The following is a 57,671-nucleotide window of genomic DNA, read 5'->3' as shown; positions in this document are numbered from 1 at the left end:
GCCGGAACCGCTGGAGCACATCGACCGCTGGCGGGTGGTCGACGTGATGGCCCGGATCTGGGACGGCCTGGTGCAGGCCGACGACGAGCTCGGCCCGGCGTACGACCTGGAAGTGCTGGCGCCGTTCGACTACAACTGCCCGGGGCCGGCGCGGGGCGGGAACCTGCTGGCGGATCCGGACGTCCTGGCCAACCAGCAGCTGCCGCGCTTCATCGACGCCGACACCCGGCTCGCGCTCATCCCGGTGCGGCGCGGCGCGGACGTGCTGACGGCGCTGGGCTGGTCCGGCGCGGCGAACCACGTGTCGCGCACGGCCGGGCTCTCGGCGATGGCCCGCAGCTGGGAGGAGCGGTTCGGGGCGCGGCTGCTGCGCCTCGGCCCGGACCGGCTGGACCTGAGCGTGGCGGCGCCGCCGCAGGACGCGGACCACGCCGCAGCCGTCGCGGCGGAGCACTGGACCTTCTGCCCGGACCGGATCCTGCAGGAGACGGGCACCATCGAGGCCTACGCCCAGGAGATCCGCGGCCGCCGCACCTGGTCCTTCTGGTGGGAGTGAGCCCGACGCCCCGCCTCACCCACTAGAGGCCCGTGAGTGCTTTGGGGCGCTACAGCAACCCAACACACTCACGGGCGTTGACCTGCGAGAATCGGTTCCGGTGCCGTGTTCCGCCGCAATTTCAATGGAAATCGAAGGTCCGATTTCCATTGAAATTGCGGACCAACACCCGTCCGGGGAACACTCAGGCGTGGAGGACCTTGCGGAGCCAGAGGGCCAGCAGTTCGACGAGCATGACCACCGCGAAGGTGAGCAGCAGAACCGTTGTGACCACGCCGAATTCCAGGACCCGCGAGGCGTTCAGCAGGTAGTAGCCGATGCCGCCCGCGCCGACCAGTCCCAGCAGCGTCGCCGAGCGCAGGTTCGTGTCCAGCTGGTACAGGACGTGCGCCACGAACGCCGGAGCCGCCTGCGGAACCGTCGCCGCGAAGAACACCTGCAGCCGGTTCGCCCCGGTCGCGCGCAGCGCCTGCTCGCGACCGCGATCCACCTCCTCCAGCGAATCCGCGACGAGCTTCCCCAGCAGTCCCACCGATCCGACGCCCAGCGCGAACGCGCCTGCGACCGCGCCCAGGCCGGTGATCACCACGAACACGATGGCCAGCACCAGCTCCGGCACCCCGCGAACCGCGAGCACCACACCGCGGAAGAACTTCGCCACCGCCGGGCTCGGCGCCACGTTCGCCGCCGCCAGCACGCCGATCGGCAGCGCCAGCACCGCACCGATCAGCGTCGCGGCCAGCGCGATCTGGACGGTCACCAGCAGCTCGGCCAGCAGCTCGCCGAGGATGCCACCGGTTTCCGGCGGCCAGAACAGCGCCAGCGTCGGGCCGAAGTTGGTGATCGCGCGCTCGAACTGGGCGAACGAGATGTCGGCGCCCCAGATCGACGCGGCCACGATCAGGGCGGTCAGCAGCCAGTAGCCGGTGCGCCGCAGCCGAGCCGCCGTCCACTGAGGACTGATGGCCGGTCGTGAGCGCTCGTTCCGGTAAGAACCGGCATCGCCGCTCACGAGCCCCGCGCCCCGCTGAACCGGCACCTGCGCGCCGAGCTTCCGCCCGGTCAGCGCCGCGAGCACGCCGGGCTTCCGGCCGCGCTCCTCGCGCACGCCCAGCAACGCCTGGCGGATCGAACCGGACACGATCTCGACCAGCACGCACAGCAGGAACACCACCGACGCCAACGCCATCCCGCGCTGGTAGTCGAGGGTGCGCAGCGAATCCGCGATCGCCTGCCCGAGCCCGCCGACGCCGACGAAGCCGAGCACCACCGACACCCGCAGGTTGATGTCCAGCCGGTGCAGCGAGGTCGCCACGAACGACGGCAGCACCTGCGGCAGGACACCGCTGACCAGCTCCTGCAACCGGGTGCCGCCGGCCGCGCGGATCGCGGTGCGCGGCCCCTCGTCGACCTGCTCGATGGCGTCCGCGTACAGCTTGCCGATCATGCCGACCGAGTGCAGGCCCATGGCGAGCACACCGGTCAGCCCGCCGAAGCCGAACATCCGGAAGAACACGATCGCCAGCACCACGTCCGGGACCGCGCGGGCCACCACGATCACCACGCGCGCGCCGAACCGGCCGGCGCCGCCGAGCGTGGTGTTGCGCGCCGCCAGCACCGCCACCGGCACGCTGATCAGCGACGCGACCAGCGTCGCGCAGACCACGATCGCCAGCGTCTGCCCAGCCAGGCCGAGCAGTTCGCCGATCGGCGGGAAGTCCAGCGGCAGCGTGCGGGCCGCGAAGTCCGCCGCGTTGCCGAATCCGTCCACAATGGTCGCCAGGTTCAGCCGCAGGTCGCTGAACGCCCAGATCGCGGCGCCCAGCAGGGCGAGCACGACCAGTGCCGCCGCCGCGCCCTCCGGGCGGGGCCGGGCCAGCGTCCGGGGCCGGCCCGCCGACCCGGGCCGGCGGGCCGGCGCTTCTGCTGTCGTGGTCACGGAATTCACCCCGTCGTCGCGAGCTCGGCCGATCCGACCTTGGCGTAGATACCCATCGCCGCGTCCCGGCTCAACCCGTCGACCGGGGTGTCCAGCACGACGCTCCCGGAGCGCAGCCCGACGATCCGGTGCCCCCAGCTCAACGCCAGGTCGACCTGGTGCAGGCTGCAGAGCACGGTGAGCCCGTCCTCCCGGCCGATCTCCGCGATCAGGTTCATCACCTGCGCCGCCGAGTCCGGGTCCAGCGACGCGACCGGCTCGTCCGCGAGCAGGACCTCCGGCTTCTGCAGCAACGCCCGCGCCACCGCGACACGCTGCTGCTGCCCGCCGGAGAGGGTGTCCGCGCGCTGCAGCGCCTGGTCGGTGAGGCCGACCCGCTCCAGCTGTTCCATCGCGGCGTAGCGGATCCGCTTCGGGTAGGCGAAGAGTCCGAGCCGCGGGCCGCGCAGGCTGCCCAGCGCGCCCGTGCACACGTTCTCCAGCACCGTCAGCGAGCCGACGAGGTGGAACTGCTGGAACACGAACCCGACCCGGCGGCGCAGCGCTCGCAGGCCGGATCCGCGCAGCGAACCTACATCCTCACCAAGCACGCGGACGCTTCCGGACGTCGCGCGCTGAAGCCCGTCCACGTGGCGCAGCAGGGTGGACTTGCCCGATCCGGAAAGCCCGAGCAGAACCACTACCTCGCCCCGCTCCACGTCGAGCGACACCTCGTCCAGCGCCCGAACGCTGCCGAAGGACTTGCCGACCCGGTCGAAGGCGATCACTGGCATTGCTTGTCCCTGGTCACGTCGCAGACCTCGCGGATGCCGTCGTAGAAGGCGTCGTCGACCGGGGCGAACCCGTACCCGTCGACGTCGCCGATCTCGCACTCCCCGGTGCAGAACCCGTTGGCGCGCAGGTAATCGCTGTTGGCCTTGTCCCGCAGCGCGGCGGTGATCTTCTCCTTCAGCGCCGGGTCCAGGTCGTCGGAGATGGCGACCGGGTCGCCGGGGATCACCACCGACTTCCACACCGCGGTCAGCTGGCCGGGCTGCAGCTGGCCCTTCTCGACGAGCTGCCGGTCGACCATGCTGTCGTAGGCGAACCCGGCGTCGCAGTCGCCCTTGGCGACGGCGATCGCGGAGGCGTCGTGGCCGCCGGCGAAGACCGGCTGCACGTCGGTGTCCGGGTTGATGCCCGCCTGCAGCAGGCCCGCCTTCGGGTACAGGTAGCCGGAGGTCGAGGTCGGGTCGACGAAGCAGACCTTCTTGCCGCGGAAGTCGGCCAGCGACGTGATGCCGCTGCCCGGGCGGGTGATCGCGTAAGAGCGGTAGCCGGGCTGCTCGCCCTTCGCCTCCACCTGGCCGGCGACCGCGTTCGCGGGCACGCCCTGCTTCTTGGCCAGCACGTAGGAGAACGGGCCGTACTTCGCGATGTCGATCTTCCCGGCGCGCTGGCCCTCGATGATCGCGGCGTAGTCGGTGGCCTTCTGGAAGGTGATCTTCTTTCCGGTCTCCTTGGCCAGCAGGTCCAGCACCGGCTGGAAGTCCTGCTGCAGGCTGGCCGATTCCTCGGACGGGATGGCGGCGAACACGAGCTCGTCGGACTCGCCGCCCTGCTCGGCCGCGCTCGGCCCGCACGCCGAGAGCAGGCCCAGCGCGGCGAGTCCGACGGCCAGTCGGCTGATGCGTTTCACGGCAGATCTTCCTTTGCTGGCAGTACGAGTTCGGGGAGGTCGCGGACGGATTCGAGGACGTGGGTGGCACCGGCCTCGGTGAACGCGGCGCGGTCGTGCGCGCCGGTGAGCACGCCCGCGGCGATCGACGCCCCGGCGCGCAGGCCGGAACGCACGTCGTACGCGGTGTCGCCGACGGTGGCGACCTCGCGCACGTCGTCGATGCCCAGCCGCAGCAGGGCGGTGAGCACCATGTCGGGGTACGGCCGGCCGCGGCCGGCCTGCGCCGGGGTCAGGGTCAGGTCGGTCAGCCCGGCCCAGCCCAGCGCGTCGAGGATCTGGCGCTGCGTCGTCTCGGAGAAACCGGTGGTCAGGGCGACCTTGATGCCGTTGTCGCGCAGTCGCCGGATCGCCGCCCCGGCACCGTCGATCTCCCGGCAGTCGCCGCCCGCGACGCGTTCGGCGTACGCCCGCTCGAAGGCCTGGTTCGCCCGTTGCGCGAGGTCTTCGTCGCCGCCCAGCAGATGCCCGAAGACAGTGATCTTCGATTCGCCCATGGTGCGGCGGACGTAGTCGAGCATGCCCGGGAACGCGGCGTCGTCCTCGGCGACGCCGACCTCGCCGATCGCCTGCGTGAACGCCCGCTCGACCAGGCCGTCGTCAGCCACCGTCGTGCCGGCCATGTCCAGCACTACCAGCTTGATCATGCGTCGATCTCCTGCCAGGTGTCGGCGGCGATCGCCGGGGAACAGGTCATGCCGCGCCCGCCGGGTCCGGTCACCAGCCAGACGCCGGGGAGCACCTGCTCGCGGTGCACGACGCGCGACTTGTCCGCGGTCTGCGCGTAAACCCCGGCCCAGCGGCGCGCGATTCGCGGCAGCGGGCGGCCGAGCAGCTCCTCGGCGCGCTGCTCGAGGTGCTCGTAGGGATCTTCGTGAACGTCGAACGCGAACGGCGCGTCGTACTCGTGGGTGTCACCGATGGTCAGTCCACCGTGGCCTCGTTGCACCATCAGCAGCTGCATGCCGTTGTCCGCGGCCACCTGCGGCTGCGGCTCGGCGGCGTTGAGCGCGTCGAGCGCCGCCCCGCGGTAGCCGGGGTAGTAGCGCATGCTGTCGCCGTCGGCGATCGAGGTCGTCAGGGTTTCGCCGAGCGGATCGGTCTGCATCATCTGCAGCCGGACCCGGCGAACCGGCAGCTCCGGCCGCAATTCCCGGACCAGACCGCTGAGGGCCGCGCCGGTGCAGAGGACCACGACGTCGGCTTCGTGCCGCTCGCCGGTGTCGTCCCGCGCCCAGCCCTCGCCGACGTCGCGAACCTCACGACCGGGCAGCCAGGAGTAACGGCCGGTCTTGGCGAGGTGCGCGCGCAGCGCGGGCTGCGCGGTACGCGACTCGACGGCACCGTCCTGCTCGCACCACAGGGCGGCCAGCATCTCGCCGCGCAGCACCGGGTTCCGCGTCCTCGCCTCGGCCGCGTCGAGCAGCTTCGTGCCGCGCTCGGCGGCGTCCGGGCGGGCGACGAACTCCTCCGCCACCGTCAGTTCGGCCGGCGTGCGGAGCACGGTCAGCGAGCCGTTGCCGCGGAAGCCGAGCTCCGGCACGTCCGCGGCGATGCGCTCCCAGTCCTGGCGGGCACGCATCGCGACCGCCAGGTCCGGGCCGGCTTCCCGGCCGCTGACCCAGATCAGCCCGAAGTTCCGGACCGAGGCACCGCGGGCCTCGGCCTCCCGCTCCAGGTGCACCACTTCATGGCCCCGCTCCAGGGCCCGCAGCGCGTGCATGGTGCCCAGCACGCCGCCGCCAACAATCAGAACTCGCACGGCGCAAACACTCACGGCCGACGACGAATAGCCAGTGCAGGCGCGGCGAACCCCAGGTGAACACCACCAGAAGGACTAGATCAGTTATCTGTTTGTTATCAAACTTGCTCCAGCGGCCCGGAGTGGAGCAGCCCGGAAGAGAGGTTCGGCCTGGTCAGGACCCGTGAGCACTTTGTGTCAGTCGCGGAGGCGGGTGACGAGGCTGAAGCGGTCGCCGCGGAACAGGGAGCGGACCCGCTCGATCGGCTCGCCGTCCGGGGTCCACGAGCACCGGTGCAGCAGGATCATCGGCGTCGCCGGGTTGGTGCCGATCAGCAGCGCCTCGCGCGGCGTCGCGAGCACCGTCTCGATGCGCTCCTCGGCCTCGCCGAACCGCACGCCCAGCTTCTCCTGCAGGAACGCGTACAGCGAACCGGTCGGGTCGAACTCCCCCAGCAACTCCGGAAAGCGCTGCTTCGGCAGGTAGCTCGACTCCAGCCCGACGCGCTCGCCATCAGCCATCAGCACCCGCTCCAGGTGCACCACCTCGGCCCCCGGCGCCAATCCGAGATCCGCTGCCAGGCGCGGATCCGCCGACCGCGACTCGACGGTGATCACCGTCCGGCCGGGCTCCTTGCCCTGCGCCCGGACGCCCTCGGTGTAGCTGGCCAGCGCCAGCGGCTGCACGATCTTCGGCGGCGCCACGACGGTCCGGCTGCCCTGCCGGCGGATCAGCCGGCCTTCGAGCACCAACTCGGTGACGGCCTGCCGCAACGTCACCCGCGAGACGCCGCACCGCTCCGCGAGCTCGCGCTCCGCGGGCAGCGCGGCTCCCTCTCCGAGCTCCTCGACCAGTTCGAGCAGCTCGATCTTCGCCGCGTAGTAGCGCGGAATCCGGCCGTGTTCCGGGATTCCGGAACGAACCGGCTCATCCGCCCGGTGATCGATGCGCACGACGGGGAACCCTACGGGTGCTCAGCCCAGCAGTCCGCCCTTGATGGTCATCGCCACTGCGATGATCACCAAGCCGAACCCGCTGTAGACGAGGACGTCCACGGCCCGGCTGCGGATCGTCAGCAGCCCCGTCCGCTCCGGCGGGATCACGGCGCGCATCGTCGCCGCGAGCAGCAGCGCGACGCCGAGCAGCACCGGACCCTTCCGCCAGTGCCCCAGCGAGACCAGCAGCAGCCCGATCAGCCCGATCAGCAGCACCAGGCCGAACGGCACGTGCACCGACAGGCGCGACCTGCCGTCGAACCGTTCGCTCACGCCGTTCCTCCCATCGTCGTGCCGTCTGCGGCCGAACCCCGCAATTTCAATGGAAATCGGATCTTCGATTTCCATTGAAATTGCGGCCCGGATCAGCCGGCGTTGCGCTCCGCGGCCTCGACGACGTTGGTCAGCAGCATCGCGCGGGTCATCGGCCCCACCCCGCCCGGGTTGGGCGACACGAAACCGGCGACATGCACGACGTCCGGGTGCACGTCCCCGGCCAGCCCGGCGTCGGTGCGGCTCACGCCGACGTCCAGCACCGCCGCGCCCGGCTTCACCATGTCGGCCGTGATCAGGTGCGGCTTGCCGGCCGCCGCGATGACGATGTCCGCGCGGCGCACCTCCTCGGCGAGGTCCCTCGTGCCGGTGTGGCACAGCGTGACGGTGGCGTTCTCGCTGCGCCGGGTGAGCAGCAGACCGATCGGGCGGCCGACCGTGATCCCGCGGCCGACGACGGCGACCTGCGCGCCGTTCAACGGCACGTCGTAGCGGCGCAGCAGCTCGATGATGCCGCGCGGCGTGCACGGCAGCGGCGCCTCCTCGCCGAGCACCAGGCGCCCCAGGCTGATCGGGTGCAGCCCGTCCGCGTCCTTCTCCGGCGCGATGCGCTCCAGCAGCGGGCCCGCGTCGAGGTGCTTGGGCAGCGGCAGCTGCACGATGTAGCCGGTGCAGTCCGGGTCGGCGTTGAGTTCGTCCAGCACCGCCTCGACGTCGGCCTGGCTGACGTCGGCGGGCAGGTCCTTGCGGATCGACTTGATGCCGACCTTGGCGCAGTCGTTGTGCTTGGCGCGCACGTAAGACTGCGAACCCGGGTCATCGCCGACCAGCACCGTGGCCAGCCCGGGGGCGTGCCCCTGCTCGATGAGCCGGGCGACCCGCGGCCGCAGCTCGTCGAAAATCGCGTCCTTGGTGGCCTTGCCGTCCAGAATCGTCGCGCTCACGGCTGTTCATCGTGGCAGACGGCGCCCGGCGCGTCCCGGCCGGTCCGGCAATGCCGCCACGCCGACGGCGACCAGCGTGAGCAGCACGCCGAGCACAGTGGACGCCGGGATGCCCGTCCCGGCGGCCGGGGCGAACACGTCGAGCAGCAGCGCGCCGACCAGCTGCCCGGCGATCATGCCGAGGCTGAGCACCAGCACGCCGGTGAAGCGCACCAGCGCCACCGAGCCGCCGATCACGAAGATCCCCAGGAAACCCCCGGTGTAGAGCCACGGCTCCGCCGGGAAGTGCGGGAGGCCGCGCAACGCCACCTCGACCACGAAGGCCACCGCGAGGGCGGTCATCCCGATGCCGAAGTTGAACATGGAAGCGAACACCGCCGAGTCGGCCGCCTGCTTCATCCGGCCGTTCACCGCCGCCTGCCAGCCGAGCCCGATCCCGGCCAGCGCGGGCAGCAACACCAGCCAGCTGGCCTCGCCGCTGCCCAGCTTCGCGGACACCGCGATCACCACCGCCACCACGGCGAGCCCCGCTCCCAACAGCCGCGCGGGCGTCACGTGCTGCGGACCGGCGGGGCCCAGCCCGAGCCGGTCGACGACGAGCCCGCTGCTGACCTGTCCGGCCACCACCGCGACGGTGAACATCGCGACGCCGAGCGCGGCCGCCGCCATGCCCTGGGTGAACACCAGATATCCGCCGCACACGCCGCCGAGGCACTGCCACGGCCGCAGCCCGCCCGGCCGGCGCAGCTCGGTGCGCAGGTTCCGCCAGCCACGCCTGGCCTGCGGGAACGCGAAGGTGGCGGCCAGGAGCACGACGAAACCGCCGAAAAACGAGACCAGCCCGGCCGCGATGCCGTCGTCCATCCGCAAGCCGAGCGCGCCGTTGATCCGCGCCTGGATCGCGAGCAGCACCCCGACCCCGGCCGCACCGGCCATGCCGAGGATCCGTTCCCGGGTCTTCGGCCGCTCTTCTTGGTGTCGCAGCGCAGAAACAGTCACGTAACCGCAGTCTGCTCCCTCTCCCGCGGCGCGCGCGACGCCCGGGCGCTGTGATGTGCGACAAAGCCGAAGCCCACGAAGGCCAGCCCGGCCGCCCCCGCGGCGGCCAGCGCCGGCCCGGAGAGGTCGAGCATCCAACCCGCCATGGGCGAGGCGATCGCCCCGCCCAGCGTGGTGGCGCTGGTCAGCCAGCCGAACGCCTCGCTGCGCCGCTCGGCCGGCGCCAGGTCCGCGATCCGCCCGTTCCCGGCGGCCAGCGTCGGCGCGATCGCCGTGCCGCCGATCAGCAGGATCGCGCCGACCAGCCACGGCGAGCCCGGATCGGCGATCGGCGGCAGCACCGGCACCAGCGCGGCCATCCCCAGCGCGGCCAGCAGAACCCGCAGCCAGAGCCTCGGGCGCGCCGCGAAGCCGCCCGACACAAGGCCACCGGTCAGCGAGCCGACGGCCCACACCATGGCCAGCAGCCCCGCGAGCTCCGGCGCACCGCGCTCCCGGGCCCAGCCGACGAGCACCAGGTCGATCGAGATCAGGCCGCCCACCAGCGTGGCGTAGAACAGCAGCAGCGACGTGAAGCCGCGCACCCGGAACAGCGACCCCGCCCCGCGAGCGCCGCTCGCGCTCTCCGCGGGCGCCTCGCGCAGCCCGGCGCGCAGCAAGGACGCGGCGAAGATGATCGATCCGAGAGCCGCCCAAGCCGCGCAGGCCAGCATCGCGACGACCGCGCCCCAGATCGCCACCACGAAGGTCGCCAGCATCGGCGCGACGACGAAGAGCAGCTCCTGCAGCGTCGCCTCCACCGCGAAGGCCGCCTCCCGCGCCGGGCCATCGGTCAGCCGCGGCCAGATCGCCCGGCCGATCTGGGTGATCGGCGGGTGCGACAGCCCGGTGAACACCGCCACGGGCAGGATCAGCCACCACTGCGCCGGATCCGCCCAGCGGGTCACCAGCACCAGCGCCACCATCCCCAGACCGGAGCCCAGACCGGTCACGACCAGCAGCTTCGGCGCCGAGCTGCGGTCGGCGGCCCGGCCGCGCAGCGGTCCGGCGATGGCCTGGCCGAGCGTCACCATCATCCCGATGACGCCGCCGATGGCGTACGAACCGGTCCAGTCGACGACGAGGAAGGCCAGCACCATCGCCAGCGCCGGCATGTGCAGGCGTCCCAGCAGGCTGAAGCCCATCAGGCTCGACGCATGCGGAACCGCCGCCAGAAGTCGGTAGGGACGAAGCACGTGCCTCACTCTGACTTCTGGCACGCCCGTGCCGCTACCGAATTTCGTCGACCGCCCGCCGCCGGTGGGGCGCCGCTGATCGATACACCTGGTGGTGTGATGTTCATCCGCCCGCCCAACAGGCAGGCTTTCGTGACGAGATCACCGCGCGCTGTGACAAGGATCTTGTGCGCGAGCACGTGTGCTGGATGAACGGCACCGAACTCGCACACAGCGCACATGACCGCACCCGCGTCGAGTAGCGTCTTGGCGGGGTGGAGTCGGGTTGCCTCGTCGAGAGGGGGAGGATGTCACCCATGTCGCGTCCGACAGCGATCAGTCCGGAAGAGCAGGAGCAGATCGCCCGCAGGATCGGGGTTCTGCTGTTACAGGGTGCTCCCGAAGACTGGCAGGAGATCACGGTGGAGTACCGCGCCACCGGTGAGTACCACGACCTGCTGGGTGAGGTCGCCGCTCAGGACGGCAGCTCCCACCCCTGGGAGCCGCCGACCGAACTGCAGGAGATCTTCGAGCGCCTGCGCGAAGGCATGTACCGGCCCGATGTGGGCACCTGGCTCAGCGCCCTCTACGTCGTGGAGCGCCCGTCGAGCTACCGCATCGATATCAACTTCGATTCCGAACCGCAGTGGCACCGCCCGCTGCCGCGCGCCGCGTACGTCGACGAACTACGTCGCTACCCGCGCGCCGAGGAGAACATCCCGGACTGGATGCGGGACCGCTTCGACGGCCCCTCGCAGTTCCAGCCCGCCGAGCCGCCGGTCGCCGAGCCACCGACCGCTGAGCCGGTGGTCGCCGAGGCGCAGGTCCCCGAACCGCCGGTGACCGAGGCGCCGATCGTCGAGCCGCCGATCGCCGAGGCACCGGTCGTGGACCCGATCGAGCCCGAGACCCCGCCGGCCGCCGAACCCGCCGTCGCCGAAACGCCGATCCCGGAGCCGGGGATCGCCGAGCCGGCCGACGGTTTCCAGGTCGCCAACGTCTTCGACGACTACGACGAGCAGGGCCGCCCGGTCGTCGCCGAGCGCGAGCCGATCCCGACCGAAGAGGTCGGGGCGCTGCGCCAGTACCTGGAGAACGCCCCGATCGTGCTCGCCTCCCGCGAGGACGAGGAGGACCAGCTCGACCCGGAGCGCACCGCGTCCGTGCCGGGCACCTGGCACACCGACGGCACCTGGCTGTGGCCGGGCGCCATCGCCTTCTACCTGACGCAGTACGGAGTGCCGCCGGAAGCCGAGCTCGTCGAGCACATCCGCCGGCGCGCCTTCCAGCTGTCCGAGGTCGACGAGGCCACCCGCGACGCGGCCGTCAGCGAGCTGCTCGACCAGCCCGCCGACGACCTCGACGGTGAGCTCGGCCGCGAGCCGCAGGACTACGCCGAGCCCGCGGACGAGCCGGAACCCGACTTCGACGACGAGGCCGACGAAGCGCTCGCCGAGCCCGAGCCGTCGGGCGGATCCCGGCACGTGCTCGACGAGACCGACGCACCCGACACCCAGGAAGTGCTTGCCAAGCTGCACGACCGGCTCACCGACCACCAGGTGGACGGCCGCGGCTACCGCATCGGCAGCCACAGCCCGGACGCCCGCTGCCTACTGGAGGACGGGGCCGACTGGGTCGTCACCGCCGGCTCCGACGACGGCGAGGACGTCCGGTTCGCCCGCGTCGACCACGCCGCGGCGTACCTGCTGGGCAGCCTCCTGATGGACCGGCCCGCGCCGCCGCAGGTAGACGCGGCTGCCCCGCCGGCCGATCTGCTGGAGCGTGCCACGCCGGACTTGCCGCAGCGGTCGCCGGAAATCGCCGATCTGCCGCAGCGATCTGCGGCGGAAGTGCCCGACCTGCCACAGCGTTCGGCACCGGAGGTCGCCGACCTCCCGCAGCGCCCCGCAGAATTGGCCGACTTGCCGCAGCGGGCTGCGGCGGAGGTCTCCGATCTCCCGCAGCGCTCCGCAGAGGTGCCCGACCTGCCGCAGCGATCTGCGGCGGAAGTGCCCGACCTGCCGCAGCGTTCGGCGCCGGAACCGGATCACGGTGGGGCGAACCCGCTGTTCACCGCGAACCAGGACCCGGCGGGCGGACCGCAAGAACCGCCGCTGGACACCGCCGCGCAGGCGGGCGAAGAAGCCACCCGCTTCCAGCCCGCACCGCGCATGGACCGGCCCGCGCCGCCGCAGTCGGCGCCGGCGGCTCCGCCGTCGCCGCCGGTCGGGCAGCCCGTGCAACCGCCGGTCGGCGGTCCGGGCGCACCGCCGCCGCTGCCGAAGCGCCAGCCTCGCCGGGAAAGCGGAGCGCCGGTACCCCAGGCCGGACCCGCGCCGGGCCCGGTCGGCGGCGCGGAGCGGCGTCCTGGCCCCGGTGGGCCGGGCATGGCGGGGCCGCCCCGGCAGGGGCCGCCGCGTCCGCCGCAGGGCGGTCAGCCGGGTCAGCCGCAAGGCGGTCAGCCCGGTGCACAGCCGCAGGGTGGTCAGCCGCAGGGTGGCCAGCAGATCCAGCCGCTCAGCGGTGAGCCGCCGCTGACGCTGTACCGGGACCGCCGGATCGTGATGCTGCAGCCGGGCACCGAACTGGACCGGTTCGGCGAGCCGAACGGCAACGTCACCTACGCGATCCGCACGCCGTACACGCACCGTTCGCTGCCGCCGCAGTGGTCGAACCGCTCGTACTTCGCGTACCGGGTGCAGCGGCCGATCCAGGCGCTGCGCGGCACGGCGGTGCCGTGGTTCGAACAGCCCGGCGGTGGCACGGCGTTCGTGCTCCCGACGACGATCGGCGACCTGCTCGCGGACGGCACCCTGGCCGAAATGCCGGCCAACGACCGCCCGCCCATGGAATAACCGATCCAGCTCAGCGCGAAGGGCGCCTGCGACCGGCAACACCGGTCACAGGCGCCCTTCGCTCTTTCCGGGTCGCCTCTTCTCCTCCGCTGCAACAGGGATTCTCCTTGCCACGGCGGGCTTTTCACCCCAAGGTGTCTTGCTAGTCGGGTTCGATTGCGGCATTCGGCAACCTGAGCGAGCAGCACCTGCCAAGCGGCGAGGCAGAAGTCCCTTTCAGGTCAACGAGTTCCGGCGAACTTCGCGCCGTGCGCGTTGCACTGCCGGTCAGTCGACGCGGAGCCCGTGGGCTGCGGCGAACGCGAGTGCCGTCAGCGTGTCGATCCGGGCGCCCCAGAGCTTCGCCTGCACCAAGGCATCGGCGTCGATCCGGGCGTCACGCAGGTCGGCATCGTCCAGCCTGGCACCGAGCATGCGCGCGCCGGTCAAGTCCGCCTCGCGGAGATCGCAGCGGCGCAGATCGCATTCGACGAGATTGGCTTCCCGGAACCGGATTCCGCGCAGATCCAAACCGCGCAGGTCCGCCTTGCCCATGCCGACCAGCGTCAGATCCGTCTCGCGCAGCGTCCAGGCGCGCAGGCGGCAGTCCACGAAGCTCGAACCGAGCAGGCTGCACCCGTCCATGGTGGACTTGCCGAACACGGTGCGCTCGAACTTGCACGATCGGAACGCCGTCGCGACGTGCTTGGAACCGTTGAGATCGGTGCCGGTGAAGACGCAGTCGGAGAACACGCAGTTGCGGGTGCTCAGGCCCGTCAGGTCGGCGTCGGTGAAGTCGCAGTGCTCGAAGGTCCGGCCCTCCCACTGCTCGTCCGTCAGCACCGCGTCCTGGAAATCCTCGCCGACCAAACTCGTCATGGCTCCTAGAGTGGCACGTGACACCGACCCTCCTGGAGGCACCATGGGCGTGCGCCGAGTCGTACCCAACATCCACGCCGACGACCTCTTGGCCACCCGGGATTTCTACGTCGACACCCTGGGCTTCCAGGTCGTCATGGACCTCGGCTGGATCGTCACCGTGAGCGCGCCCGACGATCCGCAGCGCCAGATCAGCATCATGGGCGACGACGCCACGGCGCCGACGCACCCGGACATCTCCGTCGAAGTCGACGACGTCGACGCGGCGCACGAGGAAGCCCTGCGGCGGGGTCACGAGATCGTGCACCCGCTGACCGACGAGCCGTGGGGCGTACGCCGCTTCTTCTGCCGCGACCCCAGCGGAACGGTGGTCAACATCCTGTCCCACCGGTGAGCATTAATAGCCGATCGTCGCGAATGAAATAACCCGTGGCGCCCCGCCGGGGGTTCTGCCAGCCTGCGCCGGGTGAATCCGATAGTGCTCGCACATGCAGACCTCGACTTCAACGCGCCGATGTCGGACGCCCGCGCCGAAGAACTCATCGCCGCGCTGGCACCGCTGGACTCCGCCGAGGTCGTCGATCTCGGCTGCGGATGGGCAGAGCTGCTGCTCCGACTGCTCGAAGCGGAGCCGAGCGCGACCGGCATCGGCATCGACACCACCGACGAAGAACTGTCCCGGGGCCGTCGCAACGCCGAAGCTCGCGGCGTGGCCGAGCGGATGCGGTTGGTGCAAGGCGACGCCGGCAGCTGGGACGGTACCGCGGACGTGGCCATCTCGATCGGCAGCAGCCACGCGTGGGGCGGCACCCGGCAGACGCTCGAAGCGATCCGGCCGCGACTGCGGCGCGGCGGCCGACTCCTCTTGGGCGAGGCCTTCCAGGACACCGCGTCGATGCGGAACGACCTCGACGTGGACCTGTCGCTGGCCGAACTGGTGAAGCTCACCGAGGAATGCGGATTCCGCATGCTGCGGCTGGCCACCGCCGGCACCGACGAGTGGGACAGCTTCGAATCCCGCTGGTGCGGCGCCTTGGAGAGGTGGCTGCTGGACAACCCCACCGTGGCCGGGCGCGACGAAGTCCGCGCCCTGGCCGACGAGCACCGCACCAGCTGGCTGCGCGGATACCGCGGCCTGGTCGGCTTCGCCTACCTCGTGCTGACCCCGGGCTCGTGAGAGCTCAAGGCACGACGACGACCGGCCGGACCGCCTCCACCACCAGCGTCGCCGGCACGGTGCCGAGCAGGCCGCCGCGCCGGCGGGACCGGCCGACCACGATCAGATCCGCCCGGTACTGCTCGGCGACCTGCTCCAGGCCGACGGCCGGGTCGCCGCGGTGGTGCACGAAGTCCCAATCGATGTCCACCCACTTCAGGTGGGACACGACTTCCTTCTTCAGCTCCTCGACCAGGCTCTCGGCCGCCTCGCTGGCCACGGCTACGCCCATCGGCGACCAGTAGGCGACGCCGCCCACCGCCTCGACGTAGACCAGCACCAGGCGGGCACGCTCCCGCCTGGCCAGGCCGGCCGCCCACGCCGCGGCGTGGAAGCTCGCCGGGCTGCCGTCCATGCCCACGACGATGCCGCCCAGTCCGTCCTTGCCGATCTCGAATTCCCGCTCGGTCTTGTCGCCTTCGGCCACGCGGAGATGGTAGTGGGCGCGCGTCGAGCCGGTGGACGCATACGACACACTCGAAACGTGAACGGCGCGCATACCCCCTCCGACCTCGAACGTCGTGTGCTCGACGCGGTGGACGTGAACGGGATTCTGGACGACCTGCGAGAACTCGTCGCGATCCCCAGCGTCGGCGGCACCAGCGGCGAACACGACGCCCAGCAGTGGTGCGCCGACAGGCTCGGCTCGCTGGGGCACCGGGTGGATCACTGGCGCATCGACGTCCCTGCCCTCGCCGAGGAGCCCGGCTTTCCCGGGCAGGAAGCCGACCGCGACGTCGCCTACGGCTGCGTCGGCGTGCACGGGGACGGTCCGGAGCCCGCGCTGATCTTCTGCGGGCACACGGACGTCGTCCCGCCCGGCGATCTCGACCGGTGGCCGAACCGCGACCCGTACGCACTGCGCGTCGCGGACGGCATCGCCGCCGGCCGGGGCACCTGCGACATGAAGGGCGGACTGGCCGCGATCTTCGGTGCGCTGCAAGCCCTGCGCGCCGCCGGGATCCAGCTCGCCCAGCCGGTGGCCGTGCACACCGTCGTCGGCGAGGAGGACGGCGGCCTGGGGGCGTTCGCGACGCTCCAGCGAGGCCATCGCGGGGCCGCGTGCGTCCTGGCCGAGCCGAGCTCGGGCACGATCGTGGCCGCGAACGGCGGCTCCCTCACGTTCCGGCTCGAAGTCACCGGTCAGAGCACCCACGGTTCCACCCGCTACCGCGGTGTGAGCGCGCTGGACAAGCTCGCCGCCCTGCTTCCGGTACTGCGCGAACTGGAGGCCCGCCGCAACGCCGCCCCCGACCCGCTGGTGGCGCACCTGGAAGTGCCGTACCCGCTGTCGATCGGCATGGCGAGGGCCGGCGACTGGGCCAGCACGGTGCCGGATCTCGCGATCGCCGAAGGCCGCTACGGCGTGCGGCTCGACGAGTCGATCCCCGCCGCCAAGGCCGAGTTCGAAGCCGCCATCGCGCAGGCTTGCGCCGCCGACCCGTGGCTCTCGGAACACCCGGTGCGGGTGAGCTGGCCCGGCGGGATGTTCGCCAGCGGACGGCTGCCCGAAGGACACCGGCTCCTCGCCGAAACCCAGGACGCCACGGCAGCAGCCGGAGCGCCCCGCCCAGCGGCGGTGGGCGCCCCGTACGGAACGGACCTGCGGCTTTACGCGGCCGCCGGAGTTCCGACGCTCCAGTACGGGCCCGGAGACATCCGCTACGCACACGCGCACGACGAGCACGTCGCGATCGCAGAGCTGGAACGGGCCGCGCGTGCCTACGCCTTGCTCGCGATCCGCCGCTGCGGCACCGCCTGATCCACCCCCTCAGCGCACTGTGATCAAGAAGCCGGCGTCGCCGCCTTCTTGAAGATCTCGAACACCGCCAGGTAGTTCTTGTCGCCGTAGCCCTCAGCGATCGCCCGCTCGGCGATCGTCGCCATCTGCCGCGGCAGGTCGGCGTGGACGCCCTGCTCCACGCAGGTCCGAGCGATGTGCTCGAGTGCGTTCAGGTTCATCTCCATGGTGCCCAGATCACCGGGGTAGTTCCGCGCGTCCAGATCGGACGCCTGCTCGACGAGGGTCGAGTTCACCACTGTGGGCATGAACCACTTGATCGCGAGATCGGCGAAGTCGACCGCGGGGACGTTCGCCGAGCCGACCAGGGCGGTGGCGTGCAGGAAGCCGTTCATGGTCGCGTACATCATGCCGAGCAGGGCCGTGTTGTGCAGTACCGCCAGGCTCGGGTCGCTGCCGAGGAAGCGGGCGTCGCCCATGCTCGCCAGCGTCGCCCGATGCTCGCCGAACACCTCCTCGGACCCGCTGTACAGGAAGACGGATTCGGGGTGGCCAACGAGCTGTGGCGGCACCATGATCGCGCCGTCGAGGTACTCGGCGCCGCTCCCGTTCGCCCAGCCGACCGCTGCGACTGCCTCGCTCGGCGTACCGGAACAGAGATTCACCAGTACTCGTCCGGGCAAAGCGTCTGCTGCGGAGTCGAATACCCCGTACATGGTCTCGTAATCCTTGAGGCAGGCGATCGCGACAGGGCTCGCTGACACCGCCTCGAGGACAGTTTCCGCGCGGTGGGCTCCTTTCTCGACGAGTCCGTCAGCCTTCCCAGGAGTGCGGTTCCAGACGGTCGTGGGGCGGCCGCGGTCCAGAAGCGCCTCGGCGAGCGCCAGGCCCATGGGGCCGAGACCGACGACGGTGACCGGTGCGTGCTGCTGCATTGCCGATTGCTGATTCGTCATGCTGGCTAGACTGCTGTGTCACATCGATGTGAGAGTCAACTGGACGTGGTGGCCGTCACATGCGGATGGGAGAGTTCTCCCGACGAACAGGGGTCAGCCAGCGGTTGTTGCGCTACTACGAGGAACAAGGGCTGATCAGGCCATTGGGACGGCCGAGCGGATACCGCGAGTACGCGGAAGGTGACGTCGCCACGGTGCGAGGCATCCGCATGCTGCTCGCCGCGGGCCTCAACACCGCGACCATTGCCGAATTGCTGCCGTGCATGGTCAACGACGGCCAAACCCTGACGCCGGCCTGTTCCGGCATGCTGCCCGATCTGAACCGGGAACGTGAGCGCATCGACGAAGCCGTGGCCAGCCTCCTGGCCGCCCGCGACGCACTGGACACCATCATCGACGCCACGGTGTCGGCGGGCGTCGACGAGCTGGATGCCTGCGACGCGGCCGGTGCCGCGAAGTTCAACCCCTCGTGACGTTTCCTTCCCGCAGGACGCGGCCAACGGTGGGACCGAACGGGCCCGGGCATGGCATGCCGGCACGCACGTCGTGCCCGGGCTCTTGGCGTTTCCAGCGTCCGCCGGTCAGATTGGGGAACAACACTCTGGGAGGGAGAAGTGTCCGTCCGCTGCCGGTCGGGCATGGTCGACGCCCCGGTTCGGTGGCCGCAGTCACCAGCGAGATGCGAGGCTCGCCGCGGCTAGTGGAAGTCACGCGAGGTCGAGGGGATGCGCACTTCCAGTTTCTGCAGCCGGTCAGCTCTCAAATTGATCACTCCTTCCGCTCGTTCGACGATTCCGCGCACCAGCAACGCGGCGCTGGTACGCCCGACTTTCCGGTAGCGCGCCCACAAACCCGGTGAACACATGACGTTGACCATGCCGGTCTCGTCCTCCAGGTTCAGGAACGTGATGCCGCCCGCCGTGGCCGGTCGCTGCCGGTGGGTCACCGCGCCGCCTACCAGCACCCGGGAACCGTGCTCCACTTCGGACAGTCGCTCCGCCGGGATCGCGCCCAACTCGTCCAATCTGGCTCGGACGAACTGCAGCGGGAAGCTGTCCGGCGACACCCCGGTGGCCCACACGTCCGCGGCGGCCACCTCCACGCCGTCCATCCCCGGCAGCGCCGGTGCCGCGGCCGACGCGGTGGTGCCCGGCAACCGATCCGGCCGATCACCGGCAGCGGCGGCGGCGTTCCACAGCGCCTCCCGCCGGGACAGGCCGAAGCAGCCGAACGCACCCGCCGTCGCCAGCGCCTCCATCTGCGCGGCAGTCAGCTGCGTTCGGCGCGCCACATCGGCCATGTCGACGTACGGGCCGTTCTCCGCGCGCTCCATGACTAATCGCTCGGCGGCGCTCTCGCCGAGCTTGCGCACGGAAGCCAACCCCAGGCGCACCGCTCGCTTACCCTCGCTGTCGGCGTCCGGCTCCAAATCGGCCTGGGCGCGACTCGCGTTGACATCAGGCCCGCGCACCCGCACCCCATGCCGGCGGGCGTCGGCGACCAGCGACTGCGGCGAGTAGAAGCCCATCGGCTGGGCCTTGAGCAGCGCGGCGCAGAACACCGCCGGGTAGTAGTACTTGAACCACGCGCTGGCGAACACCAGCAGCGCGAAGCTCAGGGCATGGCTCTCCGGGAAGCCGTAGTTCGCGAAGGCCAGCATCCGCTGGTAGATCCGCTCGGCCAGTTCCCCGGAAATGCCCTTGTCCGCCATCCCCTCGAACAACCGCCCCCGGAGCCGCTCCATCCGCTCCTCTGAACGCTTGGCTCCCATCGCCCGCCGCAGCTGGTCCGCCTCGGCCACGGAGAAGCCCGCGACGTCGACCGCCAACTGCATCAACTGCTCCTGGAACAGCGGGACGCCGAGGGTCTTCTTCAAGGCGCCGGCCATCGACGGGTGCTCGAAGTCCCAGTCCTCCAAGCCGTTCCGTCGCCGGATGTACGGGTGCACCGAACCGCCCTGGATCGGGCCCGGCCGGATCAGCGCCACCTCCACCACGAGGTCGTAGAACTCCCGCGGCTTCAGCCTCGGCAACGTGGCCAGCTGCGCGCGGCTCTCCACCTGGAACACTCCGACCGCGTCGGCCCGCCGCAGCATCTCGTACACCGCGTCGTCGTTCAGGTCGAGCTCGCCGAGGTCGACCTCGACCCCGTGGTGTTCGAGGGTCATGTCGATCGCGTAGTGCAGCGCCGAGAGCATGCCGAGCCCCAGCAGGTCGAACTTGACGAGGCCGACCTCCGCGCAGTCGTCCTTGTCCCACTGCAGGACCGTGCGGCCGGGCATCCTCGCCCACTCCACCGGGCAGACCTCACCGACCGGCCGGTGGCAGATCACCATCCCGCCGGAGTGGATGCCCAGGTGCCGGGGGAAGCCCAGCAGCTCACCGGCCAGCTCCCGCACCGGCTCGGGAATCTCGGAGTCCTCCGGCAGCGGCCCCCAGTGCTCGATCTCCTTGCTCCAGGCGTCCTGCTGCCCGGGCGAGTAGCCGAGGGCCCGCGCGACGTCCCGCACCGCCGAGCGCGGTCGGTAGCTGATCACGTTCGCGACCTGCGCGGCGTGCATCCGGCCGTACTTGCGGTAGACGTACTGAATCACCTCCTCTCGGCGATCCGACTCGATGTCCAGGTCGATGTCGGGCGGCCCGTCCCGCTCCGGGGCCAGGAAGCGCTCGAAGAGCAGCTGGTAGCGGACCGGGTCGGCGTTGGTGATCCGCAGCGCGAAGCACACCGCCGAGTTCGCCGCCGACCCCCTCCCCTGGCACAGGATCCGCTGCTCCCGGCAGAACTCGACGATGTCGGACACCACCAGGAAGTAGCCGGGGAACTCCAGCTGCTCGATCAGCGCCAGCTCGTGCTCGATCTGCCGGTAGGCCGCGGGATCGTCCTGCGGCAGGCCGTACCGGTCGAGCGCGCCCCGGAGGACGAGTTCGCGCAGCCAGCTCGCCTCGGTGCGCCCCATCGGCACGTCGAACGGCGGCAGCTTCGGGGCCACCAGCTTCAGGTCGAAAGCGAATTCCCGGCCCAGCTCGGCGGCCCGCTGCACGGCCCCCGGGTAGCGGGCGAACAGCTCGGCCATCTCCGCGCCGGAACGCAGGTAGTTGCCCGCCCAACCGGGCAGCCAGCCATCCATGTCGTCCAGGCTGCGGCGGGCCCGGATCGCCGCCACCGCCGCGGCCAACCGGGCGCGGTCCGGCCGGGCGAGGTGCGCGCCGGTCGCGGCCACTGTGGACACTCCAGCTCGATCGGCGAGCCCGGCCAGCGCGTCGTTGCGCGCCGAGTCGGCGGGCAGCCCGTGGTCGGCCAGCTCCACCGTCACGTGGTCCTGCCCGAACAGCCCGATCAGCCGGTCCAACTCGGCGGCGGCCGCCGCCGGGCCGCTTTCGGCCAGCGCCGCCGGGACCGCGCCCTTGCGGCACCCGGTGAGCACCTGCCAGTGCCCCGCCGCCGCGCCCGCGAGCTTCTCCAGGTCGTACACCGGACGGCCCTTCTCCTTGCCCTCCAAGTGCGCCTCGCTGATCGCCCGGCACAAGCTCGCGTAGCCGGCCGGATCGCGGGCCAGCACCAGCAGGTGGCGTCCTTCGGGGTCGGGAATCCCGTTCTGCGGCGCCGAAAGCCCCAGGCTCAGCTCGGCGCCGAACACGGTGCGCACCCCGTGCTCGGCCGCGGCCTCCGCGAAGCGGACCACCCCGTACAGCCCGTCGTGGTCGGTCAGCGCGATCGCCTCCAGCCCGAGCCGAGCCGCCTCCGCCGCCAGCTCCTCGGGATGGCTCGCACCGTCGAGGAAGCTGAAGTTGGAGTGCGCGTGCAGCTCCGCATAGGGCACCGCCGCCACCGCGGCGACGGCGTCGGCCTCGTACCTGGCGCGCCGCCGGGTCCACGCCGGGCTGTCGTTCCCGTCCCCGGGATGCCGCTCGTCGCGCGGGCCGGACCCGTCGGCCGGAGGCAGTCGGCCGGAGAGTGCTTTCTCCAGGTCCGACCAGGTCTGGGAAGGGTTGAACCAACTCATGAAATCCAGTGAACTCCTGTTCGATTCACCGCTGCCACCGAATAAGCCGCACTCCACTCGAACGAGTGTTCGCCGCTATCGATAGGCACCCTGCACCCACCACCGGCCCCCTTCGTGCACCAAGAGCAGCGCCACCTCGCCCACCTCGGCCTCGCCGTCCCCGGCCGGATCCGCCTCCGGTTCGAGCACGACCTGAACCCGCACCACCTCCCGCGCCGGCACCTGCGCCGCCGGTGCCGTCTGGCCGGCGCCGCCCGCCAGCAGCTCCGCCCACCAGCGCTCGGCCACCGGCCACGGCCCGGCCCAGCCGGACACCGCCCGCGACCGTCCACCCGACACCTCCACGCGGCACGGGGCGGCAGTGAGCCGATGCCGGCCGGTCACACCCACCGGGTGGCCCTCGTCGTCGAACACCGCCGCGGGCCACGGCGAATCCGGCACCACCGAGGGCGACGGCGACGGGATGCGCCCCGGCCACGGCCGGTCGGCGGGCAGCGCAGGACGGCGCTCGTCGCCCCACGGCACGAACCGCACCTGATCGCGCAGGTCCCGGCCGCCGCCGAGCACCCCGGTCAGGACCGCCTCCGGCCCGAGTAAGCCCTGCACCCGCGCGAACGCGCGCCCGGCGCGGGCGTCCGCCTCCCCGGTCGCAGCATTGAGCAAGTCGAGCTGCAGACCACCCGCCCCGACCACTTCTTCCGGCCGTAGGCTCAGCACGCTCACCCCGGCCGTCGGGCGCTGCCGACCGCTGCGACCGTGCAGCCAGCCGTCGAGCTGCCAGCGCACCCGATCCGCAGTGGCCGCCGGCGTCAACGGCTCCGCGCAGCGCCAGACCCGGTGCAGCTCCTCTCCGTGCTCGGTGCGGGCCGAAATCCCCAGCCGGGTGCAGGCCAGCCCGAGTTCGCCCAGCCTGGCGTGCAGCCGGTCCGCCAGGACCTTGGCCGCGAACGCGGCCTCGTCCACCCGCTCCACCGGCGGGTCGAGCTCCTCGGACACCACCAGGTCCGGCGGCGGCTGGCGCCGCAGGACCGGCCGCTCTTCCCGGCCGCCGGCCGCGCGGTGCACCAGCAACGCGGCCTGGCCGAACCGGGTGGACACGTCCGATGAGGACAGCGCCGCGAACTCGCCCAGCGTGCGAACCCCCAGTCGCCGCAACAGATCCACCAGCTCCGCCTGATCTGCGGTGCGCTGCCCGGGCAGCCGGTCGGTGAGCTGGTCGATCTCCTCGATCAGCAGCGGAGCGAGGAACTCCCGGCTTCGGCCCGGGGCCACGAGTTCGTTGCGCCGGGCCGCCAGGACCGCCGCGAACAGCCCGTCCGCGATGCCGATCCGGCACTCGACGCCGACCTGCGCGTCCAGCTGGTCCAGCACGCGCTCGGCGACGGCCTCCTCCGAACCGAAGTACCGGGCCGGCCCCCGTGCCGGGACCGCCACCAGGCCCGGACGCACGACCTCCACGCCCGGCATCAACTCCTCGACCGCCGCCACCACCGGCTCGAACAACCGCGCGTCCCGGGCCGGATCGTGTTCGCACACAACAAGTTCCGGGCACCGGCCCTGCGCTTCGCGGCGGCGCATCCCACGACGCACCCCGCTGCTGCGAGCCGTTTCGGAACAGGCCACCACCCGGTTCGCCGCGAACACCGCGGCGGGCACCAGCGGGCCGAGCTCGGCCGCACGGGAGGCGGCGACCACCGGCCAGTCCGGGCACCAGATGACGAGTCGACGAGGCGGCACCGCTCTCACCCCGCCACCGGGCGCAGCTGCGGCCGAGCGCTCTCGCCCGGCTCGTCCGCGGGCACCCCGATCGCTCCGTCGCGCGCTGGGAGCAGCAATCGGCACGAGCGCGGCCTGGATGCCGCTCCGCGCCCTCTTGCTCGCACCGTGACGGCACGTTCCCGCAGGTAACCATGACCCTGTCCAAGTCCTCGCCAGTCGGCACCTACGCAGCACAGCTGCACCTCGGCACCTGTCCACGGGCCGAACGGCAGCAGCACCGAGCCGCGGTTGCGCGCCCGCGCCGACAGTCGCCGAGCATCCGAGTCGGCCACCTGCCGGGTACCACCCACCGCCACCAGGTCGACCCCGTCGAGCAGTGCGGCGATCACGCCCACCGGGTCTCCGCCCGGCCGCGGCACCACCGCGAGCCTGGCGAGCTCCACGCCGGCTTCGGCCGCCGCCACCAAGCTGATTCCGGGCAGCCCCACCACCGCCGCCCAAGATCCGTTCGCCGTCGCCTCGGACAGCAACGCGAACAGCAATGAGACCGATCCGTGCACCGCCACCGTGCTGCCACGGCGCAAACCTGGCCATGGCAGCACGGCGGCGAGCTCCGTCCGCGTGGGCAGCACCCGGCCCGCTCCCGGAATGCCGCCGGCCTCGACGGCCTGCACACCCACGGACACCCCGTCAGCCGTGGACGCGCCCAGCGCCGTCAAGGACGCCATCGCGGACATCGCTGCCTCCCCACATCGTGACCGCATGGATGCCCGACCCCGGCGCGGGCACCCATTCAGCCGCTGCGGGGAAGGCAGCGGTGGACCCGGCGCTGCGCCTGCACCTGAACACGGCGCCGGTTCCATCGGAGTAGCCGACCCCGACATCGGCCACTTCCGTTATCTCGAACCTCAGTTCGAACAAGTCAAGTAAACCCTGCACAGCGACCCGCGTCAAGGGCTTCGACCGGATTAGGTGAACATTTGTTCGATCATCTGATCTTGGCGGAAATGTCCGCTACAACTTGACTCATGACCGCGTTTCCAGCTCGCGGGAAAGCCGCCGTCCGAGCAGTTCCGGCGGCCGACCGAGCAGGCGGGCCAGCCCACGGCGAGCCCGCGAACGGCGAACGAACCCACCCGTAGCCACCGGCCTTGCGCCGACGGCTGCGGCACGCAGTCCGAGGAGGCAAGGAACCATGCGCACGAACGAAACGCGCGCCGATCACCGCCCGGCCGAGGCGACCGGCGAAACGAAAACGGTGCGGCCGACCGAAGTCGACCGCACCGTCCACAGTGCACCGGATTCAGTGCGCGAAGTGGCGCGTCCCGGTGAAGTACATCGGCACGCCGGCGGCCTCGGCCGCCGCGATGGTCTCCGCGTCCCGGACCGAGCCGCCGGGCTGCACGATCGCGCGAACCCCGGCGTCCAGCAGTACCTGCGGGCCGTCCGCGAACGGGAAGAACGCGTCCGAGGCAGCCACCGAGCCCTTCGCCCGGTCGCCCGCCCGCGACACCGCGAGGCGCGCCGAGTCGACCCGGTTCACCTGGCCCATTCCGACGCCGACGGTCGCCCCGTCGTCGGCCAGCAGGATCGCGTTGGACTTCACCGCGCGGCAGGCGCGCCACGCGAACTTCAGGTCCGCCAGGGTAGCCTCGTCCACCGGCGAGCCGGCCGCCAGCGTCCAGTTCGCCGGGTCGTCGCCCTCGGCGTCGATCGCGTCGGAGCCCTGCACCAGCATGCCGCCGGAGATCGCCCGCATCTCGATCCGGCCGCTCTTGGGCGGCTGCGCGGTCAGGATCCGGATGTTCTTCTTCTTGCTCAGCACGTCCACGGCGCCGTCGGCGTAGCCCGGCGCCACGATCACCTCGGTGAAGATCTCGGCGACCTGCTCGGCCATCGCCACCGACACCTCGCGGTTCGTCGCGATGACGCCGCCGTACGCGCTCACCGAGTCGCACTCGTGCGCCTTGCGGTGCGCCGCGGCGATGTCATCGGCCACCGCGATGCCGCACGGGTTGGCGTGCTTGATGATCGCCACGCACGGCTCGCTGTGGTCGTGCGCAGCGCGCCAGGCCGAGTCGGCGTCGACGTAGTTGTTGTACGACATCTCCTTGCCGTGCAGCTGAGCCGCGGCCGCGAGCCCGGTCGCTTCGCCGCCGGAGACGTACAGCGCGGCGGGCTGGTGCGGGTTCTCGCCGTAGCGCAGCGCGGAGCGCCGCTCCCAGGTCTCCCCGATCCAGCCGGGGAACACGGAGTCGTCCCCGGTCGGCACCTTGCTCATCCAGGACGCCACGGCGACGTCGTACGACGCGGTGTGCCGGAACGCGGCCGCAGCCAGCTCGACCCGGTCGGCCAGCGTGAAGCCGCCCTCGCGGACCTGCTCCAGCACCCACTCGTAGCGGCTCGGGTCGACCACGACGGCGACGTTCGCGTGGTTCTTGGCGGACGCCCGCACCATCGCCGGCCCGCCGATGTCGATCTGCTCGATCACCTCGTCCGGCGCGGCGCCCGAGGCCACCGTCTGCACGAACGGGTACAGGTTCACGATCAGCAGGTCGAACGGCGCGATGTCCAGGTCGCGCAGCTGGTCCGCGTGCTCCTGGCGGCGCACGTCGGCGAGCAGCCCGGCGTGCACCCGCGGGTGCAGGGTCTTGACCCGGCCGTCGAGCGCCTCCGGGAAACCGGTGAGCTCCTCGACCGGGGTGACGGGCACGCCCGCGGCGGCGATCGTGCGGGCCGTACCGCCGGTGGACACGATCTCCACGCCGGCGGCGTGCAGCCCGGTGGCCAGCTCCAGCAGGCCCGACTTGTCGGACACGCCGATCAGCGCGCGGCGAACTGCTCGCCGCTCCTGCGAGTTCGTGGTCACGGGATACTCACCTTCCGTCCCTGCACGGTCCAGCCGTGCAGTGCCAGCTGTTCCAGGGTGTCGACCAGCAGCCGCCGCTCGACGGCCTTGATCCGCTCGTGGAGGCTCGCCTCGTCGTCGTCGGGCCGCACCTCGACGGCCTCCTGCGCGAGGATCGGCCCGGTGTCCACGCCGGCATCCACCACGAACAGCGTGCAGCCGGTGACCCGGACTCCATACTCCAGCGCATCCCGCACCCCGTGCATGCCGGGGAACGACGGGAGCAGCGCGGGGTGGCTGTTGAGGTACCGGCCGGCGAAGCGGGCCAGGAAATCGGCGCCGACGAGTTTCATGAACCCGGCGGAGACCACCAGGTCCGGCTCGTGCTCGGCGCAGGCCTCGGTCAGCGCGCGGTCCCACTCGGCGCGGTCGGCGTGGTCCTTGACCCGACGCACGAAGGTCGGCACCCCGGCGCGCTCGGCGCGGGCCAGTCCCTCGATGCCGTCGCGATCGGCGCCCACCGCGACCACCTGCACCGGGAAGTCCGGCGAACTGGTCGAGTCGAGCAGCGCTTGCAGCAGGGTTCCGGATCCAGACACCAGCACGACGACCCGTGCGGGGCCGGCGGTGGCGAACCGGGTTGACTTCGAGTGCTCTGCGGCGCTCGGCTGGTCGGGCGTACTCGGATTCAGCGTTCGCTCCTGACATGCCTCGGCACGATCTCCCGAAGCAGCGTAAGCGCTGATTGCGGCGCCGACGTCGCCAGGGCCCGGGCGAGTGGCGCAGCCCTCACCTCCGGTCGTCCCCGGTGAGGTCGCCGTCGAATTCGGTGGGGTCGATCTCGGCGGGCTTGCTTCGGGGCTGTTCGGACTCCGCGGCCTCGCGGGCGTGCGGAATCTCCGGAGCCAGGTCGTCCAGTTCCAGAGCCTCCGCCTCGGACGCGTTGTCGCCCGCCGGGGCGTCGTCGTCGACATCGGTGGTGTCGTCAGCGCCGGTTTCGGTGTCGTCGGCGGCGTCCGAAGCGGAGGCATCAGACGGATCGCCGGTTGCGTCGTCCTTCGGGGTCGCCTCGTCTGCGGAGTCGGCGCCGGCCGTGGTCGAGCCCGTGGCCTCCTCGGCATCCGCCTCGAGCTCGTCGTCGAGGTCCGGCCCGGCCAGCCACGTGACGGCGGCGGCTGGAATGGCGATCCAGCACAACGTCGCCGCGGCCAGTGCGACCGGACGCAGCGTCACCTGGCCGAACGGACCATTGCCCAGATCGCCCCCGGCAACGTGTGCGAGCAGCAGCGTTCCCATCGCCGCGACCGCTGCCGCCACGCCGACCGCGAGCAGCCTGCGTGCCAGGGACCCGGGCACGCGGCGCGCGGCGGTCCCGACGAGGAGGCCGACGACCAGAGGCAACCCCAACACGATCGCCCACCAGGCCGCCGAATCGTGCGTCGGCAGGACGGCGAGCAGCGGCACGTCCGGCACCGGACCCGGCGCGACGTGCAGTGGCTGAATCTCGAGCCGGCCGATCGACAGGCCCGTTCCGGCGGCGAAGGACCAGCCCGCCATGACTGCATTCGGGAGGTAGAGCAGCGACAACAGCGTGGCGCCGATCGCGTCGCCGGCCGTGCTCCCGAGCCGAGCGAGGGCGGCGACCATCTCCGGAGCCGACAGGCAGATCCCGGCCAGCAGCACCACGCCACCGGCAGCGACGAGCGCGGCTAGCGCCAGCAGGCCGAGGCGCAGGCCCGACCAGACTTCGGCCTCGACCCGTTCCCAAACCAGGTAGATCAACCCGCACCGGTTCGCCACGCCTGCCGCAGAGGCGATCGTGGCTACCAGCCCGCAGCTCAGGAACGCATCCACCGGGACCGCGTTCACCGAACCGTCCAGCACCACGGCGATGGCGGTGCCGACGAAGGCGTGCACCAGCCCCATCGCCGTGATCAACGGCCATGCCTGATCCGGACGGCGCAGTCGGGACCGCCGCGCGACCCAGGCGGATGCGGCGGCGATCAGCAGCATCACCAGCGCGGTGGGCAGCAGCGGTAGGACGCTCAGCGGCGCGTCCGTGATCTTCAGCGCGGTCTGGTGCAGCGCGAGCCACCCGGGCAGGGCCGCCACCAGGACCACGACCGGATCGAACTGCGCGCTGCCCGCGGTCGCCATCACCAGCGCTATCAGTCCTGCGGCGACCAGGTAACCGGCGAGCAGGACGGCGCCGACGGCCACGGCGAGCAACCACCAGCGGATCCCGTGCCGGCGTTCGCGGGGACCGTCGGCGATGGCGTGGGGGATCGAGTCGAGCACTGACACGCAGCCGAATGTCGCACCGAAGTTACGCCGAACGGGTCACAACACGCCGTTGCTTCCGCCCATCGTGCGACAGCATTCGTCCACATTGGACATAACCGTTGCGGCGAGTCACCATCCGGAGCTCCGTGCCGAAAGCGCTCTTCCGATTCCGCGGTAGCCCCTGCGAACACCGCGCGGGCGACCTCACCACCAGCACGAACCGGTGACAAGGCCGCCCGCGCGACGAGCGGATCGAACTGATCAGAAGCTGGGCGGATTGGCGCCGGGGTGCGGCATCTGCTGAGTGCCCTGCGGACCGGGACCCTGGCTCGGCTGCGCCTGCTGGCCGGACGGGTTCGACGTCGGCGCGGACTGGCCGGACTGCGGCGGCTGGCTCGGCTGACCGGACGGGCTCGACTGCGCCGGCTGACCCGACGGTCCGGCCTGACCAGGCTGGTTCGGAGACTGGAAGCCGCCGGAGGCGGGCTCCCAGCTGCCGGACTGCTGGGACTGCGGGCCGGCCGCCGGGCTCCAGCCGCCACTCGGCTGACCGAACTGGCCGGGCTGGTTCCACGCCGGCGCACCGGGACCACCGGGACCACCAGGGCCACCGGGACCGCTGGGACCACCAGGCCCACCGGGGCCGCCAGGGCCACCGGGACCGGCCGGGCCGCCGGGCTTGCCCGACTGGAACGGGGCGGACTGGCCGAAGGGCGGCTTCGGGGGCTGCGCGGGCTTCGACGGCGCGTTGACGATGCCGCCCTCCATCAGCAGGATGGCGACCACGGCACCCAGCTGGACGATGGACAGCAGCAGAAGCACCACGACGATTCCGCCGGAGCCGCCGCCGACCAAGTCCTGGAGCAGGCTGAGGGTCGCGTAGGCGGACAGCGGTGCGGCCGCGAACAGCGCGTTCGGCGTCTTCGGCACGAACCGCAGACCCGCCAGCGAGGCGGAGACGATCAGGGAGAACCCGACGAGGCTGCCGATCGCCACGCCGGCGACGCCGTCGAAGAAACCGATCAGGTAGCCGATCAGACCGGCGCCTGCCGCCACCAAGGCCAGGATCTCGTTGAGACCGAGCGAAACGCCGGGGCGTCCCGGGGCGGCCGGCGGCGGCGACTGGGGGAAGGGCGCGGACATGGCTGGACGGACTCCTCGCTTCAACACTCGGGGGCGGAGCTTGCTGACGGTATCGAATCAACCGGCTTCGGTGTACCGGAAGACCGCCGAACCGGGGCTTTCCTGCGGGCTCCGGCGAAGCGCTCGCGATTCCGTCGGCCCCGCACAAAAGCATGCAGACAGCCACCGGGGCCGGACGCCCGAAGGCGTCCGGCCCCGAAAAGGACGTGTCGAGATCGGGCTCAGCCCTTGACGATCTCGCGCATCAGCTTGGCGGTCTCGCTCGGCGTCTTGCCGACCTTGACCCCAGCGGCCTCCAGGGCCTCCTTCTTCGCCGCGGCGGTGCCGGACGAACCGGAGACGATGGCGCCCGCGTGGCCCATGGTCTTGCCCTCCGGCGCGGTGAAACCGGCCACGTAGCCCACCACCGGCTTGGTGATGTTGGCCTTGATGTAGTCGGCCGCCCGCTCCTCGGCGTCCCCACCGATCTCGCCGATCATGACGATCGCCTCGGTCTCCGGGTCGTCCTCGAAGGCCTGCAGCGCGTCGATGTGGGTGGTGCCGATGATCGGGTCACCACCGATGCCGACGGCGCTGGAGAAGCCGATGTCCCGCAGCTCGTACATCATCTGGTAGGTCAGCGTGCCCGACTTGGACACCAGACCGATCTTGCCCGGGCCGGTGATGTCGGCCGGGATGATGCCGGCGTTGGACTTGCCGGGCGAGATGATGCCCGGGCAGTTCGGCCCGATGATCCGGGTCTTGTTGCCCGTGGCGTTGGCGTGCGCCCAGAAGTAGGCCGAGTCGTGCACCGGGATGCCCTCGGTGATGACCACGGCCAGGTCGATCTCGGCGTCGATGGCCTCGATCACGGCGTCCTTGGCGAACTTCGGCGGCACGAAGACGACCGACACGTCGGCGCCGGTCTCCTTCATGGCCTCCTTGACGGTGCCGAAGACCGTGAGCTGCTTGCCCTCGATCTCGACGGTCTGCCCGGCCTTGCGGGCGTTCACACCGCCGACGATGTTGGTGCCGGAGCGCAGCATCCGAGCGGTGTGCTTGGTTCCTTCAGAGCCGGTGATGCCCTGAACGATGACCTTGCTGTTCTCGTTGAGGAAGATAGCCATGGCCTCATGCCCCCGCAGCCAGCTCGGCGGCCTTGTCGGCCGCACCGTCCATGGTGTCCACCATCGTCACGACCGGGTGGTTGGCCTCGGCCAGGATGCGGCGACCCTCTTCGACGTTGTTGCCGTCGAGCCGGACGACCAGCGGCTTGGTGGCCTCGTCGCCCAGGATCTTCAGCGCCTGCACGATGCCGTTGGCAACCGCGTCGCAGGCGGTGATTCCGCCGAAGACGTTGACGAACACCGACTTCACGGCCGGGTCACCGAGGATAACGTCCAGGCCGGCGGCCATGACCTCGGCGGAGGCGCCGCCGCCGATGTCCAGGAAGTTCGCCGGCTTCACACCGCTGTGCTTCTCGCCGGCGTAGGCGACCACGTCGAGGGTGGACATGACCAGCCCGGCACCGTTACCGATGATGCCGACCTCGCCGTCCAGCTTGACGTAGTTGAGGCCCTTCTCCTTGGCCTTGGCCTCGAGCGGGTTCTCCGCTTCCTTGTCCACCAGCTCGGCCTGCTTGGCCTGGCGGAACGCGGCGTTCTCGTCGAGGGTGACCTTGCCGTCCAGCGCGATGATCTTGCCCTGCGGGTCCTTGACCAGCGGGTTGACCTCGACCAGCGTGGCGTCTTCGGCGACGAAGGTCTCCCACAGCTGGACGATCACGTCGGCGACCTGGTCGGCGACCTCGGCCGGGAACTTGGCGGCGGTGACGATCTCCCGCGCCTTGTCCTGGTCGACGCCCTCGATCGGGTCGATCGCGATCTTCGCCAGCGCCTCGGGCTTGGTCGCCGCGACCTCTTCGATCTCCATGCCGCCCTCGACGGAAGCCATCGCGAGGAAGTTGCGGTTGGCGCGGTCGAGGAGGAACGAGAAGTAGTACTCGTCGGCGATGTCGGAGGCGGTGGTGACCAGCACCTTGCGGGTGATGTGGCCCTTGATGTCCAGGCCGAGGATCGCCCCGGCCTTGGTCTCGGCCTCATCCGGGTTCTCGGCCAGCTTGACGCCACCGGCCTTACCGCGGCCCCCGGTCTTGACCTGGGCCTTGATCACAACGGGCCCGCCCAGTTCTGCGGCGGCTGCCTTGGCCCCTTGCGGATCGGTTGCCACGGCGCCGGGCAGCGTCGGCACTCCGTGGGAGGCGAAGAGCTCCTTCGCCTGGTACTCGTACAGGTCCACTCGACTCTCCTGCGACGTCGGTGTCGGACTCGGTGACGATATCGACCTGCGAGGACGCATGGGGCGGCGCACCCGGTGAACTGCCTCACCTGAGGTTGGGCATTAGGCCTGGTCGAACCGTCCAGCACGGGGATTGGCCTGCTCCGCAGGCTCGATATCGACGTTCGTGGTGACGAACGGAACAGCGCACCGTGACGGTGTGCCAGGCATTGGCGACCGCGCCGCGGGCGCCGGCAAGGCGGCTGATCGAGTGATCCGCCCGCGGCGAACGGCTCAACACCCACGCCTCCACGACCGCGGCGTTTTCCCTGAGCACACGAACCGTGCGGATTCCGCACGGTGGCGCACACGACCTACGCCAGCGATGGACTGGTTGGCGTGGCGCGAACGGCCTGTTCGCGCCGATAGATGAGGCGAATGGGCCGTTCGCCTCATCCACCCGAAGCCAGCGTGCACTGCCGGTGTGGACCGGCTCCGGGACGAACGGGGCGTTCACTCCCGCCGCGTGACGCGGGCCACAGCTCCGGCGACCATCTCCGGGGCCCATACCTGTGGGAACTCCGCTCCGGGGCCGCTGGGCATGATCAGAAACCGTTCCTTACTGCTGTCGATCGCCGAGCACCCGGGCGGCCGCGATCGACGTTCCGAGCAGCACCACCACGCAGGCCGCTCCGAACCACAGACCCAGGCCGGGCTCCGAGCCCGGGAGCCGTTCCGCGGTCAGCGGGAACTCAAGCACCCGGACCGCCACGACGAGCGCCGCCGCGCAGAGCAGGGCCGCAGCGCGAGGCGGTCGGCACATTGGCGCCAACACCGCCGCTCCGACCACGGCGGCAAGCGCGATCACCAGTCCCCAGGACGTCGTCCCGAAGGCGGTGAACACACCGGGCGCCGTGTAGTCCGGGGCCGTGAGCACCGGGAAGCTGAACGCACCGGCCCCGAGCAGCAGCGCGAGGAGCGACGGAACCAGCACCATGCGGTGCATCGCCATTTCCGTCAGATCCACGTCGTCGCGTTCGACCGCACCGGCGATGGCCGCGACGATCGCCGCGGACGCGGCGAACAAGACCGCGACCCCGGCCGCCCAGGCTCCGATCCCGGCGCTTGCGTCCGCTGCCTGCACTGCGGTGAACACCGCGTCGAGCACTCCGGCCGCCGCGAACGGGATCACTACCCAGACCACCGTCAGCATCGGGCGCAGCCATCCGGCGAGGCGCGGCAGCAGCAGTCCGATGCCCAGCGCCACCAGCAAGAAGCCGGCGGGCCACAGCAGCCGCGCCGGGTACGGCGACGGGTCACGCAGCCCGAAGGGCATCTCCACCTGCGGTGCGGCCGCCGCCAGCAGCGCCAGCGCACCGGCGATCAGGGCGAGCACGGCCGAGGTGGTGATCAATCGGGTCAGCGCGGGCAGGCGGAGATCGTCGGTCGACTCACCGGAATCGGCGCGCCCGGCGGGCACGGCCAGCACGACCAACGAGATCACCGCGGCCACGACGAGCACCGGCCCCCAAGCCAGCTGGACCTGGTCGAGCACCGCCGCGGACACCAGCGGCGGCACGGCCACGCAGGCCAGCGCCGCAGCCATCCCGAGCAGCCCGCCGCGGGCGAACTCCGGGTCGGTGGAACCCGCCAGGAATCCGGCGGTGCTCGGCGCGGCGACGGCGAGCAGGATGCCGCCGACCAGCAGCACCAACGGTCCGTCCAGCGCCGGGTGCGGCAACAGGTACGGGTCCTCGGAGGCGAACGGCGCCATCAGAACGCCGACGGCCCCGATCACGCCGGCGCACAGCACGAGCGCGAGCAGGCCTTGCCGGTGCGAACCGGCGCCCTCATCACCGTGACCGATGCCCCGCACTGCGAGAACACCTGCGACGATCGCCGCGACATGCCCGGCGAGGAGCAACCAGACACCGGCCGAAGGGGCGAGGACGTCGAGGGTTTCCACCCGGAGCAGCTCGGGCCGGGCGGCCAGACCGGGGTCGGCGACGAACTGCAGATCCAGCACCAAGCGGCCGGGCGCGAGCGCCGCCGGGCCGACGAGCACGGCCGCCGCCGTTCCGAGCCGCCCACGCTTGGCGAAGGCGAAGGCCAGCGCGGGGGCGAGCAGGGAGAGCCCCAGCAAAAGGGGCCATGCCAGGAATGCCGCCGAGGCGCCGGGCTCGACGAGCCCGAGCAATGGACCGAGGCCGACGAGCAGAGCACCGGTGGCGGCCACCACGATCGCGACCCGCAGTCGCATCGGTAGATCGAGATCGGGCTGCGGATTCGCGGCGAGAGCCGAGGAACCGCCGGACGGATGGTCGGGCCGCGCAGTCACCGCGCAGACGCTAGCAACCCCGGACGGCGGCGGCACCTACCGGTCACACGCTCAGGGACATCCCCTAGGACCGACTGAACGGAGCACCGCCGAGTGCCCATCAAGCCGCTCTTGGAGTGTGACTCGCAACACATTTCATTACCGCGAGGCAACTTGATCGAGACACGTCCTCGTCAGCTGCGGGCCAATCGATCTACCCCGTGCCGATCACGAAGCCGCTGGCAGCTCCGCTGCGCGACGACCACACCCAGTATCCACACGACCCCGACAATCGGGCCCGCCGCACGCCTCCCGGGCACGTTCCGTAGCCGCGACACCACGGACAGAGATTTGCCCCTAGGGGATCACCTTGGTTACTGTCCCCCGGTCCGTTGTCACGGTCTGATCACGAAGGACAACCTTCGGCTGGTTCCCCGACCGGCCCCGGGATCCCCGCCCGGAAACGTGATCCGGCTCCCCGAGACGGAAGGGCAGGCATTGGCTCGACACCGCTCCCCCGGCGGCGAAGAACACTCCCCGGGCTGTGCGGAGGCGTCCCCCGACGACCCCTCCAGCAGTCCGGCGAAGACCCGGGGCTCCTCACCCGCATCGGTCTGGCGCGGCCGCGTGGTCGTCGCCGCCGTCGCAGCCGGCGCCTTCGCGGCCGCCGGGCAGTCGATGGCCGCAGGTGAAGGGCACGCCGCCCCGGACCACGACGACTTCAACCCGTCGGACGCATCGGCCTCGTTCAACACCGCGCTGGCCGACCAGTCCTACACCGGCGTCGGCGGCAGCGCTCCCGCTCCGGCGATGCTCCCGGTCGCGCAGACCACCGACGTCAGCTCCGAGATGGATCAGCTCAAGAAGAGCGAGCGAATCACCCAGGAGCGCGACGCCGCCCGCATCGCCGCCGAGGAGGCGGCGCGAGCCCCGAAGTACGTGCTTCCCGCCGACGGCAGCTTCACCTCCGGTTTCGGCGGCCGCTGGGGCACCACGCACTACGGCATCGACATCGCCAACGCCAAGGGCACCCCGATCTATTCCGTCGCCGACGGAGTCGTGATCGAGGCGGGCCCGGCCAGCGGTTTCGGCCTGTGGGTGCGGGTGCAGCACGAGGACGGCACGATCACCGTCTACGGCCACGTCAACACCATCACGGCCAAGCAGGGCACGAAGGTGAAGGCCGGCGACCAGATCGCCACCATGGGCAACCGCGGCTTCTCCACCGGCCCGCACCTGCACTTCGAGGTGTGGAACACCAGCGGAAAGAAGATCAACCCGCTGCCCTGGATGCAGGCCCGCGGCATCTCGCCCACGTAGGCATCCGCGCGAGTTCGGAAGTGGCGTCGACGACCGTCGGCGCCACTTCTGCTTCCAGCCGCCCGAACGTCGAAGTCGATGAACTCGCCGTGCGCTGGGAGGTCGGCCCGCGCATCATCCGCCTCGACATCGACCGGCTGCGAGGCTCAGCTATCCGGGTGAGGCGCGGAAGGCGGCTACCGCCTGATCGCTGGCAAGCCCACGCTTCTCCTGCTGCTCGACGGCGAGGAGGCCGTGACCTGACTTCGCCTAGTGGCAAGGAACATCGTGTAAGGCATCGGGAGCTGGCCAGCTCGAACAGGTTCTGCCCTCGCGGCTGCGGCGGGTCAAGGCCCTCGGCTCGACGACCGTGCCGCTGACGCCGGCCAACGCGATCACCGGCCGGAACTTCACCCACCGCGCCGCGAGCAAGCACCTGGTCGAGCCACACCGGCTCTGGCACCTGCGCGAGGACTGGCGGGGCCTTCCGCATCGACCGGATCACCGAGCCCTGTCCGACAGGAGCCCGGACTCAAGTCCCGAAGAGGGCGCCGCCTTCATCGAGCAGCAGCCATTCAGCCTCGCCCTGGCCTACCCTGCGCGCTCCGATCGAGCAGATCTCCGCGAGCCTCGGCGATCAGGTCGATCTGGCGCCGATCATCGAGGGCAGCTGCCTGTTGCGCAGTGCACGAGCCCGTCGAACTCGTCGAGCAGGGTCATGACTCACGCTCGCGGTGCCACTTCTGCATCAGCTCAGGGATCTCGGCGCGGAGGAACTCGAAGAACCGGCGGGTCTCGTCCAGGCGTCTCCCGGGCCCCGTCTCCTCTCCGACCGCGGCCACGCCTTCGGCGAGGGTCCGCTCCCAGCCGAGCAGTTCCGCGTCGCGCTGGACGATGCTCGCGTACCAGACGTCGTCGAGCACCCGGTAATGATCGCGCCGCTCGCCGGGGCCCCGCTCCCGCACCACCAGCTTGACCTGCACCAGGTAGCGGACCGCGCCGGACACCGCCGCCGGGCTCACGTCCAGCACCTCGGCGAGCTCGCTCGCCGTCCGCCGCCCCTCGTCGGCGATCAGCAGGCTCGCGAACACCCGCGCCGCCATGCGCGGGAAGCCGGCGCCGGTCAGGTCCAAGGCGAACCGCTCGACGAACCGCAGCACGTCGACGCCCGCGCGTTCCGCCATGTCCCCATCCTCAGCAACTGTGTCGATCACCCGAAAGATTTTATACGTTTTCTTTATTTCACGAATTTGTGAAATAAATGTAGCTTGGGCCGCGTGACCGAACAGATCCGGTTTACCGGCGCTCAGCAGACGCTCCTCGGCCCCCTCTACGCCCGGGCCATGGACAACCGCAGGCCCGATCCGGTGCTCGGCGACGAGACGGCGGACCGGCTGCTCGACCGCATCGACTTCGACTTCCACAGGCTGTTGGGCTCGGGAGATCAGATGGCGGTGATCCTGCGGGCCAAGCAACTCGACGACTGGGCGGCGCGCTACCTCGCCGAGCACCCCGACGCGGTGGTGCTGCACCTGGCGTGCGGCCTGGACAGCCGGGCATTCCGGCTCGCCGTTCCCGCCGGCGTGCGCTGGTACGACATCGACATGCCCGACGTGATCGAGCTGCGGGACCGCCTCTACCCGCAGGGCCCGGCTAACTACCGCACCAACGCGGCATCGGTGACCGATCGGGACTGGCTCGACGAGATCCCGGCCGGGCGGCCGACTCTGGTCATCGCCGAGGGCCTGACGATGTACCTGACCGAGACGGACGGCGTGGACCTGCTGCGCCGGCTGGTCGAGCGCTTCGAGATCGGCGAGATGATCTTCGACGCGGTGCTGCCATGGACCGTGACGGCCGCGCGCTTCTCCGGGTTCCTGCAGCGAACGGGCGCCTCCTTCCACTGGGGCATCGGCGATCCCCACGCCCTCGAACTGCGCGTGCCCGGCCTCCGGCTACGGCAGGAACTGCCGATGATGGACCTGCCGGCCGTGGCGAAGATGGGCGCGACCGACCGCACGATCGCGAAGGTCATGAACACCATCCCGCCGCTGCGCAAGGCCATGCGACTGCTGCACTACAGCTTCGAACACCAGGAGCGCGAGAGGGTCCAGCTGACCGGCGCGGAGCCGACGATGCTCGCCACGCTCTACCTGCGCGCGCTGGACAACCGGTCGGCGGACCCGATGCTCGGCGACCGGCACGCCGACGAGGCCGTTCAGCGCATCGATTTCGACTTCGGCAAGTTCAAGTTGCGCGCGCACAACGCCGGTTCCGTGGCGATGCGCGCCAAGGCGCTGGATCGCTGGGTCGAGGAGTCCCTGCGGCCCGGCATGACTGTCCTGCACCTGGGTTGCGGGCTGGACAGCCGCTTCGAGCGGATCAACCCGCCGGAGAGCGTCGAGTGGTACGACATCGACCAGCCCGACGTCATCGAGCTGCGCCGCCGCCTCTTCCCGGAACGCCCGCACCACCACACCATCGCCTCGTCGGTAACCGCGCCCGGCCTGCTCGACGGCATCCCCGGCGACCGGCCGGTCCTGGTCGTCGCCGAAGGGCTCACGATGTACCTGTCCGAAGTGGATGGTCTGGCACTGCTGGGCCGCGTCATGGGGCACTTCCCCAGCGGAGAGCTGATCTTCGACGCCTTCAGCAGCCTGGGGGTCCGGGTGTCCAACCGCTTCAACCCCGCGGTGGTCCACGCCGGAGCGCGCCTGCACTGGGGCATCGACGAGCCGCGAGCGCTGGAATCCAGCGTTCCCGGGCTGCGGTTCGTCACCGAGTGGTCGTTCACCGATGCGCCGGAACTCGACAGGTACCCGATCCCGGCGCGCGCCGCCATCCGCGCGTCCGGGCGCATCACCGCGATGCGGCGGATGGGCCGGATGCTCCGCTACCGCTTCTGACCCGACGGGCCAGTTCCACGCGCCGGTCGATTGCCTGGTGTCCTCAGCGGGAAACCCGGTGGCATCGAGTTCCGCCGCCGAGCTCGTCGGCGATCACGAGATCCACGAGCTCGCGGCGGCTACTCCGGTGTCGTACAGCAGCGGACGTCCCGCCCGGGCTTGTCGTGGAACGGCGAGCCGCCCGCTGCCGTGGCACGGTTTCGCCAGGAGGTGGTTGCGATGATCAACGGCGCGCACTTGCTGCTGTTCAGCCGGGACGCCGAACGGGACCGGGCGTTCCTCCGCGACGTGCTCGGGTTCGACTCCGTCGACGCCGGGGACGGGTGGCTGATCTTCGGGCTGCCGCCCGCGGAACTCGCCACCCATCCCACCCACGGCGAGCCCACCTGCGAGCTCTACCTGATGTGCGACGACATCGCCGTCACCATCGGCGAGCTGCAGGAGAGCGGCGTCGAGATCACCCGCCCGGTCAGCAACGAGGGCTGGGGACTGCTCACCGCGCTCCGCCTGCCCAGCGGCGCCGAGATCGGGCTCTACGAACCCAAGCACCCCCGGCCGGCCGGGATGTAGGCGAGGCCGTGCGCGCCGGGCTCGCCACGCCGTTCGATCGGCAGGGTCGCCACCGTGCTCTGGGTTTCGAGGTCGACGACGGAGACCGTCGAGGACACCACGGCGGACACGTAGGCACGCGTGCCGTCGGGCGAGGACGTGATGGTGAGCGGGAAGCCGCCGACCTCGACGCTGCCGAGCGGCTCGTAGGTGCCCGGCGCGTAGCTCAGCAGCCGTCCGGCTTGCTGCCGGATGAGGGCCGGGTCGCCGTCGAACCGGAGCCCGCCGACGAGCAGCGTGCCGGTGCTGGTGATGTGGACCGCGAGCACGGGCTCCTCGGGGCGGATCGTCCGGACGATGTCGTTGGTCTCGGTGTCGATCACCTCGATGGCGGTCGGGGCGTCGAGGGTCCCGGCCTTCGGCGTGGCCACGCAAACGTGCTTGCCGTCAGGGGTGACGGCGATTCCTTCGCTGCCCGCGACCGGCACCTTGCGCAGCAGCCGGCCGGCCTCCAGGTCGACCGCCGAGACGAACGGGGCCTCCTTGTTGCTTGCGTAGCCGCGACGCCCGTCCGGCGTGATCACGAACCAGTGCGGGCCCGGCGCCTCGGTGTCGATGCGGCCGATCTGCTTGCGGGTCTTCGTGTCGAGCACGACCACGCCGCCCGGCCCGGCGGGCCCGGCCTCGACGCTGACGTACAGCCGCCGGTTCTCGGCATCCAGCGCCAGGCCGTGCGGGCCGTGCTCCGGTGAGAGGTCGACGACCTCGACGATCTCGCGCGCGTCGGCGTCGATGACCACCACCTCGTGGGCCCGGCCGGTGTTCTCGCCGTAGTAGCCCGAGTGGTAGGCGATCGTGCAGTACAGGACCCGGTGCTCGGGGTCGAAGCAGAGCTCGTGCGGTTCCGAGGGCAGTTCGAGGGTTTCGAGCGGCTGGTGGGTGATCGCGTCGTAGAAGCTCACGGTGGGGCCGCTCTGGCTGACCACTGCCAGCACGTCGCCGGTCTGCATGGCCGGTTCTCCTCAGGTCGAAAGGTTCCCGCCGGTGCGGGATCATCTCCACCTTGAGCCGGACAAACCGTTGTCGCGATGGCAAAGCCGGCACGAAATACTTGCCCTGCGCGCAATACTGCTGGTGGCCAACACCCTTCGCGACAGCTGTGACCGACGTCATAATGGAGTTCCACGTGTCCACAATGGATTTGAACCTGCTGGTGGCACTGGACGCGCTGCTGCACGAGCAAAGCGTGACGCGCGCCGCGGAACAGCTGCAGACCTCGCCCGCGGCCATGAGCCGGACGCTCGGCCGGATCCGCCGCATCCTGCACGATCCGATCCTGGTGCGCGCCGGTCAGAGCATGGTCATGACGCCGTTCGCCGCAGCGATGCGCGACGACGTGCATTCCGTCATCGAGCAATCGCGCACGCTGCTCAGCCGTGGCGCGGCGTTCGACCCCGCCTCGCTGTCCCGCACCTTCACCTTGCAGGCGAGCGATCTCCTGATCGACGCGCTGACGCCCGGACTGCTCGCGGCGGCCGGGAACGACGCGCCGGGAGTGACGCTGCGGTTCGCCTCCGAAGCCGTCGAGGACACCCGCGCCCTGCGCGACGGTCTGATCGATGTCGAACTCGGGGTGCTCAAGCACCTCGATCCCGAGACCTGCACGGCGCCGTTGACGTCGCTGCGGTTGGTCGGCGCGGTTCGCTCCGAGCATCCGCTGGCTCGCGGCCGGGTCACACCGCAGCGATTCGGCGCGGCCGAGCACATCAGCGTTTCGCGGCGCGGTCACGCGCGGGGGCCGGTGGACGAGCGATTGGCCGAGCTGGGGATCCAGCGGCGAGTCGCGGTCGTGCTGCCCAGCCACACCGCCGCACTGCTGCTGGCACGGGAGACCGATCTCGTCTGCCTGACAACAGAATCCGCGGCGCGACGACTCGGGCTGCACATCTTCGAGGTGCCGCTGGACCTCCCGACGCTGGAGGTGGGCATGGCGTGGCATCCCCGCAACGACGCGGATGCGGCCCACCAGTGGCTGCGGGCCCGCATCCGGGACACTGTCGCCAGCCTCGACTCCGCCGGCGGCGCGATTCCCTGACCGGCCTCCGGCAGACACCACGGCAGCGATCTCGATCGCGGGCGCTGCCGGGTTCCGATGCCCCCGCAGCGCATTGGAGGTTCAGGAAGCGCCGAAGGCGCGAGCCAGGGCCAGGCTGTCCTCGTACGTGACGTAGCGGGTGATCTTCCCGCCTTCCACCGTGAAGTGGAAGGCGAAGGGTGACACGAACGGCCTGCCGGTCGCCTTGACGATCTGCCGCATGCGGCCGAGGACGACCGCGTCCGCCCCGTCCACGAGGATGCGCTCCACCGCGAACTCCTCCGGCTGGAGATGCGTGTGCAGCGACGTGAAGAACTCCGCTGCTTCCGCCCGCGTGGCTCGCCGTCCGGTCCAGGGCACGTCGTCCGCACCGTAGATGTCCCACTCGATGCGGTCGGCGAAGAGGTCGGCCAACGAGCCGATCTCGCCGTCGCCCAGTCGGCGGTAGAACTCGTCCACGACTGCCCGGGTTTCGCTCACGACGCGCCTCACAAGGTTGTGCTTCCTGCTATCGCAGTACCAAACCTCGGCCGACCGCCGGGTATTCCACCGCGCCCCAAGAATTGTCTACTTAGGACACCGAACGGCTCGCCGGGTCAGAGCTTGCTGATCGGCACGCTGCCGATCAGCATCAGGCGCACCGTGCCGGAGCTGCCGAAGTCGATCGTCGCGGTGGCCCGCGGCCCCTCGCCCTCGGTGGACAGCACCGTGCCCAGGCCGTACTTGTCGTGGGTGACCCGGTCGCCGGCCGTCAGCTTGATGGCGACCGTGTCCTTCCAGCCCTTCATGCCGGTGCTGCGCATGCCGCGCTCCGCCAGCCCCGCCTGGGCGGAATCCGACCCGGTGCGGTCGAAACCGCCGCGGCTGCCCCAGGTGCTGCGCACCTGCGGGGCGGCTCGCTCCGGTTCGATCCGGCGCCAGTGCATCAGCTCGTCCGGGATCTCGGTGAGGAACCGGGACGCCGGATTCGTCATCGGCTGCCCCCACGCCGAGCGCATGAGCGCCCGCGAGAGGTACAGCCGCTGCCGGGCACGGGTGATGCCCACGTACGCCAGCCGCCGTTCCTCCGCCAGCTCGGCCGGGTCGCCGAGCGCCCGCGAGTGCGGGAACACGCCGTCCTCCCAGCCGGTGCAGAACACGACCGGGAACTCCAGGCCCTTCGCGGTGTGCAGGGTCATCAGGGTGACGACCCCGTCCCCGGACTCCGGCAGCGAATCCGCGTCCGCCACCAGCGAGACGCGCTCCAGGAACGCCGACAACGAGTCGTCCGCGGGCAGCCCCAGCGCCGCCTCCTCGGCGTCCTCCGCCGCCGGCACCGCCTCCGAAACGACCGCCTCGGCCGACGGATCGACCTCGGCCGCGGACTCGCCGACCGGCGCTCCCGCCAGGGTCTCGGTGAACTCCCGCGCGACCGTCACGAGCTCGGTCAGGTTCTCCACCCGCGTCGCGTCCTGCGGATCGTCGCTGGCTTCCAGTTCGGCGCGGTAGCCGGTGCTCTCCAGCACCTTCTCCAGGATCTCGGCGACATCGGACTCCGCCGCGACCGCCTGGAGCTCGTCGAGCAGCGCCACGAAGCCCGCGATGGCGTTCCGGGCCCGCGTGTTGAGGAGCGGAACCTGCCCGGCCGCCGCCTTCCGCAGCGCGGCGGCGAACGAGATCCGCTCCTGCTCGGCGTGCACGGCGACCACGGCCTCCGCCCGGTCTCCGATGCCGCGCTTGGGCACGTTGAGGATGCGGCGCAGGCTGACCGTGTCGTCCGGGTTGTCCAGCACCCGCAGGTAGGCCAGCGCGTCCCGGACCTCGCGGCGCTCGTAGAAGCGGACGCCGCCGACCACCCGGTACGGCAGGCCCAGCCGGATGAACACCTCCTCGAACACCCGGGACTGGTTGTTCGTCCGGTAGAACACCGCGATGTCGTTGAACGTCGCATCGCCCTCGTCCACCAGCCGATCGATCTCGCCGGCGACGAACGCACCCTCGTCGTGCTCGTTGTCCGCGACGTAGCCGACGATCCGCTCGCCGTCCCCGGCATCGCTCCACAGCCGCTTGTCGCGCCGGTTCGGGTTGCGCCGGATCACCGAGTTGGCCGCGGACAGGATCGTCTGCGTGGAGCGGTAGTTCTGCTCCAGCAGGATCGTCCTGGCCTGCGGGTAGTCGCGCTCGAACTCCTCGATGTTGCGGATCGTCGCGCCCCGGAAGGCGTAGATCGACTGGTCGGCGTCACCGACCACGCACAGCTCCGCCGGCTCGACGCCGCCGTCGGTCGTCCCGGTGCCGACCAGCTCGCGCACCAGCACGTACTGCGCGTGGTTGGTGTCCTGGTACTCGTCGACCAGCACGTGCCGGAAGCGCCGCCGGTAGTACTCCGCGACCGCCGGGTGGTCCTGCAGCAGCTCCACCGTGCGCATGATCAGGTCGTCGAAGTCCATCGCGTTGGACTCGACCAGCCGGCGCTGGTAGCCCGCGTAGACCTGAGCGACCTTGCGCTCCATGTCGTTGCCCGCCTGCTCGGCGGCGGCCTCCGGGGTCAGCAGCTCGTTCTTCAGGTTCGAGATGTGCACCGCGAGCGTGCGCGCCGGATAGCGCTTGGAGTCCAGGTCCTGCTCCCGCGCGATCATGGTGATCAGCCGCCGGGAGTCATCCGAGTCGTAGATCGAGAAGTTGGACGACAGCCCCAGGTTCTTGGCCTCGCGGCGCAGCACCCGGACGCACATGGAGTGGAACGTCGAAACCCACATCACGTTGGCCCGCCGACCCACCAGATCGACGACGCGTTCCTTCATCTCGGCCGCGGCCTTGTTGGTGAAGGTGATCGCCATGATCTGGCCCGGGTGCACGCCACCCGCGAGCAGGTAGGCGATCCGGTTGGTCAGCACCCTCGTCTTGCCCGACCCGGCGCCGGCCACCACGAGCAGCGGCGAGCCGGCGTGCACCACCGCGTCGCGCTGCTGCGGGTTCAGGCCGTTGAGCAGGGCGTCCGGATCCGGGCCGGACCGCGAGGCGCGCCCGGATTCGTCCGACTGCGGCGATCCGTGCTGCGGAAGATCGCTCTGCCACTGGAGGTCGAGTGGGGTGCTCATCGTTGCTCCACGTTACCGGCGTGCCCGGACAAAACCCGAATCCCGGTGCCCGAACCGGACGCGCGGATCGGCTCGCCGGGCGGTTCGGACACCGACACCCGAGGCCCGGAGCCCGAATCCGGCCCACCGACGGCGTGCCCGGCGCAGCTCCGGCCCAACCCCCCCGGCCGCGAAACTCAGGGACCGCCCCGGGACTTACCCCGATCCCCAGGGCGCAGTCGGCCTGGAAGGTGAGTTCCGACCGCCGAAACCGCCACGGAAACGGAACGCGCCCCATGGAGCTGATCAGCCAGATCGATGCCGCGATCCGGGAGTTCATCGCGTGGGCCGCGACGCTGAACCCGTGGTTGTGCGTGCTGCTGGCGCTGGTCCTGCTGTCATTGGAAACCTCCCTCTTCATCGGCTTGCTGATCCCCGGCGAGGCGACGCTGCTGCTCACCATCGCCGTCCTCGGCGCCCGGTGGGCACCGGCGCTGTTCGGCGCGGCCGTGCTCGGCAACGTCATCGGGCAGAGCGGGGGTTACTGGCTGGGCCGCCTGATCGGCCCCGGGCTCCGCAACACGTGGGTCGGGCGCAAGATCGGGGCGCGCCGCTGGCAGGCCGCCGAGGCGGTCGTGCACGACACCGGCGGGCGCGCGCTGATCACGACGCGATTCGTCGCCGTGGTGCACGCCGTGGTCCCGGCGGTGGTCGGCACGCTGCGGCTGCCGTACCGCCGTTTCCTGGTGCTCTCGGCGGCCGCCGGCGCGCTGTGGTCGGCGGTGCAGACCATCGTCGCGGTGGCGCTCGGCGAGGCCGCCCGGGCGGTCGGCTACGGCTGGACGGTGCTCGCGCTGACCTGTGCCGGTGGCCTTGCGGCGGGCATCTTCTTGATCCGCAGCGCGCGTCGGCAATCCGCGCGGAGGGCGGCGGAACGGGCCGGCGCGGACGCCGCCGGGAGTCTTGGCCGGAGTGCTGGCCGGGACGCTGGCCTGCAGCGGATTCGGTCGTCATGACTCCAAGATCCGCTCTGTTCCTGGCACATTTCCACCGAATAACTCGAACTGGTGATCGATAACCGCCATTGTCCATCCATTGGGATGATGGGCCCACCTCATGGCCAGGCCGATACCGGCTGTGGCAGACTGGTCGCGTGCGAACGCAGACCTACGAGTTTTTCTACGGGCCCGGGACTCCGGCGCCCGTAGCTGCGTGAGCTCAAAAACCACTACGACGCCCCGGGGTCCTCGGACTCGGGGCGTTCGCGCGTTCCGGGGGCCGGGGACGGGGCCGAATCCGGAGGAAAACGCCCGATGAACGCCACTGTGGACGGTGACCAGCCGAAGTCCGAGCCCGCCTCGGCCAAGCAGGCCGCCGCGGAGGCCATCAGCAACTTCCGCGAGGAGATCGACTACCTGGACGCCGAGATCCTGCGCCTGGTCAAGCGCCGCGCCGAGGTCTCCCAACAGGTCGGCCAGGCCCGCATGGCGGCCGGCGGACCGCGCATCGTCTACAACCGCGAGATGGACGTGCTCGCCCGCTACCGGGAACTCGGCCCGGAGGGCCGGGAGCTCGCGATGATCCTGCTGCGCCTGGGCCGCGGCCGCCTCGGCCACTGACACGACCGTTCCCAGTCCCGTTTCCGACGGCGAACGTGCTGGTGGGCAGCCCAGGGCCGCCCACCAGCCCGGCGGGAAGGGCTCAGTGCGAGGTCCAGCCGCCGTCGATCGGGAACGACGCCCCGGTGATCGACGTGGTGCCCGGGCCGCACAACCACACCGCCAGCTCGGCGACCTCCGCCGGCTCCACCAGGCGCTTGATCGGCGTGCGGGCCAGCAGCACGTCTTCGAGGACCTGGTCCTCCGGCACCCGCAGGAGTTCCGCCTGGTCGGCGATCTGGCGCTCCACCAGCGGAGTCCGCGCGAAGCCCGGGCAGACGCAGTTGGAGGTCACCCCGTGCGCGGCGCCTTCCAGCGCGGTCGCCTTGGACAGCCCTTCGATCGCGTGCTTCGCGGTCACGTAGGCGCTCTTGAACGGCGACGCGCGCAGCCCGTGCACGGACGAGATGTTGACGATCCGCCCCCAGCCGCGGTCGTACATGCCCGGCAGCGCGGCGCGCACGATCCGGAACGGCGCCTCCACCATCACCCGCAGCATCGCGCTGAAGGTGTCGGCGGGGAACCGGTGGATCGGCGCGACGTGCTGGAAACCGGCGTTGTTGACGACGATGTCCACCCGTTCGCCGAGCGCCGCGGCGGCGTCGAGGTCGGCCAGGTCGACGATCCTGGCCTCGGCGTCGATCTCGGCCGCGATGTCCTCGACCTTGGCCGCCCGGTCCACGGCGATGACCTCTGCGCCGGCCGCCGCCAGCCGGCGGGCCACCGCCGCGCCGATCCCGCTCGCCGCACCCGTGACGAGTGCTCGCCTGTCCCCCAGATCCAGGCCGTTGGTGCTGGATCGCGCAGAGCTCGCACCAACCGACCCGGCCAACCGATCGCTCATAGCCTGAGAACCTAAGGCGTGAGTCCGGTCTCAATCCAGGGCCAAATCACAACCTTTTCCACCGGCCGCCGCGGCAGCGCGGCTGACCGGGTGTTTTCCGCAGTAGTGCATTCGGCGGATCTTCCGGCGGCACCCCGGAGCCCCCGGGATTCCGCCCACCCGCGACCCACGCGCGGCATATCCGGGATATCACCCATACCGGGCACGACGGAAACAAGGCAGACTGTGGTCATGGGTGTTCTTGGTCTTGTGGCCTTTCTCGTGACGCTGGCCGGGGTGCTCGTCGCCGCCGGGCACGCGGGCTACCTCGCGATGCTGACGTCGGCCGCGAAGAAGCGCGCCGGCGGCCAGCCCGCCGTGGACTTCGCCCGGAAGCGGTTCCCGATCGCCGGTGTCGGCCTGGGCGTGACGCTGCTGGCGTTGCTGATCAGCTCCGGCGACTCGACCGGGGCGGACATCTTCGCGATGATCCTCGGCGGTGGCGGCGGTGTCGCCTCGCTCAAGGCGCTGCAGTCGACGCAGGGCAAGTTCCGCAGCGGGCAGTTCTGATCGGACGCTCAGCACGCTGAGCAGTCATATGCCAGATCAACATTGGGCCTTTCGGTGTACTCATTCACACCGAAAGGCCTCTTTGATCACCACGCGTGATTGAGCGACCCCGGACCGGAGTCATTGCGCCCGCCCCTTAGGCTGTGACCATGACCACGTCGCCGGAAACGTCCTCGACACTCCGCGCTCTGGTGGTCACCGCACATCCCGACGACGTCGACTTCGGGTCGGCGGGCACCGTCGCCTCCTGGGTCGCCGACGGCGTGCAGGTCGCCTACTGCGTGTGCACCGCGGGTGATGCGGGCGGCTTCGACGACACCCCGCGCGAGGACATGCCGCGCATCCGGCAGGACGAGCAGCGGGCCGCCGCAGCCGCCGTCGGTGTCTCCGACGTGCGCTTCCTCGGCTACCGGGACGGGCAGGTCGTCGCGGACCTGCAGTTGCGCCGGGACATCACCAAGGCGATTCGCGAGGTCCGCCCGCACCGGGTCATCAGCCACTCCCCGGAGATCAACTGGGCGCACCTCCCGACGTCGCACCCGGACCACCGGGCCGTCGGCGAGGCGACCCTGGCCGCGATCTACCCGGACGCGCGCAACGGTTTCGCCCACCCCGAGCTGCTGCGGGAAGGGCTGGAGCCGTGGACGGTGCGCGAGCTGTGGATGTCGGAGTCACCCGAAGAGCGGATCAACCACGCGGTCGACATCACCGATCACTTCGACGCGAAGCTCGCGGCGCTGGCCGCGCACCGGTCGCAGACCGCGCACCTCGACGACCTGCAGGGCATGATCCGGCGACACCTGGCACGAACGGCCGAGCGGCACGGCATGGCCGGCCGGCTCGCCGAGGCATTCCACGTTGTCGACACGTCGTGAACTCCCCGCGAGTGGCAGAAAGTCGAGATCTCCGATGCACAGCGGCAGAACCCTCGGCTGGAGCGGCCAGCTGGACTGGCCGCCGACGCCGGAACCGCCCGCGCACGGCCGGCACCGGGCCGGGTCCCCGGTGCCGTGGACGCCGACGGTCCGCCCGCGCCGGCCGGCGCACGCGTTAGGCGCGCGGCTGACGACCGACCCGCTGGTCGACACCATGCCGGTGGGCGGGCTGCACAAGTTCGACCTGGGCATGGTCCCGGCGTCGGTCACCCCGCCGCGGACCTGGCGGCAGGCGGCCTGGTTCGCGATCGCTTCGTCGGCCGCCGCGCTGGGCGGGCTGATGTTCGCCACCACGCTGCTGGCCGGCGGGTCGACGACCATCGAGGGCCTGGAGCTGCCGAGCATGCCCCGCGGGGAGTACCCGCCGGTGCCGCCGACGGATCCGTACTACCTGACCGGCGACCCGACCCGGCCCGAGGCGGTGCGAGCGACGGGTTCGGTGCAGCCGCTGCAGCCATCGCCGCCGATGGCCACGTCGGGGGGCATCCCGTTCCACCCGAACCCGATCGGCAGCTCCGCCCCGGGCGCTCCCGGCCCGCCGATCTCCGGCACCACCCCGACGACGCCCAGCCCGACGCGGACGTCGGAGCGGCCGAAGCTGCTGTTCGCCGACACCGGGCCGGTCAAGCGGCGCGGCGAGGAGTACTACGCCGCGATCGGCCGCGGCGACCTGCGAAGCGCATACGCGTTGACCACCGGGTCGCTGCGCGCCGAGGGCTACGAGGCGTTCGCCGCGAGGTATTCGGGCGCCAAGTCGGTCGAGGTCGTCGAGAGCTACGCGACCCCGACCAGCACGCTGCACACCGTCCGGCTGACGATGGCGGACGGCACGGTGCAGACGCAGCGCCGGGAGTTGCGGTACACGATGGAGGACGAGCCGCTGATCACCTCCGACGAGCGGATCGCCTGATCACTGCTCGTGATCCGCTTGCTCCGTTCGAGTCCTCGCGCACACCCCTTCCGGTGAACTCGGCGGTAAGCCTTTCGCGATCCGAACGTCGGCGCGGTACGAGTTCTACGGCGAACTCATGAGGGCGGGCGAGCAAGTGCAGCAACATCCTTCGACCAGCAGGCGGCGCGGCGGTGCGGGCACGGTCACCGTGGCCGAGTTGATCAAGCGCGAGCCGCTGTCACCGGAGCACGAGCGGATCGCCGACGAGCTGCTCAAGATGCCCGACCCCGCTGCCGACGCACCCGCGCTGCGCAGCCGGATCGCCTTCGGCGTGCTGGGCACCCTGCTGCTGCTCGTATCCGCCGCGATCGGCGCGAGGATCGCCGCGCAGCCCGCCGCCGGGCCGCGTCCGGTCTCCTCCGCCGCCCCGATCACCGGTGTGCTGGCGCTGCGCCCGGATCTGGTCCGGACGGCCGGCTGGCCGTTCGACGCCAACGGCGGTTTCGCCGCGGCGGCCGGCTTCGGCGGGGCCGACGATGCGCCGGAAGCCGTGGAGCAGGGCACCGCGAACCCTGCGGCCGGCAGTCACGAATCGGCGCTCAACCTGGTCGACGAGTTCTACCGCCGCCTGGACCACGACCCGGGCTCGGCCGTTTCGCTGGCGGCGCCGGAGCTGCTCGCCGGGCAGCAGGCGGCGCTGGTCAGCGCCTGGCAGGCGGTCGAATCGACGCAGCTGCAGGTTCGGACCTCCTCGGCCGGGGTGGTGCTGGCCGAGGTCAAGGCCCGCTACCCGGACGGGCACCGGGTGGTGCTGCGCCAGCTGCTCACCGTCGAATCCGACGCCTCCCCGCGGATCGTCGGGGCCGAACTGCTCGGTGCCCGGCACATCGCGCCCCGATGAGCCGTGACCGGCCGCGCACAACAATGCGGCAACGACCCGAGCCCCCTGAAACGCCCGCCGCCGTACCAGGATGAACCGGACGCACCGATATCGTTGCCCAGCGCAACCGGTGTGCCGCCCGATCGGGACGTCGCCCGCGGCCCCACAGGACCGACATCACCAGCGGAAACGACTGTGAGGAGAATCCGGTTCGGCCGACCGAGCGGGAGCGCCGGCGTACCGTCGGATCCGGTTGCACGGATCTTTCGACTTCGGGCCTACGCCAACCTGGCGTCGGCTAGGCTCCCGTATCGCGGTTGGGTTCGAGACGTTCGACGAGCCCGAACCGCGAGGAGAACGTGTACATGTCGGAGGGCCGGAGCCGGTCCGCCAAATCCGCCGATGTTCGGTGGGGCCGTACCCGGGACCATTATCCCCGGGATTCGCGGTGCCTGCTGAGCATCGATAGCAGTACGGGGAGACGTCGGTGAGCGACGAAGGTCGCCTGGTCGCCGGACGCTACCGAGTGCAGCGACGCATCGGCAGTGGCGCGATGGGCGTGGTGTGGGAGTGTGTCGACGAACGCCTGCACCGCACGGTCGCGGTCAAGCAGTTGTTGCTGCAGCCCGGATTGGATCCGGGTGAGGCCGAGGAAGCGCGGCAGCGGGCAATGCGGGAAGGCCGGATCGCGGCCCGACTCCAGCACCCGAACGCGATCTCGGTCTACGACGTGGCCGAGGACGAGGGTCAGCCGGTCCTGGTCATGGAGTACCTGCCCTCCGTCAGCCTGGCCGGGATGATGTCCGATCACGGGCCGCTCCCGCCGCGCGAGGTGGCGCGGATCGGCACGCAGGTCGCGTCGGCGCTGGGTGCGGCGCACGCCGCCGGTGTCGTGCACCGCGACATCAAGCCCGGCAACATCCTGCTCGGCGACAACGGCCAGGTGAAGATCACCGACTTCGGCATCTCGCGGGCCCAGGGCGACGTGCAGGTCACCAAGACCGGGATGCTCGCGGGCACGCCCGCCTACCTCTCGCCCGACGTGGCGATGGGCCAGGAGCCGACGCCCGCGTCCGACGTGTTCTCGCTCGGGGCCACGCTGTACGCGGCGATCGAGGGCCACCCGCCGTTCGGGCTCAACGAGAACACCCTCGCGCTGCTGCACGCGGTGGCGGCCGGGAAGATCGAACCGCCCCGGCAGGCCGGCCCGATGGCGCAGCCGCTGATGGCGATGATGGCCGCCCGCGTCGAGGACCGGCCGGACATGCCGCAGGTCCGGGACATGCTGCAGTCGGTCGCCGACGGCGGCTCGGTGACGTCGATCCCCACCATGGCGGCACCGATCCCGCCCGCGCTGGCTCCGGAGTCCAGCCAGCCCGAGATGGCCCCGACCAGCGTCGTCGGCTCGCAGGGCACCACCGTCGCGTACTACGAGGAAGAGCCCTACTCGGAGCAGTCGTACGAGGACGCCACCTCGTACATGGGTTCCGACACCCGCGGCGATGCGGCGATCTACGAGAAGCCGCGCAAGAGCAAGCGGCCCGTGGTGATCTCGGGCATCGCGCTGGTGGCCGTCGCGGTGATCGCGGTCCTGGTGACCTCGGCGCTGATGAACAGCCAGAAGCCGCCGGAGCCCACCGGGAACCCGACGACCTCGGAGATGAACCCGCTCCCGCCGCCGCCAGTGGTGGAGACCACCTCCGAGCAGGAGCCGACCAACACGCGAACCAACTCGCCGTCGACGCGGACCAACACGCCGACGACGTCGAAGCCGACGACGCAGACGCAGGCGCCGACGACGAAGCCGACCACGAAGCCGACGACGAAGCCGACGACTCCGCCCTCGGACACCCAGGACGAGCCGACGACCGAGCCGACCGGCGGCGCCGAGGAATAGCGAGATCCGGTCGCGAACCCGCGCTGGCCGGGGCGTTCACCGCGAGGTGAGCACCCCGGCCACGTGCATGTCCGGGCTCGGGCGGGCCCAGGGTGCGGCCGCGTGCGGGACGCCCAGTAACGTTGAACACCGTCGAGTGAAAGCTGGCCACGGGGGTCCGGTCAGTACTGTCCAAGCAGGCTCAGCCAGTACCAGGAGACACCGGTGAGCGCCGAAGGTCGTTTGATCGCGGGCCGGTACCGCTTGCAGCAGCAGATCGGCAGCGGCGCCATGGGCGTGGTGTGGCAGGCCGTTGATGAACGCCTGCACCGCACGGTCGCGGTGAAGCAGCTGCTGCTTCAGGCCGGCTACACCCCCGAGGAAACCGAGGAAGCCCGTCAGCGGGCGATGCGCGAAGGCCGCATCGCCGCCCGATTGCAGCACCAGAACGCGATCGTCGTGTTCGACGTCGCCGAGGACGAGGGCCAGCCGGTCCTGGTCATGGAGTACCTCCCGTCGCGAAGCCTCGCGTCGGTCATCGACGAGCTGGGCGTGCTGCCGCCGCTGAAGGTGGCCAGGATCGGCGTGCAGGTGGCCGGTGCGCTGGCCGCCGCGCACATGGCCGGCATCGTGCACCGCGACCTCAAGCCGGGCAACATCCTGCTCGGCGACAACGACACCGCGAAGATCACCGACTTCGGCATCTCGCGCGCCATCGGCGACGTCGCGGTCACCAAGAGCGGCATCCTCGCCGGCACCCCGGCCTACCTGGCGCCGGAGGTGGCGCTCGGCCGCGACCCGGCGCCGGCGTCCGACGTGTTCTCGCTGGGCTCGACGCTGTACGCGGCGATCGAGGGCGGGCCGCCGTTCGGCGTGGACGAGAACGCGATCAGCCTGCTGCACCGGGTGGCGCGCGGGCAGATCGAGCCGCCGCAGCAGGCCGGTCCGATGACCCCGGCGCTGATGCAGCTGCTGCGCCCGGACCCGGTCGACAGGCCGACCATGGCGCAGGCCCGCGAGCTGTTGCAGGCCGTGCTAGACGGGCGGCCGATCCCCAACGCTTCGCCGAACGTGGGCTGGCAGCGGCCGACCGCCGCAGCGCCGCGCACGCCTCCGGCGGGCAACCGGATGGGCCCGCCGCCGAGCGCCAACCCGCCCACGCGCGTCGGCGCTGCGGTTGCGGCGGCGGAGCCGGCGCGGCGCAACTACCGCCAGGTGGCGCTGTGGGTGGTGGCGATCATCGTCGCGGTGCTCGTCGGAGTGCTCGCCGCGAACGCCTTCGGCGACGGGGCTCCGCCTGAGCAGCCCGGCCCGGCCACCTCGGCTCAGTCCGCACCGCAGACCCAGACGACCAGCACCACGCCGACCACGTCGGCCGCGCGGACGACGTCCGCGAATCCGACCACGACCAGCCCGACGACGTCGGACTCCGCGGGGCAGCCCTCCAAGGAGGAGGTCGTGAACGTGGTGCGCAACTACTACTCGCTGGTGCCGAAGAAGCTGGACCAGGCGTGGGAGCTGCTGGGCCCGAGCCTGCAGTCGCAGGGCAAGGACCGCTACGAGGGGTTCTGGAAGTCCATCGACGACGTCAAGATCGTCGGTGAGCCGGTGATGTCCGGGTCCAACGTGATCGTCACGCTGCAGTTCACCAAGGACCACAGCAAGATCACCGAGACGCACGCGCTCGGCATGGTGGCCACGCCGGACGGCGACGTGCTGATCAACACCGACCGCCGCAGCTGACCCGGCCTAGCGCCGCCCGGGAGTTCCGGGCGGCGCGCCGGTCAGCTGGCGACCTCGTGCAGCGTCGCCAGGAGTGAGCGGGTGGCCGGCAGGTCGGCCACCGTTTCGCGGACCGCCGCGTAGAGGCGGCGCGCCGGTTCCGGATTCCGCACCGCCCGCACCGCCACGCCGGGGTGCACGATGTCGAGCCCGAGCCGCGGTACCAGCGCGACGCCCAGCCCGGCGGCCACGAAGCCCTGGGCGGAGTAGCTGCCGTCGGTCTCCAGCGCCACCTTCGGCGTGAAACCGGCGCTGTCGTAGGCGTCCCCGAGCAGCCTCGAACAGATGTCGTCGCTGGTCACGGCGCTGTTCACCCAGGATTCGCCGGCCAGCCGGACCAGGTCGATGCAGTCCTCGGCGGCCATCGGGTGCGACTTCGGCAGCACCACCCGGTACGGGTCGTCGGCGAGGTGCACGAACCGCACCCCGCGCCGCTCGGGCACGGATCGGCCCACCACGATGATCGCCAGGTCGGCCTCGCCGCGGGACACGTCGTCGACCAGCTCCACCTCCTGCATCCGCAGGTCCAGCTGCACGTCGGGGTGTTCGGCGCGGAACTTGGCGACCGCCGGCGGGATCAGCCCGACGCTGGCGGTGTGGAAGAACCGCACCCGCAGCAGGCCGGTGCGCCCGGCCCGGATGTCGGCCAGCTCCGCCTCGGTGCTGCTGAGCAGGTCGGCGATCCGCCCGGCGCGCTCGGCCAGCAGGGTGCCGGCCGGGGTCGGTTTCAGCCCGCGCCCGACCTTCTCCAGCAGCGGTGTGCCCGCCTCCTTCTCCAGCGTGGACAGCTGTTGGCTGATCGCGGACGGCGTGTACCCGAGGTTCGCCGCGGCCGCGCTCACCGAGCCGCTCGTGACCACGGCTCGCAGCACCTGCATCCGGCGTACGTCCAGCATGCCCCCACAGTACAGCAGATCTGAAACGTCGGTTGATTTTATTTCACTTGTGCTTACGCCTCGGCGGGCGCAACCTAGTACGTGGAGATCGGTTCGGCGGTCGCCGAAGATTCGGAGACCTACCGTCTCCGCCGGCACTTCGACCACGCCCCGCGAGACCGGAGAAGACATGAACAACCCGACCAACTACGTGCGGCTGGGCGTGCTTGCGCTGCTGTGGGGCTCCAGCTTCCTGCTGATCAAGCTCGCGCTGGGGGCGCTGTCCCCGACCCAGATCGCGCTGACCCGCATCGTGCTGGGCGCCGCGGTCCTCGTCGCGCTGTGCGCGCTGCGCGGCCTGCGGCTGAGCAGCGATCGCAAGCTGTGGCGGCACATCGCCGTCGCCGCGCTGTTCGGCAGCGCGCTGCCGTGGGTGTTGTTCGGCCTCGGCGAGCAGACCGTCGACTCCGGCCTGACCGGCGTGCTGAACGCGACGACACCACTGTGGACGGTGTTGTTCGGGCTGTTCGCCGGGCGCGAGGCGATGCCGCCGGCCCGGCTCGGCGGGCTGCTGCTGGGATTCTTCGGCGTGCTGCTGATCTTCGCGCCGTGGCAGGGCGGCAGCCTGCTCGGCTGGGGCGTGCTGGCCTGCCTGGGCGCGGCGGTCAGCTACGGGATCGGTTACGTCTACATCGGACGGAACCTGACCGGGGACCACGGCCTGCCGCCGCTGACCCTGGCGGCCATGCAGATGATCGCCGCCACCGGTTACGCGCTGCTGGCGCTCCCGCTCGACGGCCTGCGGCCGGTGGGCTGGGATCCCCTCGCGCTGCTCGCGGTCGCGGTGCTGGGCATCTTCGGCACCGGCCTCGCCTTCGCGATCAACTACCGGATCATCGGCGAGGAGGGCGCGACCACGGCGTCCACCGTGGCCTACCTGATGCCGATCGTGTCCGTGCTGCTCGGCTGGTTGCTGCTCGGCGAAGAACTGGGCCTGCGGGTCCTGCTGGGCATGGCGATCGTGCTGCTCGGCGTGGCGCTGACCCGCCGCTCCACCACCCCGAAAACCGTTGTCGCATCCGAAAACGAGGAGGACGAGATGTCGAAGCAGCTCCGCACCCGGCCCACCACCCGCACCGACGAGCTCCCGCCGATCGGGCGGCTGAGCGCCTGGGCGCGGTTCCGCCTCGCCCTGCTGCGCGGCTCCCAGCTCTACGCCGAGCTGGCCAGCAACCACCCGATGAAGTGACCGGCGCCGGGGAGTTCCCGATGGAGCGGGAACTCCCCGGCGGTCAGGCCGGCTGGTCGTCGCGGGCCCGCGACGCCGGCTGGTCGTGCAGCGATTCCAGGCTGCGCCCGGCGGTGCGCAGGCCCGCCACGGCGAGGACGAGGGCCCCCAGCAGCAGGAGCCCGCACAGCACCGCGAAAACACCGCCGAATCCGATGTCCGCGTACAGGTATCCGATCGCCACCGGCGCCATGATGGCCCCGACCCGGGCGGTGGCGCTGGCCAGGCCCATGCCGGTCGCGCGGGTCTCGGTCGGGTAGATCTCGGACGTGTAGGCGTACAGCGGGCCGGCGACGCCGTTCATGAAGAACGACAGGGCGACGGTGAAGCAGAAGATCGCCACGTCGTCGGTCGCGGTGCCGAGCCCGGCCGCGCAGCCGACGCTGCAGCACAGGAAGACCACGATCGTCCACTTGCGGTCGAGGCGTTCGCTGATGGCGGCGGCCACGTAATAGCCGGGCACCTGGGCGACCGCGCTGGCCAGGGCGAAGGCGAAGCTCTTGGAGATCGTGAATCCCTTGAGCACCAGGAGCGTCGGCAGCCAGGTGCCGTAGCCGTAGTGCGTCGCCTGGATGGCGAACCACAGGACGCACACCACGGCGGTGCGCCCGGCCAGCCCGGGAGCCCACAGCGCGGCGAACTGCCGGATCGCGCTCCGCCTGGAGGGCGCGGGCTTCGCTGCCGGTTCCACGACCTCCGGCACCGGCGGCAGGTCCTGACGGGCGGCGATCTCCCGCTCGAAGCGTTCGACGATCTCGGTGGCCTCGGCGATGCGGCCCTGGCTGATCAAGAAGCGCGGCGACTCCACCAGCGTCCGGCGCCACCAGAGCAGCAGGAGCACCGGCGCCACGCAGATCACGCACGCGATGCGCCACCCCGGTTCCGGCGACGGGCTGATCACGGTCACCGCGGTGAGCCCGGCCAGGATGTAGCCGAACCCGAGGAAGACCATCGTGTTGCCGATGTTGCGGCCGCGGTTGCGGGCCGGGAGGAACTCCGAGATGTACGGCACGATCATGGTGGCCTCGGCACCCACCCCGATCCCGCTGAGGATCCGCCACAGGATCAGCTCGCCCGGGCTGGTCGCGGTCGCCGCGACGAGGGTGAACGCGACGTAGACCAGCAGCGCGTACATCAGCACGCGGCGGCGGCCGATGCGGTCGGCGAGCAGACCGGCGACCAGCGCGCCGATCAGGTAGCCGATGAACACCGAGGCCAGCAGCCAGCCGGCCAGCCCCGACTCGACCTTCCACAGGGCGACCACGGTCGAGGCGGCGTAGCCGAGCAGCACGGCGTCGTAGGACTCGAAGAGGTAGCCGAGGCCGCCCTGCAGCATCAGCCGGCGGTGCGGCTTGCCGACCGGGAGCCGGTCCAGGCGCGCGAGGAGTTCGGTGCCCGTGGGCAGCGGTGCGGAGGCGGTCACCGGCGCCTCCCGGCGGAGGAGCGGGGGCTCAGCGGGCGCACGGACCGGTGGGCGATTTCGCGCGAAATCATCTCCCGGTGGGCGTGGAGAGCGGCGATTTCGCGTACATGGTTACCGGAGTTACACGCAAGTCAGACCCCGCCTGGCCTACTTCACCGCAGGTCAGCGGCGGTCAGAGCGAACCGCT

At 71.1% G+C, this 57,671-nt stretch carries 49 protein-coding genes (1 of these 49 running past the window's edge); 19 read left to right on the top strand and 30 right to left on the bottom strand.

Annotated elements, in window-relative coordinates:
* On the top strand, positions 1-556 hold the 3' portion of the coding sequence (locus AC07FN_RS25875; protein ID WP_452616971.1) for a DUF4253 domain-containing protein. It extends 281 nt beyond the left edge of the window; the window shows 556 of its 837 coding nt (coding positions 282-837); the start codon falls outside the window, past its left edge; the stop codon is at positions 554-556.
* A 184-nt stretch (positions 557-740) separates the two neighbouring features.
* Here the strand turns inward: AC07FN_RS25875 and phnE are convergent, their stop codons facing one another.
* From phnE to AC07FN_RS25825, 10 genes are all read right to left on the bottom strand, one after another.
* Positions 741-2,495, bottom strand: coding sequence for a phosphonate ABC transporter, permease protein PhnE (phnE, locus tag AC07FN_RS25870; protein ID WP_478397969.1), 1,755 nt, complete (start codon positions 2,493-2,495; stop codon positions 741-743).
* Positions 2,496-2,500: 5 nt separating this feature from the next.
* A complete protein-coding gene (gene phnC / locus AC07FN_RS25865; protein WP_478397968.1) occupies positions 2,501-3,268 on the bottom strand; it encodes a phosphonate ABC transporter ATP-binding protein in 768 nt (255 codons plus the stop codon).
* Positions 3,259-4,173: a phosphate/phosphite/phosphonate ABC transporter substrate-binding protein gene (locus tag AC07FN_RS25860; RefSeq protein WP_478397967.1), complete on the bottom strand. Its 915-nt coding sequence runs from the start codon at positions 4,171-4,173 to the stop codon at positions 3,259-3,261. The genes phnC and AC07FN_RS25860 overlap by 10 nt, the downstream gene beginning before the upstream one ends.
* A complete protein-coding gene (locus AC07FN_RS25855) occupies positions 4,170-4,859 on the bottom strand; it encodes a phosphonatase-like hydrolase (RefSeq protein WP_478397966.1) in 690 nt (229 codons plus the stop codon). Before AC07FN_RS25855 ends, AC07FN_RS25860 begins: the two co-directional genes overlap by 4 nt.
* The gene (locus AC07FN_RS25850; protein WP_478397965.1) at positions 4,856-5,974 is read right to left on the bottom strand and encodes a TIGR03364 family FAD-dependent oxidoreductase; all 1,119 of its coding nucleotides are present in this window, start codon (positions 5,972-5,974) and stop codon (positions 4,856-4,858) included. The genes AC07FN_RS25855 and AC07FN_RS25850 overlap by 4 nt, the downstream gene beginning before the upstream one ends.
* 177 nt (positions 5,975-6,151) lie before the next feature.
* Positions 6,152-6,907, bottom strand: coding sequence for a GntR family transcriptional regulator (locus AC07FN_RS25845; RefSeq protein WP_358498903.1), 756 nt, complete (start codon positions 6,905-6,907; stop codon positions 6,152-6,154).
* A gap of 21 nt (positions 6,908-6,928) precedes the next feature.
* Positions 6,929-7,222, bottom strand: a complete 294-nt coding sequence (locus AC07FN_RS25840; protein ID WP_452616965.1) for a DUF3017 domain-containing protein — start codon at positions 7,220-7,222, stop codon at positions 6,929-6,931.
* 92 nt (positions 7,223-7,314) lie between these two features.
* Positions 7,315-8,166 (bottom strand): bifunctional methylenetetrahydrofolate dehydrogenase/methenyltetrahydrofolate cyclohydrolase, encoded by an 852-nt coding sequence (locus AC07FN_RS25835; RefSeq protein ID WP_478397964.1) that lies wholly within the window; start codon positions 8,164-8,166, stop codon positions 7,315-7,317.
* Between the two features lie 6 nt (positions 8,167-8,172).
* Complete coding sequence (locus tag AC07FN_RS25830; protein WP_478397963.1) at positions 8,173-9,165, bottom strand: DMT family transporter; 993 nt, start codon at positions 9,163-9,165, stop codon at positions 8,173-8,175.
* The gene (locus tag AC07FN_RS25825) at positions 9,162-10,400 is read right to left on the bottom strand and encodes an MFS transporter (RefSeq protein ID WP_478397962.1); all 1,239 of its coding nucleotides are present in this window, start codon (positions 10,398-10,400) and stop codon (positions 9,162-9,164) included. Before AC07FN_RS25825 ends, AC07FN_RS25830 begins: the two co-directional genes overlap by 4 nt.
* A gap of 296 nt (positions 10,401-10,696) precedes the next feature.
* On the opposite strand from AC07FN_RS25825, the gene AC07FN_RS25820 reads away from it, so the two are divergent.
* Entirely contained in the window at positions 10,697-13,234 is a 2,538-nt protein-coding gene (locus AC07FN_RS25820; RefSeq protein WP_478397961.1) for a TNT domain-containing protein, read from the top strand.
* Positions 13,235-13,501: 267 nt separating this feature from the next.
* Here AC07FN_RS25820 and AC07FN_RS25815 read toward each other — a convergent pair whose 3' ends face one another.
* Complete coding sequence (locus AC07FN_RS25815) at positions 13,502-14,092, bottom strand: pentapeptide repeat-containing protein (protein ID WP_478397960.1); 591 nt, start codon at positions 14,090-14,092, stop codon at positions 13,502-13,504.
* A 43-nt stretch (positions 14,093-14,135) separates the two neighbouring features.
* On the opposite strand from AC07FN_RS25815, the gene AC07FN_RS25810 reads away from it, so the two are divergent.
* A complete protein-coding gene (locus tag AC07FN_RS25810) occupies positions 14,136-14,486 on the top strand; it encodes a VOC family protein (RefSeq protein WP_478397959.1) in 351 nt (116 codons plus the stop codon).
* A gap of 72 nt (positions 14,487-14,558) precedes the next feature.
* Positions 14,559-15,269 (top strand): class I SAM-dependent methyltransferase, encoded by a 711-nt coding sequence (locus AC07FN_RS25805; RefSeq protein WP_478397958.1) that lies wholly within the window; start codon positions 14,559-14,561, stop codon positions 15,267-15,269.
* Positions 15,270-15,273: 4 nt separating this feature from the next.
* Here AC07FN_RS25805 and AC07FN_RS25800 read toward each other — a convergent pair whose 3' ends face one another.
* A complete protein-coding gene (locus AC07FN_RS25800) occupies positions 15,274-15,735 on the bottom strand; it encodes a universal stress protein (protein WP_029536194.1) in 462 nt (153 codons plus the stop codon).
* 57 nt (positions 15,736-15,792) lie between these two features.
* Between AC07FN_RS25800 and AC07FN_RS25795 the strand changes: the two genes are divergently transcribed.
* Positions 15,793-17,070: an ArgE/DapE family deacylase gene (locus AC07FN_RS25795; protein WP_478397957.1), complete on the top strand. Its 1,278-nt coding sequence runs from the start codon at positions 15,793-15,795 to the stop codon at positions 17,068-17,070.
* 23 nt (positions 17,071-17,093) lie between these two features.
* Here AC07FN_RS25795 and AC07FN_RS25790 read toward each other — a convergent pair whose 3' ends face one another.
* Positions 17,094-18,005, bottom strand: a complete 912-nt coding sequence (locus AC07FN_RS25790) for an NAD(P)-dependent oxidoreductase (protein WP_478397956.1) — start codon at positions 18,003-18,005, stop codon at positions 17,094-17,096.
* Between the two features lie 59 nt (positions 18,006-18,064).
* Here AC07FN_RS25790 and AC07FN_RS25785 point away from each other — a divergent pair, with 59 nt between their 5' ends.
* A complete protein-coding gene (locus AC07FN_RS25785; RefSeq protein WP_478397955.1) occupies positions 18,065-18,478 on the top strand; it encodes a MerR family transcriptional regulator in 414 nt (137 codons plus the stop codon).
* A 224-nt stretch (positions 18,479-18,702) separates the two neighbouring features.
* Here the strand turns inward: AC07FN_RS25785 and AC07FN_RS25780 are convergent, their stop codons facing one another.
* The 10 genes from AC07FN_RS25780 to AC07FN_RS25735 all read right to left on the bottom strand — a co-directional run bounded on the left by AC07FN_RS25780 (position 18,703) and on the right by AC07FN_RS25735 (position 34,595).
* Positions 18,703-22,008 (bottom strand): error-prone DNA polymerase, encoded by a 3,306-nt coding sequence (locus AC07FN_RS25780; RefSeq protein ID WP_478397954.1) that lies wholly within the window; start codon positions 22,006-22,008, stop codon positions 18,703-18,705.
* A 75-nt stretch (positions 22,009-22,083) separates the two neighbouring features.
* Entirely contained in the window at positions 22,084-23,754 is a 1,671-nt protein-coding gene (locus tag AC07FN_RS25775; protein ID WP_478397953.1) for a DNA polymerase Y family protein, read from the bottom strand.
* The gene (locus AC07FN_RS25770) at positions 23,751-24,464 is read right to left on the bottom strand and encodes a hypothetical protein (protein ID WP_478397952.1); all 714 of its coding nucleotides are present in this window, start codon (positions 24,462-24,464) and stop codon (positions 23,751-23,753) included. Before AC07FN_RS25770 ends, AC07FN_RS25775 begins: the two co-directional genes overlap by 4 nt.
* Positions 24,465-25,030: 566 nt before the next feature.
* Positions 25,031-26,596 carry a bifunctional phosphoribosylaminoimidazolecarboxamide formyltransferase/IMP cyclohydrolase gene (purH, locus tag AC07FN_RS25765; protein ID WP_478397951.1) on the bottom strand — a complete coding sequence of 522 codons (1,566 nt, stop codon included), beginning with the start codon at positions 26,594-26,596 and terminating at the stop codon, positions 25,031-25,033.
* Positions 26,593-27,174 carry a phosphoribosylglycinamide formyltransferase gene (purN, locus tag AC07FN_RS25760; RefSeq protein WP_342743198.1) on the bottom strand — a complete coding sequence of 194 codons (582 nt, stop codon included), beginning with the start codon at positions 27,172-27,174 and terminating at the stop codon, positions 26,593-26,595. Before purN ends, purH begins: the two co-directional genes overlap by 4 nt.
* Before the next feature lie 190 nt (positions 27,175-27,364).
* Positions 27,365-28,879 (bottom strand): cell division protein PerM, encoded by a 1,515-nt coding sequence (locus AC07FN_RS25755; protein WP_478397950.1) that lies wholly within the window; start codon positions 28,877-28,879, stop codon positions 27,365-27,367.
* 240 nt (positions 28,880-29,119) lie between these two features.
* Positions 29,120-30,001: a DUF5336 domain-containing protein gene (locus AC07FN_RS25750; protein ID WP_478397949.1), complete on the bottom strand. Its 882-nt coding sequence runs from the start codon at positions 29,999-30,001 to the stop codon at positions 29,120-29,122.
* Positions 30,002-30,222: 221 nt separating this feature from the next.
* On the bottom strand, positions 30,223-31,107 hold the full coding sequence (gene sucD / locus AC07FN_RS25745; RefSeq protein WP_452616948.1) for a succinate--CoA ligase subunit alpha: 885 nt from the start codon (positions 31,105-31,107) through the stop codon (positions 30,223-30,225).
* A gap of 4 nt (positions 31,108-31,111) precedes the next feature.
* Positions 31,112-32,278 carry an ADP-forming succinate--CoA ligase subunit beta gene (gene sucC, locus AC07FN_RS25740; RefSeq protein WP_478397948.1) on the bottom strand — a complete coding sequence of 389 codons (1,167 nt, stop codon included), beginning with the start codon at positions 32,276-32,278 and terminating at the stop codon, positions 31,112-31,114.
* 598 nt (positions 32,279-32,876) lie between these two features.
* Entirely contained in the window at positions 32,877-34,595 is a 1,719-nt protein-coding gene (locus AC07FN_RS25735) for a hypothetical protein (protein ID WP_478397947.1), read from the bottom strand.
* Positions 34,596-35,072: 477 nt separating this feature from the next.
* On the opposite strand from AC07FN_RS25735, the gene AC07FN_RS25730 reads away from it, so the two are divergent.
* A complete protein-coding gene (locus AC07FN_RS25730) occupies positions 35,073-35,894 on the top strand; it encodes a M23 family metallopeptidase (protein WP_478398014.1) in 822 nt (273 codons plus the stop codon).
* Positions 35,895-36,589: 695 nt separating this feature from the next.
* Here AC07FN_RS25730 and AC07FN_RS25725 read toward each other — a convergent pair.
* The gene (locus AC07FN_RS25725) at positions 36,590-37,057 is read right to left on the bottom strand and encodes a GbsR/MarR family transcriptional regulator (RefSeq protein ID WP_478397946.1); all 468 of its coding nucleotides are present in this window, start codon (positions 37,055-37,057) and stop codon (positions 36,590-36,592) included.
* Positions 37,058-37,150: 93 nt separating this feature from the next.
* Between AC07FN_RS25725 and AC07FN_RS25720 the strand changes: the two genes are divergently transcribed.
* Positions 37,151-38,779, top strand: coding sequence for a class I SAM-dependent methyltransferase (locus tag AC07FN_RS25720; protein WP_478397945.1), 1,629 nt, complete (start codon positions 37,151-37,153; stop codon positions 38,777-38,779).
* 219 nt (positions 38,780-38,998) lie between these two features.
* Positions 38,999-39,349 carry a VOC family protein gene (locus AC07FN_RS25715; protein ID WP_452616942.1) on the top strand — a complete coding sequence of 117 codons (351 nt, stop codon included), beginning with the start codon at positions 38,999-39,001 and terminating at the stop codon, positions 39,347-39,349.
* Here the strand turns inward: AC07FN_RS25715 and AC07FN_RS25710 are convergent.
* A complete protein-coding gene (locus AC07FN_RS25710) occupies positions 39,313-40,338 on the bottom strand; it encodes a YncE family protein (protein ID WP_478397944.1) in 1,026 nt (341 codons plus the stop codon). The two genes, AC07FN_RS25715 and AC07FN_RS25710, sit on opposite strands and share 37 nt — an antisense overlap.
* 185 nt (positions 40,339-40,523) lie before the next feature.
* Between AC07FN_RS25710 and AC07FN_RS25705 the strand changes: the two genes are divergently transcribed.
* A complete protein-coding gene (locus tag AC07FN_RS25705; protein ID WP_478398013.1) occupies positions 40,524-41,423 on the top strand; it encodes a LysR substrate-binding domain-containing protein in 900 nt (299 codons plus the stop codon).
* Between the two features lie 81 nt (positions 41,424-41,504).
* Here AC07FN_RS25705 and AC07FN_RS25700 read toward each other — a convergent pair whose 3' ends face one another.
* Together AC07FN_RS25700 and AC07FN_RS25695 are read right to left on the bottom strand one after the other, a co-directional pair.
* Positions 41,505-41,903, bottom strand: a complete 399-nt coding sequence (locus AC07FN_RS25700; RefSeq protein ID WP_478397943.1) for a nuclear transport factor 2 family protein — start codon at positions 41,901-41,903, stop codon at positions 41,505-41,507.
* A gap of 116 nt (positions 41,904-42,019) precedes the next feature.
* Positions 42,020-44,503, bottom strand: coding sequence for a UvrD-helicase domain-containing protein (locus AC07FN_RS25695; protein WP_478397942.1), 2,484 nt, complete (start codon positions 44,501-44,503; stop codon positions 42,020-42,022).
* A 275-nt stretch (positions 44,504-44,778) separates the two neighbouring features.
* Between AC07FN_RS25695 and AC07FN_RS25690 the strand changes: the two genes are divergently transcribed.
* Positions 44,779-45,498 (top strand): DedA family protein, encoded by a 720-nt coding sequence (locus tag AC07FN_RS25690; protein ID WP_478397941.1) that lies wholly within the window; start codon positions 44,779-44,781, stop codon positions 45,496-45,498.
* 297 nt (positions 45,499-45,795) lie between these two features.
* Positions 45,796-46,101: a chorismate mutase gene (locus AC07FN_RS25685; protein WP_132486403.1), complete on the top strand. Its 306-nt coding sequence runs from the start codon at positions 45,796-45,798 to the stop codon at positions 46,099-46,101.
* An 82-nt stretch (positions 46,102-46,183) separates the two neighbouring features.
* Here the strand turns inward: AC07FN_RS25685 and AC07FN_RS25680 are convergent, their stop codons facing one another.
* On the bottom strand, positions 46,184-46,984 hold the full coding sequence (locus AC07FN_RS25680; protein WP_478397940.1) for a 3-hydroxybutyrate dehydrogenase: 801 nt from the start codon (positions 46,982-46,984) through the stop codon (positions 46,184-46,186).
* A 231-nt stretch (positions 46,985-47,215) separates the two neighbouring features.
* Between AC07FN_RS25680 and AC07FN_RS25675 the strand changes: the two genes are divergently transcribed.
* The 6 genes from AC07FN_RS25675 to AC07FN_RS25650 all read left to right on the top strand — a co-directional run bounded on the left by AC07FN_RS25675 (position 47,216) and on the right by AC07FN_RS25650 (position 53,859).
* Positions 47,216-47,533: a hypothetical protein gene (locus AC07FN_RS25675; protein ID WP_478397939.1), complete on the top strand. Its 318-nt coding sequence runs from the start codon at positions 47,216-47,218 to the stop codon at positions 47,531-47,533.
* A 149-nt stretch (positions 47,534-47,682) separates the two neighbouring features.
* On the top strand, positions 47,683-48,408 hold the full coding sequence (locus AC07FN_RS25670; RefSeq protein ID WP_478397938.1) for a PIG-L deacetylase family protein: 726 nt from the start codon (positions 47,683-47,685) through the stop codon (positions 48,406-48,408).
* A gap of 34 nt (positions 48,409-48,442) precedes the next feature.
* Positions 48,443-49,378, top strand: coding sequence for a hypothetical protein (locus AC07FN_RS25665; protein ID WP_478397937.1), 936 nt, complete (start codon positions 48,443-48,445; stop codon positions 49,376-49,378).
* 136 nt (positions 49,379-49,514) lie between these two features.
* A complete protein-coding gene (locus AC07FN_RS25660) occupies positions 49,515-50,261 on the top strand; it encodes a hypothetical protein (RefSeq protein ID WP_478397936.1) in 747 nt (248 codons plus the stop codon).
* A 466-nt stretch (positions 50,262-50,727) separates the two neighbouring features.
* A complete protein-coding gene (locus tag AC07FN_RS25655) occupies positions 50,728-52,137 on the top strand; it encodes a serine/threonine-protein kinase (RefSeq protein ID WP_478397935.1) in 1,410 nt (469 codons plus the stop codon).
* Between the two features lie 204 nt (positions 52,138-52,341).
* Entirely contained in the window at positions 52,342-53,859 is a 1,518-nt protein-coding gene (locus AC07FN_RS25650; RefSeq protein WP_478397934.1) for a serine/threonine-protein kinase, read from the top strand.
* Positions 53,860-53,900: 41 nt separating this feature from the next.
* Here AC07FN_RS25650 and AC07FN_RS25645 read toward each other — a convergent pair whose 3' ends face one another.
* A complete protein-coding gene (locus AC07FN_RS25645; protein ID WP_478397933.1) occupies positions 53,901-54,794 on the bottom strand; it encodes a LysR family transcriptional regulator in 894 nt (297 codons plus the stop codon).
* A gap of 169 nt (positions 54,795-54,963) precedes the next feature.
* Here AC07FN_RS25645 and AC07FN_RS25640 point away from each other — a divergent pair, with 169 nt between their 5' ends.
* Positions 54,964-56,022 (top strand): DMT family transporter, encoded by a 1,059-nt coding sequence (locus tag AC07FN_RS25640; protein ID WP_478397932.1) that lies wholly within the window; start codon positions 54,964-54,966, stop codon positions 56,020-56,022.
* Positions 56,023-56,065: 43 nt separating this feature from the next.
* Here the strand turns inward: AC07FN_RS25640 and AC07FN_RS25635 are convergent, their stop codons facing one another.
* A complete protein-coding gene (locus AC07FN_RS25635; protein ID WP_478397931.1) occupies positions 56,066-57,484 on the bottom strand; it encodes an MFS transporter in 1,419 nt (472 codons plus the stop codon).
* Between the last annotated feature and the right edge of the window lie 187 nt (positions 57,485-57,671).

The organism is Saccharopolyspora sp. NPDC045941, assembly GCF_056431445.1.
This window is presented reverse-complemented; position numbering and strand designations above follow the sequence as displayed.

Coding starts and splice junctions, on each gene's coding strand:
- phnC (WP_478397968.1), bottom strand. CDS start 3,268: ATGCCAGTGATCGCCTTCGACCGGGTCGGCAAGTCCTTCGGCAGCGTT.
- AC07FN_RS25855 (WP_478397966.1), bottom strand. CDS start 4,859: ATGATCAAGCTGGTAGTGCTGGACATGGCCGGCACGACGGTGGCTGAC.
- AC07FN_RS25820 (WP_478397961.1), top strand. CDS start 10,697: ATGTCGCGTCCGACAGCGATCAGTCCGGAAGAGCAGGAGCAGATCGCC.
- AC07FN_RS25815 (WP_478397960.1), bottom strand. CDS start 14,092: ATGACGAGTTTGGTCGGCGAGGATTTCCAGGACGCGGTGCTGACGGAC.
- AC07FN_RS25810 (WP_478397959.1), top strand. CDS start 14,136: ATGGGCGTGCGCCGAGTCGTACCCAACATCCACGCCGACGACCTCTTG.
- AC07FN_RS25790 (WP_478397956.1), bottom strand. CDS start 18,005: ATGACGAATCAGCAATCGGCAATGCAGCAGCACGCACCGGTCACCGTC.
- AC07FN_RS25785 (WP_478397955.1), top strand. CDS start 18,065: ATGCGGATGGGAGAGTTCTCCCGACGAACAGGGGTCAGCCAGCGGTTG.
- AC07FN_RS25780 (WP_478397954.1), bottom strand. CDS start 22,008: ATGAGTTGGTTCAACCCTTCCCAGACCTGGTCGGACCTGGAGAAAGCA.
- AC07FN_RS25770 (WP_478397952.1), bottom strand. CDS start 24,464: ATGTCCGCGATGGCGTCCTTGACGGCGCTGGGCGCGTCCACGGCTGAC.
- AC07FN_RS25750 (WP_478397949.1), bottom strand. CDS start 30,001: ATGTCCGCGCCCTTCCCCCAGTCGCCGCCGCCGGCCGCCCCGGGACGC.
- sucD (WP_452616948.1), bottom strand. CDS start 31,107: ATGGCTATCTTCCTCAACGAGAACAGCAAGGTCATCGTTCAGGGCATC.
- AC07FN_RS25725 (WP_478397946.1), bottom strand. CDS start 37,057: ATGGCGGAACGCGCGGGCGTCGACGTGCTGCGGTTCGTCGAGCGGTTC.
- AC07FN_RS25715 (WP_452616942.1), top strand. CDS start 38,999: ATGATCAACGGCGCGCACTTGCTGCTGTTCAGCCGGGACGCCGAACGG.
- AC07FN_RS25710 (WP_478397944.1), bottom strand. CDS start 40,338: ATGCAGACCGGCGACGTGCTGGCAGTGGTCAGCCAGAGCGGCCCCACC.
- AC07FN_RS25705 (WP_478398013.1), top strand. CDS start 40,524: ATGGATTTGAACCTGCTGGTGGCACTGGACGCGCTGCTGCACGAGCAA.
- AC07FN_RS25695 (WP_478397942.1), bottom strand. CDS start 44,503: ATGAGCACCCCACTCGACCTCCAGTGGCAGAGCGATCTTCCGCAGCAC.
- AC07FN_RS25690 (WP_478397941.1), top strand. CDS start 44,779: ATGGAGCTGATCAGCCAGATCGATGCCGCGATCCGGGAGTTCATCGCG.
- AC07FN_RS25685 (WP_132486403.1), top strand. CDS start 45,796: ATGAACGCCACTGTGGACGGTGACCAGCCGAAGTCCGAGCCCGCCTCG.
- AC07FN_RS25680 (WP_478397940.1), bottom strand. CDS start 46,984: ATGAGCGATCGGTTGGCCGGGTCGGTTGGTGCGAGCTCTGCGCGATCC.
- AC07FN_RS25675 (WP_478397939.1), top strand. CDS start 47,216: ATGGGTGTTCTTGGTCTTGTGGCCTTTCTCGTGACGCTGGCCGGGGTG.
- AC07FN_RS25670 (WP_478397938.1), top strand. CDS start 47,683: ATGACCACGTCGCCGGAAACGTCCTCGACACTCCGCGCTCTGGTGGTC.
- AC07FN_RS25665 (WP_478397937.1), top strand. CDS start 48,443: ATGCACAGCGGCAGAACCCTCGGCTGGAGCGGCCAGCTGGACTGGCCG.
- AC07FN_RS25645 (WP_478397933.1), bottom strand. CDS start 54,794: ATGCTGGACGTACGCCGGATGCAGGTGCTGCGAGCCGTGGTCACGAGC.
- AC07FN_RS25640 (WP_478397932.1), top strand. CDS start 54,964: ATGAACAACCCGACCAACTACGTGCGGCTGGGCGTGCTTGCGCTGCTG.